General features: G+C 57.8%; 43 protein-coding genes, 1 tRNA gene and 1 pseudogene (2 of these 45 cut by a window edge). 30 read left to right on the top strand and 15 right to left on the bottom strand.

The annotated features are described in order from the left end of the window. Both Q1J88_RS00475 and Q1J88_RS00470 read left to right on the top strand, forming a co-directional pair. A protein-coding gene (locus tag Q1J88_RS00475) for a dipeptide ABC transporter ATP-binding protein (protein WP_301115426.1) crosses the window boundary here: on the top strand, positions 1-1,185 show its 3' portion. It extends 564 nt beyond the left edge of the window; only the last 1,185 of its 1,749 coding nucleotides appear in the window; its start codon lies off the left edge, out of view; its stop codon occupies positions 1,183-1,185. A 151-nt stretch (positions 1,186-1,336) separates the two neighbouring features. Further along, complete coding sequence (locus tag Q1J88_RS00470) at positions 1,337-1,807, top strand: DUF1178 family protein (protein WP_301115425.1); 471 nt, start codon at positions 1,337-1,339, stop codon at positions 1,805-1,807. Positions 1,808-1,815: 8 nt separating this feature from the next. Here the strand turns inward: Q1J88_RS00470 and efp are convergent, their stop codons facing one another. From efp to Q1J88_RS00425, 9 genes are all read right to left on the bottom strand, one after another. Then, the gene (gene efp / locus Q1J88_RS00465; RefSeq protein WP_301115424.1) at positions 1,816-2,373 is read right to left on the bottom strand and encodes an elongation factor P; all 558 of its coding nucleotides are present in this window, start codon (positions 2,371-2,373) and stop codon (positions 1,816-1,818) included. A gap of 79 nt (positions 2,374-2,452) precedes the next feature. Next, complete coding sequence (gene earP / locus Q1J88_RS00460; RefSeq protein WP_301115423.1) at positions 2,453-3,562, bottom strand: elongation factor P maturation arginine rhamnosyltransferase EarP; 1,110 nt, start codon at positions 3,560-3,562, stop codon at positions 2,453-2,455. A 24-nt stretch (positions 3,563-3,586) separates the two neighbouring features. Continuing rightward, entirely contained in the window at positions 3,587-4,798 is a 1,212-nt protein-coding gene (locus tag Q1J88_RS00455; RefSeq protein WP_301115422.1) for a DUF2863 family protein, read from the bottom strand. Positions 4,799-4,913: 115 nt separating this feature from the next. Continuing rightward, on the bottom strand, positions 4,914-7,616 hold the full coding sequence (gene acnA / locus Q1J88_RS00450; protein ID WP_301115421.1) for an aconitate hydratase AcnA: 2,703 nt from the start codon (positions 7,614-7,616) through the stop codon (positions 4,914-4,916). 204 nt (positions 7,617-7,820) lie between these two features. Continuing rightward, positions 7,821-10,412 (bottom strand): bifunctional aconitate hydratase 2/2-methylisocitrate dehydratase, encoded by a 2,592-nt coding sequence (gene acnB, locus Q1J88_RS00445; RefSeq protein WP_301115420.1) that lies wholly within the window; start codon positions 10,410-10,412, stop codon positions 7,821-7,823. A gap of 209 nt (positions 10,413-10,621) precedes the next feature. Continuing rightward, entirely contained in the window at positions 10,622-10,897 is a 276-nt protein-coding gene (locus Q1J88_RS00440) for a GNAT family N-acetyltransferase (RefSeq protein WP_301115419.1), read from the bottom strand. A 16-nt stretch (positions 10,898-10,913) separates the two neighbouring features. Continuing rightward, a complete protein-coding gene (locus Q1J88_RS00435; RefSeq protein WP_301115418.1) occupies positions 10,914-12,365 on the bottom strand; it encodes a bifunctional 2-methylcitrate dehydratase/aconitate hydratase in 1,452 nt (483 codons plus the stop codon). A gap of 18 nt (positions 12,366-12,383) precedes the next feature. After that, positions 12,384-13,547 carry a 2-methylcitrate synthase gene (gene prpC / locus Q1J88_RS00430; protein WP_301115417.1) on the bottom strand — a complete coding sequence of 388 codons (1,164 nt, stop codon included), beginning with the start codon at positions 13,545-13,547 and terminating at the stop codon, positions 12,384-12,386. A 130-nt stretch (positions 13,548-13,677) separates the two neighbouring features. After that, positions 13,678-14,667 (bottom strand): malate dehydrogenase, encoded by a 990-nt coding sequence (locus Q1J88_RS00425; RefSeq protein ID WP_301115416.1) that lies wholly within the window; start codon positions 14,665-14,667, stop codon positions 13,678-13,680. Positions 14,668-14,923: 256 nt separating this feature from the next. On the opposite strand from Q1J88_RS00425, the gene Q1J88_RS00420 reads away from it, so the two are divergent. The 7 genes from Q1J88_RS00420 to gltA all read left to right on the top strand — a co-directional run bounded on the left by Q1J88_RS00420 (position 14,924) and on the right by gltA (position 20,693). Continuing rightward, positions 14,924-15,694, top strand: a complete 771-nt coding sequence (locus Q1J88_RS00420) for a GntR family transcriptional regulator (RefSeq protein ID WP_301115415.1) — start codon at positions 14,924-14,926, stop codon at positions 15,692-15,694. 99 nt (positions 15,695-15,793) lie between these two features. Beyond that, the gene (gene sdhC / locus Q1J88_RS00415; protein ID WP_301115414.1) at positions 15,794-16,207 is read left to right on the top strand and encodes a succinate dehydrogenase, cytochrome b556 subunit; all 414 of its coding nucleotides are present in this window, start codon (positions 15,794-15,796) and stop codon (positions 16,205-16,207) included. After that, positions 16,207-16,590, top strand: coding sequence for a succinate dehydrogenase, hydrophobic membrane anchor protein (sdhD, locus tag Q1J88_RS00410; RefSeq protein WP_301115413.1), 384 nt, complete (start codon positions 16,207-16,209; stop codon positions 16,588-16,590). The genes sdhC and sdhD overlap by 1 nt, the downstream gene beginning before the upstream one ends. Before the next feature lie 3 nt (positions 16,591-16,593). Then, the gene (gene sdhA / locus Q1J88_RS00405; protein WP_301115412.1) at positions 16,594-18,372 is read left to right on the top strand and encodes a succinate dehydrogenase flavoprotein subunit; all 1,779 of its coding nucleotides are present in this window, start codon (positions 16,594-16,596) and stop codon (positions 18,370-18,372) included. A 13-nt stretch (positions 18,373-18,385) separates the two neighbouring features. After that, positions 18,386-19,102, top strand: coding sequence for a succinate dehydrogenase iron-sulfur subunit (locus Q1J88_RS00400; RefSeq protein WP_301115411.1), 717 nt, complete (start codon positions 18,386-18,388; stop codon positions 19,100-19,102). A 12-nt stretch (positions 19,103-19,114) separates the two neighbouring features. Further along, positions 19,115-19,375 (top strand): succinate dehydrogenase assembly factor 2, encoded by a 261-nt coding sequence (locus tag Q1J88_RS00395; RefSeq protein WP_301115410.1) that lies wholly within the window; start codon positions 19,115-19,117, stop codon positions 19,373-19,375. Positions 19,376-19,391: 16 nt separating this feature from the next. Continuing rightward, a complete protein-coding gene (gltA, locus tag Q1J88_RS00390) occupies positions 19,392-20,693 on the top strand; it encodes a citrate synthase (RefSeq protein WP_301115409.1) in 1,302 nt (433 codons plus the stop codon). Positions 20,694-21,073: 380 nt separating this feature from the next. Here gltA and Q1J88_RS00385 read toward each other — a convergent pair whose 3' ends face one another. Then, positions 21,074-23,371: an NADP-dependent malic enzyme gene (locus Q1J88_RS00385; RefSeq protein ID WP_301115408.1), complete on the bottom strand. Its 2,298-nt coding sequence runs from the start codon at positions 23,369-23,371 to the stop codon at positions 21,074-21,076. A 285-nt stretch (positions 23,372-23,656) separates the two neighbouring features. Here Q1J88_RS00385 and Q1J88_RS00380 point away from each other — a divergent pair, with 285 nt between their 5' ends. From Q1J88_RS00380 to Q1J88_RS00360, 5 genes are all read left to right on the top strand, one after another. After that, the gene (locus Q1J88_RS00380; RefSeq protein ID WP_301115407.1) at positions 23,657-26,527 is read left to right on the top strand and encodes a 2-oxoglutarate dehydrogenase E1 component; all 2,871 of its coding nucleotides are present in this window, start codon (positions 23,657-23,659) and stop codon (positions 26,525-26,527) included. 28 nt (positions 26,528-26,555) lie between these two features. After that, entirely contained in the window at positions 26,556-27,776 is a 1,221-nt protein-coding gene (gene odhB / locus Q1J88_RS00375; protein ID WP_301115406.1) for a 2-oxoglutarate dehydrogenase complex dihydrolipoyllysine-residue succinyltransferase, read from the top strand. 116 nt (positions 27,777-27,892) lie between these two features. Continuing rightward, positions 27,893-29,320, top strand: a complete 1,428-nt coding sequence (lpdA, locus tag Q1J88_RS00370; RefSeq protein WP_301115405.1) for a dihydrolipoyl dehydrogenase — start codon at positions 27,893-27,895, stop codon at positions 29,318-29,320. A gap of 74 nt (positions 29,321-29,394) precedes the next feature. Further along, the gene (zapE, locus tag Q1J88_RS00365) at positions 29,395-30,486 is read left to right on the top strand and encodes a cell division protein ZapE (RefSeq protein ID WP_301115404.1); all 1,092 of its coding nucleotides are present in this window, start codon (positions 29,395-29,397) and stop codon (positions 30,484-30,486) included. A gap of 21 nt (positions 30,487-30,507) precedes the next feature. Beyond that, the gene (locus Q1J88_RS00360) at positions 30,508-31,830 is read left to right on the top strand and encodes a tryptophan--tRNA ligase (RefSeq protein ID WP_301115403.1); all 1,323 of its coding nucleotides are present in this window, start codon (positions 30,508-30,510) and stop codon (positions 31,828-31,830) included. Positions 31,831-31,837: 7 nt separating this feature from the next. Here the strand turns inward: Q1J88_RS00360 and Q1J88_RS00355 are convergent, their stop codons facing one another. After that, the gene (locus tag Q1J88_RS00355; RefSeq protein ID WP_301115402.1) at positions 31,838-32,353 is read right to left on the bottom strand and encodes a hypothetical protein; all 516 of its coding nucleotides are present in this window, start codon (positions 32,351-32,353) and stop codon (positions 31,838-31,840) included. Positions 32,354-32,364: 11 nt separating this feature from the next. Beyond that, positions 32,365-34,740, bottom strand: coding sequence for a Tex family protein (locus Q1J88_RS00350; RefSeq protein ID WP_301115401.1), 2,376 nt, complete (start codon positions 34,738-34,740; stop codon positions 32,365-32,367). Between the two features lie 117 nt (positions 34,741-34,857). Here Q1J88_RS00350 and Q1J88_RS00345 point away from each other — a divergent pair, with 117 nt between their 5' ends. Next, a complete protein-coding gene (locus Q1J88_RS00345) occupies positions 34,858-36,852 on the top strand; it encodes an ATP-dependent DNA helicase (protein ID WP_301115400.1) in 1,995 nt (664 codons plus the stop codon). Here Q1J88_RS00345 and Q1J88_RS00340 read toward each other — a convergent pair. Beyond that, positions 36,839-37,645, bottom strand: a complete 807-nt coding sequence (locus Q1J88_RS00340) for an outer membrane protein assembly factor BamD (RefSeq protein WP_301115457.1) — start codon at positions 37,643-37,645, stop codon at positions 36,839-36,841. The two genes, Q1J88_RS00345 and Q1J88_RS00340, sit on opposite strands and share 14 nt — an antisense overlap. A gap of 88 nt (positions 37,646-37,733) precedes the next feature. On the opposite strand from Q1J88_RS00340, the gene Q1J88_RS00335 reads away from it, so the two are divergent. The 5 genes from Q1J88_RS00335 (at position 37,734) to phaR (ending at position 42,662) form a co-directional block, all read left to right on the top strand. Then, on the top strand, positions 37,734-38,696 hold the full coding sequence (locus tag Q1J88_RS00335; RefSeq protein WP_301115399.1) for an RluA family pseudouridine synthase: 963 nt from the start codon (positions 37,734-37,736) through the stop codon (positions 38,694-38,696). Continuing rightward, a complete protein-coding gene (pgeF, locus tag Q1J88_RS00330) occupies positions 38,684-39,538 on the top strand; it encodes a peptidoglycan editing factor PgeF (protein ID WP_301115398.1) in 855 nt (284 codons plus the stop codon). Before Q1J88_RS00335 ends, pgeF begins: the two co-directional genes overlap by 13 nt. A gap of 72 nt (positions 39,539-39,610) precedes the next feature. Next, positions 39,611-41,245 (top strand): class I poly(R)-hydroxyalkanoic acid synthase, encoded by a 1,635-nt coding sequence (phaC, locus tag Q1J88_RS00325; protein ID WP_301115397.1) that lies wholly within the window; start codon positions 39,611-39,613, stop codon positions 41,243-41,245. A gap of 47 nt (positions 41,246-41,292) precedes the next feature. Further along, a complete protein-coding gene (gene phbB, locus Q1J88_RS00320) occupies positions 41,293-42,030 on the top strand; it encodes an acetoacetyl-CoA reductase (RefSeq protein WP_301115396.1) in 738 nt (245 codons plus the stop codon). 62 nt (positions 42,031-42,092) lie between these two features. Further along, complete coding sequence (gene phaR / locus Q1J88_RS00315; protein WP_301115395.1) at positions 42,093-42,662, top strand: polyhydroxyalkanoate synthesis repressor PhaR; 570 nt, start codon at positions 42,093-42,095, stop codon at positions 42,660-42,662. 8 nt (positions 42,663-42,670) lie between these two features. Here phaR and Q1J88_RS00310 read toward each other — a convergent pair whose 3' ends face one another. Beyond that, positions 42,671-43,819, bottom strand: coding sequence for a GNAT family N-acetyltransferase (locus Q1J88_RS00310; protein WP_301115394.1), 1,149 nt, complete (start codon positions 43,817-43,819; stop codon positions 42,671-42,673). Between the two features lie 75 nt (positions 43,820-43,894). Here Q1J88_RS00310 and Q1J88_RS00305 point away from each other — a divergent pair, with 75 nt between their 5' ends. Beyond that, the gene (locus Q1J88_RS00305; RefSeq protein ID WP_301115393.1) at positions 43,895-44,938 is read left to right on the top strand and encodes a CobW family GTP-binding protein; all 1,044 of its coding nucleotides are present in this window, start codon (positions 43,895-43,897) and stop codon (positions 44,936-44,938) included. Between the two features lie 668 nt (positions 44,939-45,606). Here the strand turns inward: Q1J88_RS00305 and Q1J88_RS00300 are convergent. Continuing rightward, positions 45,607-45,683, bottom strand: a tRNA-Met gene (locus tag Q1J88_RS00300). A gap of 70 nt (positions 45,684-45,753) precedes the next feature. Between Q1J88_RS00300 and scpB the strand changes: the two are divergent. From scpB to Q1J88_RS00255, 9 genes and pseudogenes are all read left to right on the top strand, one after another. After that, positions 45,754-46,296: pseudogene (scpB, locus tag Q1J88_RS00295) on the top strand (SMC-Scp complex subunit ScpB); the annotation flags it as partial. Between the two features lie 275 nt (positions 46,297-46,571). After that, positions 46,572-48,179, top strand: coding sequence for a pseudouridine synthase (locus tag Q1J88_RS00290; RefSeq protein WP_301115392.1), 1,608 nt, complete (start codon positions 46,572-46,574; stop codon positions 48,177-48,179). A gap of 304 nt (positions 48,180-48,483) precedes the next feature. Next, positions 48,484-48,972 carry a ribosome maturation factor RimP gene (gene rimP / locus Q1J88_RS00285; RefSeq protein ID WP_301115391.1) on the top strand — a complete coding sequence of 163 codons (489 nt, stop codon included), beginning with the start codon at positions 48,484-48,486 and terminating at the stop codon, positions 48,970-48,972. Beyond that, positions 48,969-50,453, top strand: a complete 1,485-nt coding sequence (gene nusA, locus Q1J88_RS00280) for a transcription termination factor NusA (protein ID WP_301115390.1) — start codon at positions 48,969-48,971, stop codon at positions 50,451-50,453. The genes rimP and nusA overlap by 4 nt, the downstream gene beginning before the upstream one ends. Positions 50,454-50,517: 64 nt before the next feature. Further along, the gene (infB, locus tag Q1J88_RS00275; protein WP_301115389.1) at positions 50,518-53,490 is read left to right on the top strand and encodes a translation initiation factor IF-2; all 2,973 of its coding nucleotides are present in this window, start codon (positions 50,518-50,520) and stop codon (positions 53,488-53,490) included. A 2-nt stretch (positions 53,491-53,492) separates the two neighbouring features. Further along, a complete protein-coding gene (gene rbfA, locus Q1J88_RS00270; protein ID WP_301115388.1) occupies positions 53,493-53,906 on the top strand; it encodes a 30S ribosome-binding factor RbfA in 414 nt (137 codons plus the stop codon). A gap of 37 nt (positions 53,907-53,943) precedes the next feature. Continuing rightward, a complete protein-coding gene (gene truB, locus Q1J88_RS00265; protein ID WP_301115387.1) occupies positions 53,944-54,699 on the top strand; it encodes a tRNA pseudouridine(55) synthase TruB in 756 nt (251 codons plus the stop codon). Beyond that, positions 54,696-56,516 (top strand): translational GTPase TypA, encoded by a 1,821-nt coding sequence (typA, locus tag Q1J88_RS00260; RefSeq protein WP_301115386.1) that lies wholly within the window; start codon positions 54,696-54,698, stop codon positions 56,514-56,516. Before truB ends, typA begins: the two co-directional genes overlap by 4 nt. Positions 56,517-56,710: 194 nt before the next feature. Further along, positions 56,711-57,671: the 5' portion of an NAD(P)/FAD-dependent oxidoreductase gene (locus Q1J88_RS00255; protein WP_301115385.1), read on the top strand. It continues 407 nt past the right edge of the window; only the first 961 of its 1,368 coding nucleotides appear in the window; the start codon lies at positions 56,711-56,713; the stop codon falls past the right edge of the window.

The following is a 57,671-nucleotide window of genomic DNA, read 5'->3' as shown; positions in this document are numbered from 1 at the left end:
GTGCTGGTTGCTGATGAGCCCACTACCGCGCTGGATGTTACCGTGCAGGCTCAGATCCTGGATCTGCTTGCGGACATACAAAAAGAAATGGGTCTGGCCATTTTGCTGATCACGCATGATCTGGCTGTCGTCAGAAAGGTTGCGGACCACGTGGCGCTTATGCGTTACGGACAGATTGTTGAGTCCGTGCCTACCGAACAGTTTTTCAGTTCGCCCAAGCATCCCTATGCGAGGCAGCTATTGGCTGCGATTCCCACGTTTGAGAAGCGCGGCACCCGGCTAACGGTGGATGCCGGAGTTGATTCCAGTCGACCCCCGCCTGCAACATCTGAGGTGCAGCAGCCGGCTTGCGGCCGTCGCCCCGGGTCGGCGGAAGCTCGGCCAGGTGGTTCTCCGGTGCTGGATGTCCGGGACCTGCGCGTCACATACCAGCCGCGCAGCAGGCTGTTTAGCCGAAACACCGATGCAGTCGAAGTCGTAAAAGGTTTGTCATTTACGCTTGATGCCGGCGAAACCCTTTCGCTGGTTGGAGAGTCGGGTTGCGGCAAGACCACGACAGCCAAGGCCTTGCTGCGACTGTTGGACAAGCAGGCGAATGTCTCGGGCACGGCCGTGCTCGCCGGACAGTCCATACTGGATGCCGGGCGCGGTGCACTGAAACGCGCACGACGCGACATCCAGATCGTTTTTCAAGATCCGTATGCGTCGCTCGATCCACGTATGCAGGTCAGTGAAATTCTCGAGGAGGGCGTGGCGGCCCTGCAACCGGACGTGTCCAGGCAGACACGCCGGCTGCGCGTGCGTCAATTGCTTGATCGCGTCGGTTTGCCATCCAACTCGGTTGATCGTTACCCGCATGAGTTCTCGGGTGGCCAACGTCAGCGAATAGCTATTGCCCGCGCGTTGGCGGTCGAGCCAAAAGTGCTGGTTTGTGATGAGCCCACGTCGGCGCTTGATGTATCCGTGCAAGCTCAACTCTTGGAGTTGTTGCTGGAATTGCAACGGGATTCAGGACTCGCCTACCTTTTCATCACACACAATTTCGGCGTTGTGGAATATCTTTCGGATAGGATCGCTGTCATGGATCAGGGCCGCATCGTTGAAACCGGGCCTGCCGAGCAGGTCTTGCACCGGCCAATGCATGAGCAGACCCGACGTATGCTGGCTGCCGTGCCACGTTTATAGGGCAAGGTCACGCTCAATCGGGCCGGGCCTGTTTCCTGCCCGCCAGCCATCTGTGTGAAGTCTGAATTGAATCAACTCTGGGTAGCCCGTGCAGACAAGCCTATAATCAGGGTGTATTGCAATTTTTGGGGCGGCCCCCATCTGATAATTCATGGCATTGAAAGTATTTGATCTCCAGTGTGATGTGGGCCACGTGTTCGAAGGCTGGTTCGGGTCGGCTGATGACTACGACAAGCAGCGCGACCAGGGCCTGTTGGTGTGTCCCGTCTGCGACAGCAATCAGATCAGCAAGATGTTGTCTGCGCCTCGCCTGAACATGGGCCGAGGCAAATCCGATGGCGAACACACCGAATCAATGCAAGCCACCCCGGAGGCGTCCGAAGCGTCTGTGACCTTGGCCAAGCTGCAGGCGCAAGTTCTCTCGCACATACGCGAGATTGTCCGTAATGCCGATAATGTAGGCGATCGCTTTGCGCAGGAGGCTCGTCGCATGCACGAGGGCGAAATCGATCACCGGCCTATCCGCGGCTCGACCACGCCCCAGGAACGAGAAGAGCTGGCGCGGGAGGGCATTGCTGTCTTGCCCATTCCCGACTTTCTGGACGACGACCGCCTTCAATAGGCTGCCGTTTAGTTGACGCGGCTGCGGTACTCACCCGTGCGGGTGTCGATCTCGATCTTGTCGCCGATAGTGCAGAACAGCGGAACCGCGATTTCCTTGCCTGTGTTGATTTTGGCGGGCTTGAGCACCTTGCCGGAAGTGTCGCCTTTGACGGCGGGCTCGGTGTAGGTGATTTCGCGCACAATAATGGTGGGAAGCTCGACCGAGATAGCCCGACCTTCGTAGAACACGACTTCTACCGCCATGTTCTCTTCAAGGTAGTCCAGGGCGTCGCCCATGCTGTCAGCCTCGACCTCGTACTGGTTGTACTCTTCGTCCATGAAGACATACATGGGGTCGGCAAAATACGAATATGTGCATTCTTTTTTCTCGAGCACAATCACTTCGAATTTTTCGTCAGCCTTATATACGGATTCGCTGGCTGAACCACTGAGCAAATTCTTGAACTTGAGTTTGACGACTGCGGCATTTCGGCCCGATTTGTTGTATTCGGCCTTTTGAACGACCAGTGGCTGGTCGCCCACCATGATTACGTTCCCAACGCGCAATTCTTGTGCGGTTTTCATCTTGCAAAGCACTCCGGAAGTAGATTTGCTCCAGCTTCATTTTTACCGGACCGGAGCAGTACGTACAAAACTTGCTATTTTACCCGCTGCCGGCTTTTTCCGCGCGAAACGCCAGTAAACGTGTGACCAGGGAAGTCTGGTCTGTCATTGCCTGACGAAAGGCCAGACATTCCATGCGCCATTGCTCCCAGGCGCGGGGCTCGACGGCTTCCTGCAGGCTTGCAATGGCGGCAGACTCGTCGGTTTGATTGAAGGCGCGAATGGTTTGCCTAAATTCGGCGCTTAAGTGCGTGCGTTCGAGCCAGGCATCCAGCTTGGCCATATGAGCGTCTTCCTTTTGTCGATAAATATGCCACAAGAAGGGCTTGCCGGCCCATATGGCTCGGACAAGCGAATCTTCGCCCCGGACGACGTTCAGATCGCTCGACCATAGCAGGTGATCAAAGTCGTCCTGGTCGACAAACGGAGACTCAAATACCTGGAACGATTCGTTTTGAAGCTGCGAGAGCTCGGGAAGTACTCCCCGTGGAACGATTGCCAGGGTAGGTTGCCCGGGATGACCCAGTGCGTTGGCCAAAGCCTGTGCAGGCGCATCGTTGTAGCAGAAGACAAACGCCTGACGCCATCCTTTGAGTAATAGCCCTTGCACATGATCGGGCATGCCGATCTTGTCAAGGAGCGCCCGGCGTGATTCGGGCAATGCTGTCCATGTCGCTTGCGAATCAAGCAAGTCGGGTTCGCGCAACAGGCCGCCGGTTCGCGGCGTGAAGCCAGGAAAGAAAAAGAACTTGTTCAGTCCGTTGGGTTGAATCGAGGGCAGGGCATGACAACTTTCCACCCAGTCCTCTGCACTGAGGTATTCCAGGTTGATCCACAGATTGTCTGTCATCCGATCCAGAAACATCTGTGGCAGATCGCAGGCGAACGCTTCCACGACCACCTCCAGCGGACGAACATCTGGAAGCGTTTGGGTCCAATGATGAATCTGGACACCTCGTGCGACTTGCTGTGCAGCGGTGGGACGCACGCACTTTTCGATTTGGTGGAATGAAGCCAGGTCATCGACCCATAGGCGTACCGGGCCTACCTCGGAGTGCTGTGCCAACTGCTTGGCCAGGCGCCAGCAGACCCCAATATCGCCGTAGTTGTCGACAACTCGACAAAAAATATCAAAACCGGGCAGATGCATGTCCGATCGGGTGAAGTGTTGCTTTCAGTGGAAATTGAGTGGATTGACGTCAATTTCGTCAGGCAGTTCGGGATGTAGCAGATCGCCCAGGGGATTAGGAAAGTAGGGCGCGCCACAATCGTCACAAAACTCAATCGGGAACAAACCGGGAAGCTGGCGTACATCGCTGATGCCCTGTTCCTTGAGAATGGCGGCAATTTCTTCGGGCACGCTGGTCTGGCCGATGTCCAGAACCTCGACAGCGGCTTCTTCCTTGCTCAGTACGGGCCATATACAGCCGTAAATTACGTCGGTAGCTTGGGCGGTGCTGAAGCCGATGCGATATTCCTCGATGGTGGATTCACCGCAGGCCACGACGGTGGCACGAAGCTGATTGCCGGGCAGTCCGGCGGCCGTTTGCAACCAGGTGGCTGCAGCCTTGAGCGCCAGGGGGCGAATGCGCCGGTCGGCATCGCGGCTTGCCACATAATAGGCGTCTGGCTGAAGGTATTCGATGCTACAGCCCGTAAAGCTGCCCGCAATAAGCTCAGCGCACTCTGCTTGCCATCCGTCAAAACACTGGGCGCGACTGATGGGCTCGTCGGGCGTGCCCGTCTGCCATCTGAACACCGGACCGCCCTTTGGTGTCGCAACTGCGCCGACGATAAAGCGGGCGTCGGCAAGCATGCCTTCAGCTGCCGGGGAAGACACGACCAGGGTGTTGTCGGGTTTTTGCCTGAGCGCCGCACGTCCAAGGCGTTGGGTCCATTCCAGCGTCTCATGAAACGATCGTGGCATTTGGTCGAAACTGACCATTCCGGGCAGCAGGGATACATGTGTGCCTTCGGCCAGAATATGCGTTTGCAGAGACCGGGTGAGCTTATGCAGATGGGGGCCAAGGTCGACCGCGCGTGGAAGCTGGTAGCGGGTCCAGGTGACAATGGGTGCACAGATAAGCAGCACGTCGTAGGCCTGACCCTCGTGGTTGACGACAGCCGATTCTGTATGCGTCTCGACTTGTTCTATCAGGATTTCGTAGGCGTCCATATTGGTCGCCAGCAGGTGTTCCAGAGCCGATTCGATCGCTTCATTCTTTTTTTGCGTCAGCAACTTGCCCAGCAATGCCTGGAACAGATTTTCCCAATAGATGTCTTCGAGCCGGCTTCCCGATCGTGCTAGTGAATCGGCCAGGGTGACCAGGCGTTGGGCTTCGCGCGATAGGCGCGTCGAGCGTAAGGTTCGGGTGCGGTCGGACATCTTTGACAATGGCTTCCTCTTTAATACTGTAGTTTAACCCTGTGCACCGGATTCCAAGTAAAGAGCCCCCGGACCGCCCGAGGCGGACCGGAGGCTCTGGGGGGCAACTTGTATATCAGGCCGCCAACAGTTCGCGCAGCACGTAGGGCAGGATGCCTCCATGCAGGTAGTAATCGACTTCGGTGGCCGTGTCGATACGAAGCAGCATGCTGACCTCTTGAGAGGTTCCGTCAGGACGGTGGATGACAAGGGTGACATCCTGCTGCGGTCTGATACCGTTTTCGATGCCGGTGATGTCGTAGGTTTCTTTTCCGGTGATTCCCAGAGTATCAACGCTATCTTCGCCCTTGAACTGCAAGGGCAGAACTCCCATTCCCACGAGGTTGCTGCGGTGGATGCGCTCGAAACTGCGCGCGATGACGGCCTTGACACCCAGCAGCTGGGTACCTTTGGCCGCCCAGTCGCGTGAAGACCCGGTTCCGTATTCTTCTCCGCCGAATACGACTGTGGGTACACCCTCGGCGATGTATTTCATGGCCGCGTCGTAAATGGGCATGCGTTCCTGGCTGGGCTGGTGCAGCGTTTCACCGCCCTCGAAACGGCTGCCATCGGCGTTGGGAGGAATCATCAGGTTCTTGATGCGCACATTGGCAAACGTGCCGCGCATCATGACTTCGTGGTTGCCGCGTCGTGAGCCGTAGCTGTTGAAGTCTTCTTTGGATACGCCGTTGGCCAGGAGGTACTGTCCCGCCGGCGAGCTTTCCTTGATCGAGCCGGCCGGCGAGATGTGGTCGGTGGTGACCGAATCGCCGAAGATGGCCAGGGCACGGGCGTTGCGTACTGGCGGCATCGGCGCCGGCGTCATGTCGAAATCCGCAAAGAAGGGGGGCTCGGCAATATAGGTTGAGCTGGGCCAATTGTAGACGTCGCCGGTTACGCCCGAGATCTTGTTCCAGAGCTTGCCGGGATTCGTCTTGATTTCTGCGTAATTGCTGCGGAAGACCTCTGGGTTGAGTGCCTCGCCCAGCAGTGCCTCAACTTCGGCATTGCTCGGCCAGATGTCGCCAAGCCACACATCTCCATTCTTGCCCTTGCCCACTGGCTCGGTCATGAGGTCTTTTTGCACGGTACCGGCCAGGGCGTATGCAACGACCAATGGCGGAGACGCCAGGAAGTTGGCCTTGATGTTGGGGTGAATGCGAGCCTCGAAGTTTCGGTTGCCCGAAAGCACTGCCGCACAAACCAGCCCGTTCTGGGTAATGACTTCGTTGAGATCGGGAGTAAGGTCGCCGGCGTTGCCGATACAGGTTGTGCAGCCATACGCAGCCACGTTGAAACCCAGCTTCTCGAGGTAGGGCAGCAGACCGGTCTTGCTGAGGTAATCGGTAACGACGCGAGACCCCGGTGCCAGGGAGGTCTTGATGTGCTTGGGCACTTTAAGGCCCGCTTCGACTGCCTTCTTGGCCATCAGGCCGGCTGCCAGCAACACGCTGGGGTTCGAGGTATTGGTGCAGGACGTGATGGCGGCAATCAGCACGTCGCCATTTCTGACCTTGGTACCGGTACTTGTGGTGAATACCTGATCGAGCTTCTCGGGTGGCTGGTTGAAGCCGTTGGCGGACTGCTCGACGAAAAGCCCGGCAAATGTCTGCTTTACATCGCCCAGTTCGATACGATCCTGGGGCCGCTTGGGACCGGCCAGCGAGGGCGTAACCGTTGAAAGATCCAGGGTGATGAGCTGGCTGTATTTGATGTCGGATGCATTGGGCACACCAAACATGCCCTGAGCCTTGAAATACGCCTTGAGGGCGTCGATTTCTTCTTGTGTGCGGCCGGTGCCTTCGAAGTAATGCAGAGTGCGCTGATCGATAGGGAAAAAGCCCATGGTGGCACCGTACTCCGGTGCCATGTTGCCGATGGTGGCACGATCAGTCACCGACAGGCTGGCGGTGCCGGGGCCGCAGAATTCCACGAACTTGCCAACCACCTTTTGCTTGCGAAGCAGCTCGGTGAGCGTCAGGACCAGGTCGGTTGCAGTTACGCCGCCACGCAGCTCGCCCTTGAGCTCGACACCCACTACGTCAGGAGTGAGGATGTAAAGCGGCTGGCCGAGCATGCCGGCTTCGGCTTCGATACCGCCCACGCCCCAGCCCACAACACCAATGCCGTTGATCATGGTGGTGTGACTGTCTGTGCCGACCAGGGTGTCGGGGTAATAAATGTTGTTCTCGGCGTCGTGATGCACGCCGCGGGCCAGATGCTCGAGGTTGACCTGGTGGACAATGCCAAAACCCGGAGGCACGACTCCGAATGTGTCAAACGCCTGCATGCCCCATTTCATGAACTGGTATCGCTCTTTGTTGCGCTGAAACTCGAGTTTCATGTTGAGGTCAAGCGCCTTGTTGGTGCCGTAGTAATCGATCATTACCGAGTGGTCGACAACCAGGTCGACCGGAACCAGGGGCTCGATCTTTTTTGGGTCCTTGCCCATGCGCGCAGCCACGGAGCGCATCGCTGCGATATCGGCCAGCAATGGAACGCCGGTGAAATCCTGAAGCACTACGCGAGCGACAACGAACGGAATTTCGGTGTTGCGAGGCGCGTTTGGCTTCCAGCCAGCCAGCTCCTTGACATGTTGTTCGGTGATCTTCTTGCCGTCACAGTTGCGCAGGACCGATTCGAGCACGATACGTATGGACACAGGCAGACGCTGCACGTCGATGCCCAGCGACTTTCCCAAGGCAGGCAGGGAATAGAACTTGGCGGATTTTCTTCCAATCTTGAACTTCTGCAAGCTGTTGAACGTATTGTGCGGCATATTGTGCTCCGTGCTGAAAGTGGCTTGACGCTGTGAAGAACAAACACGTTATTGACTGTACGACAATGCCTGAAAGGACTGTCGCAAGGCTGAAGAACTATTGCGCCTATTTTATGCCCTATTGGATGGCGTATGGGGAATCAGAAAAAAAGCCCCCTCCGGCTTGCCGGAAGGGGCTTGGATGGGGAATACCCTTCGGCTTGGTTACACACCCACCGAATCGGCGATCTCTTTGTATTGTTCGATCTGATCGAAGTTGAGATAGCGATAGACCTCGTCGCCGCTTTCGTTGATGATGCCCATGTCGGCCATGTATTCCTCCTTGGTGGGAATGCGGCCCAGACGCGAGCAGATGGCAGCCAGTTCGGCCGAACCCAGATACACATTTGTGTTCTTGCCCAAGCGGTTCGGGAAGTTACGCGTGCTGGTCGACATAACCGTGGCACCCTCGCGTACTTGTGCCTGGTTGCCCATGCACAACGAGCAGCCGGGCATTTCGGTGCGCGCGCCGGCGGTGCCAAAGACACCGTAATGGCCTTCTTCGGTCAGTTGCTGGGCATCCATCTTGGTGGGAGGAGCGACCCACAATTTGACTGGAATGTCTCGCTTGCCCTCGAGCAGTTTCGAGGCCGCGCGGAAGTGGCCGATGTTGGTCATGCAGCTTCCGATGAAGACTTCATCAATGACGGCACCGGCCACCTCTGACAGGGTCTTGACGTCGTCCGGATCGTTGGGGCAGGCCACGATGGGTTCGTGAATATCTGCCAGGTCGATCTCGATGACCGCTGCGTATTCGGCATCGGCATCGGGCTCGAGCAGCTGCGGGTTGGCGAGCCAGGCTTCCATGGCCTTGATGCGTCGTGCCAACGAGCGTTCGTCTTCGTAACCATTGGCGATCATCCACTTGAGCATCACGATGTTGCTCTGGATGTATTCGATAATGGGCTCTTTGTTGAGGCGCACGGTGCAGCCTGCAGCAGAGCGCTCGGCAGATGCGTCGGACAACTCAAATGCTTGTTCCACCTTGAGGTCTGGCAGCCCTTCGATTTCGAGGATGCGGCCCGAGAAGACGTTTTTCTTGCCTTGTTTGGCGACGGTAAGCAGGCCCTGCTTGATGGCATACAGCGGTATCGCGTTGACCAGGTCGCGCAGGGTTACGCCGGGCTGCAGCTCGCCCTTGAACCGCACCAGAACTGATTCAGGCATATCCAGGGGCATGACTCCGGTTGCTGCGGCGAAGGCCACAAGGCCCGAGCCCGCAGGGAAGGAGATGCCGATGGGGAAGCGTGTGTGCGAGTCGCCGCCGGTGCCGACAGTGTCGGGCAGCAGCATGCGGTTGAGCCAGCTGTGGATCACGCCGTCGCCCGGGCGAAGCGAAATGCCGCCACGCGTACTGATGAAGTCGGGCAGGGTGTGGTGTGTCTTGACGTCGACCGGCTTGGGGTAGGCGGCCGTGTGACAGAACGATTGCATGACCAGGTCTGCCGAGAATCCCAGGCATGCAAGGTCTTTGAGTTCGTCGCGAGTCATGGGGCCGGTGGTGTCCTGGCTGCCCACGGAAGTCATCTTCGGCTCGCAATAGGTGCCCGGGCGAACGCCCTGGCCTTCCGGCAGACCGCAGGCACGACCCACCATTTTCTGCGCCAGTGTAAAGCCCTTGCCGGAATCTTCGGGGTTTTTGGGCAGACGGAACAGGGTGGAAGGAGGCAGGCCCAATGCCTCGCGTGCCTTGGCGGTAAGACCGCGGCCAATGATCAGCGGGATGCGTCCGCCGGCGCGAACTTCGTCGAACAGCACTTCGGACTTGAGTTCGAATTCGGCGATGACCTCACCATTCTTGAGTGCCTTGCCTTCGTAAGGACGCAACTCGACCACATCTCCCATGTTCATCTGGGAAACATCCAGCTCGATGGGCAGTGCGCCGGCGTCTTCCATTGTGTTGTAGAAGATCGGAGCAATCTTGCCGCCCAGACAGACGCCGCCGAAGCGCTTGTTGGGTACATAGGGAATGTCTTGGCCGGTAAACCACAGCACCGAGTTGGTCGCCGATTTGCGCGATGAGCCTGTACCAACGACGTCGCCTACATAGGCAACCAGATGGCCTTTTTCCTTGAGGCTCTGGATGAACTGTACCGGGCCGCGCTTGCCGTCTTCTTCGGGCTCGAACGGGGCGCCTTCGCGGCGGTTCTTGAGCATTGCCAGGGCATGCAGCGGAATGTCGGGGCGGGTGGTTGCGTCGGGCGCAGGGGACAGATCGTCGGTGTTGGTTTCGCCGGGAACCTTGAAGACCGTGATGGTGAGGCTTTCTGGAACTTCGGGACGGCTCGTGAACCATTCGCCTTCGGCCCAGCTTTGCAGGACGGCTTTGGCGTTGGCATTACCTTTTTCGGCCTTTTCCTGGATGTCATGGAAGGCGTCGAACACAAGCAGGGTGTTTTTGAGGCCGTCGGCAGCGATGGTGCCCAGTTCGGCGTCGTCGAGCAGTTCGATAAGAGGGGCGACGTTGTAGCCGCCAAGCATCGTGCCAAGCAATTCGGTTGCTTTCTTGCGATCGATCAGGGGGCAGACTTCTTTGCCGAATGCGATGGCGGCCAGATACGAAGCCTTGACTTTGGCAGCGTCGTCAACGCCGGCGGGCACGCGGTGCGTGATCAATTCGACCAGATTTGCTTCTTCGCCGGCGGGAGGGGCTTTGAGCAATTCGATGAGATCGGCGGTCTGTTGGGCCGACAGGGGCAGGGGGGGTATGCCCAACGCAGCGCGTTCGGCAACGTGTTGGCGATAAGATTCCAGCATGAGGCGTGCCTTTTAATAGGAAAAAGCGGGTAATTGATGATGTAATTGTATCTGGAAGGAGGGCGATCAGGCAAATGTCTTATGTCTTATATCTTATATAAGACTTGCGAGGTTTCACACGATCCCCGGTTGATGCTTTACGCGGCGCAAAGCGCGCCCTTACAGGGATTTGACGGTGCCTGGTCAGGGGCGCAACAGGACGCGCCGGGTCAGGCAATCAGATCCTGATATTCAGGATGCCGTTTTACGTATGTGGCTGCGTAGCTGCACTCGATTCGAACCTTCCATCCCCGGCTACGCGCCGTATTCAGGGCGTGCTTGACCAAGTCCGAGGCAATGCCTCGGCCACTGAGTGCTTGGGGCACTTCAGTGTGAGTGATGGTGAATGTATTTCCGTCGAGCCTGTATTCGAGAACGGAGAGGGCATCGTCCTCGGCCCATTCAAAGCGATGTAATTCCAGGTTCTGCTTGATGTCTCTGGTCATGAGTCGTGGGCTCCGTTCAAATAACGTACAGGTCGACGTATTCGTGCACCGGCATCGCCTCTAGCCTGGACTGGTCCAGCGAGGCTTTCAGAATGAGATCTTGCTGTTTGGGTGGAAAGCGCCGAGCCAGGTTAGTTTGGAACTTTGCCTCGAGCAAGGGGATACCTTCGGCGCGACGACGCTTGTGGCCGATGGGGTACTCGCACACAATCTCGTCGAACCTGGTGCCGTCGTGGAACTCTACCGTCAGTGCGTTTGCGATTGAACGCTTTTCAGGGTCGTGATAGTCGGCGGTGAATGTCGGGTCTTCCACGCATATGATCTTGTCACGGAGCGCGTCGATGCGTGGATCTGAAGCGACATCATCTTCATAGTCTGAAGCAGTCAGGCGGCCAAACAGTATCGGTACTGCCACCATATACTGGATGCAATGATCTCGATCAGCCGGATTGTTGAGCGGGCCCTTTTTATCGATGATGCGAATGCAGGCTTCGTGTGTGCGTATCGTTATCTGCTTGATGTCGTCGGCAGACCTGTTTTCGGCAAGCAGCTTCTGGTGAACCTGCATGGCGCATTCAACAGCAGTCTGAGAATGAAACTCGGCCGGATACGAGATTTTAAACAGCACATGCTCCATCACATAGCTGCCATAAGGGCGCTGAAACCTGAAAGGTTGACCCTTGAAAAGCACGTCATAAAAGCCCCAGGTCTTGGCAGTGAGAACCGACGGATAGCCCATTTCGCCGGTACGGGCCATGAGGGCAAGGCGCACGGCCCGGCTGGTGGCATCGCCCGCCGCCCAGCTCTTGCGGCTGCCCGTATTCGGAGCATGGCGATAGGTTCGAAGGCTTTGGCCGTCCACCCATGCCAGTGACAACGCGTTCAAGATTTCTTCCCGGCTAAGTCCCATCATCTGGGCCACTACAGCCGTGGAAGCCACCTTTACCAGCACGACGTGATCAAGCCCGACCTTGTTGAAGGAGTTTTCCAGCGCGAGGCAACCCTGGATTTCATGGGCCTTGATCATGGCGGTCAACACGTCGCGCATGAGCAGGGGTGGTTTGCCGGCGGCGAGTGCATTTCGCGACAGCCAGTCGGCAGTGGCGAGGATGCCGCCCAGGTTGTCGGATGGATGGCCCCATTCGGCGGCCAGCCAGGTGTCGTTGAAGTCGAGCCAACGAATCATGGCGCCGATATTGAATGCCGCTTGTATGGGGTCGAGCTGGAACTGCGTGCCTGGCACTTTGGCCCCGTTCGGAACGATAGTGCCCGGAACGACCGGGCCGAGCAGTTTGGTGCAGGCCGGGTAGTCAAGTGCTTCGAGCCCGCAACCCAGCGTGTCAATCAGGCAGTTGCGAGCCGTTTCGTACGCCAGGGGGCTTTGTACCTGGTAGTTCAAGACGTAGTCGGCAATGTCGACGAGAACCTGGTCGTAGTCAGGACGGATGTTGGAGATGGGGGCGGACATGAAACTTCCTGTTAAGTCTTAGCGGCGCTTGCCGAGTGGAATGAATTTTTGGTTTTCGGGACCCACATAGTTGGCGGTGGGGCGAATGATCTTGTTGTCGATGCGCTGCTCGATGATGTGTGCGGCCCAACCAGCCGTGCGGGCCATGACAAACAAGGGGGTGAACATGGCGGTGGGTATGCCCATCATGTGATACGACACTGCCGAGAACCAGTCCAGGTTCGGGAACATTTTCTTGACGTCCCACATAACCGTTTCAAGCCGTTCGGCGATGTTGTACATTTTCATGTTGCCCGCATTGCGAGACAACTTGCGGGCGACTTCCTTGATGACCTGGTTGCGTGGGTCGGAAACCGTATAAACCGGATGGCCAAATCCGATGATCACTTCTTTGGCGTCGAGCCGGCGGCGAATGTCAGCTTCAGCCTCGTCAGGTGACGAGTAGCGTTTTTGTATATCGAAGGCTACCTCGTTAGCGCCACCATGCTTGGGTCCGCGCAAGGCGCCTATGCCGCCGGCAATGGCCGAATACATGTCCGATCCCGTTCCGGCGATGACGCGGCAAGTAAAGGTGGAGGCGTTGAATTCATGTTCCGCATACAGGATCAGCGACGTATGCATGGCATCAACCCATTCTTTTTTGGGTGCTTCTCCATGAAGAAGATGCAGGAATTGACCGCCGATGCTGTCATCGTCGGTCTGAGTGTCGATGATCCGGCCATTGTGGCTGTAGTGATACCAGTAAAGCAGGGCCGGGCCGAGGCAGGCCAGCAGGCGATCCGCAATATCGCGGGCGTCGGCCGGGTTGTGGTCGTCTTTTTCTGGCAGAAGGCAGCCAAGTACTGAAACTGTGGTGCGCATGACATCCATGGGGTGGCTTGCCGGCGGCAGGCATTGAAGCGCCATCTGAAGCGATTCGGGCAGACCGCGCAGGCGGCGCAACTTTTCTTTGTATGCTGCAAGCTCGGCCCGGGTGGGCAGGCTGCCGTGTACCAGCAAATGCGCAATTTCCTCGAACTCACTGTTGGCCGCCAGATCGAGAATATCGTAGCCTCGGTAATGCAGGTCGTTGCCACTGCGTCCAACCGTGCACAATGCGGTGTCGCCGGCAATCACGCCCGAAAGCGCGACGGATTTCTTCGGCTTGGGAGGGGTTGCGGTTTTCTTATTTGTATTGGCCATGCTTGTCTCCTTTGTGAACCGGCCGGCTTCAACGCCGACGGCTGCAAAAAAGCCCCGCGGCCTGAAGGGCGGCGGGGCCTGGTCTGAAACCTAGCGGGTGATGCCGGCATGTTTTTTCGCCGGCGATGTATCAGCTAAGCAGGTCCTTGACTCCGTCGCGCTCTTCGAGCAGTTCGTTCAAGGTGAAATCCATGCGTTCGCGTGAGAAGTCATCAATTTCCAGGCCTTGCACCACAGTGTACTCGCCGTTGGCGGTAGTAACAGGTACACCGTAAATGATGCCTTCAGGAATGCCATAGGAACCGTCGGAGGGAACGCCCATGGTTACCCATTTGCCGTTACTGCCCAGGACCCAGTCGCGAACATGATCAATGGCTGCGTTGGCGGCCGAAGCGGCTGACGACAGGCCACGAGCGTCGATGATGGCGGCGCCACGCTTGCCCACCGTGGGGATGAAGACTTCGCGGTTCCAGACGTCGTCGTTGATGAGCTGCTGCAGGCTCTGGCCTTCGACTGTCGCGAAACGGATGTCGGGGTACATGGTGGGCGAGTGGTTGCCCCAGACAATGAGTTTTTCGATGTCTGCGACACGCTTGCCGGATTTGGCAGCCAGTTGGGTCAGGGCACGGTTGTGGTCCAGGCGCAGCATGGCAGTGAAGTTCTTTGCCGGCAGATCGGGCGCGGACTTCATGGCTATATACGCGTTGGTGTTGGCGGGGTTGCCCACCACCAAGACTTTTACGTCGCGGCTGGCAACATCGTTAAGGGCCTTGCCCTGGGCGGTAAAGATCTGGGCGTTGACCTGGAGCAGATCCTTGCGCTCCATGCCTGGGCCACGGGGGCGGGCGCCAACCAGCAGTGCAATATCAGCGTCCTTGAAGGCCTCGCGAGGGTCGCTGTGCGCAGTCATGCCGGCCAGCAGCGGGAACGCGCAGTCGTCCAGTTCCATCATGACGCCCTTGAGCGCCTTCTGAGCCTTCTCGTCGGGAATTTCAAGCAACTGCAGGATGACGGGCTGGTCTTTGCCAAGCATTTCGCCTGAAGCGATGCGGAACAGCAAGGCGTAGCCGATTTGGCCGGCGGCGCCGGTTACGGCGACGCGCATGGCGGGTTTGGACATGGAGATCTCCGATGTGATGAGGGACGAATAAACAGGTCCATTGACCTGAAAAGGGCGAGCTCGTCGACCGTTTCACGTCAATGGACTTTGAATGACATTCGCTAGTTTAAAACGATAAAAGATTACGGGAAACCCAGAACAGCGTCAATCTTATATCTTATATAAGACAGAAGAGTGTTAGACAGAAAACGCGAACCGTGCGAAAATAACGGCCGTTTTACCTCACTTCATCCGAGACGCATCTTCTTCTTCTTTCATGTCCGAAAAACCCGTCACAGACTCTGCGCCCGATACCGAGCGCGCTGCCTCCAGCGCGGCGTATAGCCCGTTGTATCAGCAGATCAAGGGTTTGCTGCTGCAGAGTCTTGACCGTGGCGAGTGGAAACCCGGCGAAGCCATACCCAGCGAGCTGGAGCTTGCCTCCCGATTCCAGGTCAGCCAGGGCACGGTGCGTAAGGCAATTGACGAACTTGCAGCCGAAAATCTGCTTTTGCGCCGCCAGGGCAAGGGTACGTTCGTTGCGACTCATCACGAAGCCAAGGTGCGTTTTCGCTTTTTGCGCCTGACCCCCGATGACGGCAAACAGCCCGTCTCCGGAAGCCAGATACTTGAATGCCGGCGCGTAAAGGCACCGGTCGATATTGCACGTCTTCTCGACCTGCGCACCGCCGACAGTGTCGTGAACCTGCGCCGCGTGCTGTCGTTCGACGGTGTGCCCACCATTCTGGACGACATCTGGTTGCCGGGTGCTGTCTTTCGCGGCCTGACCGCCGACTCGTTTTCCCGTTACAAGGGGCCGCTATATGCCTTCTTCGAATCGGAATACGGAGTAAGCATGGTCAGGGCAGAAGAGAAGATCCGCGCGATGGCGGCGTCTGACGAGGCCGCGCAGTTGCTGGGGGTCGAGCCCGGCACTCCATTGCTGCAGGTCGAGCGGGTGTCATACACCTACGGCGACCGTCCCATGGAAGTTCGGCGCGGACTTTACGTCACAGAGCGGTTCCATTACCGCAATAGTTTGAATTAGCAGGAAGAATTTGCCAGTTATTTGATCGTCTTCGCACAAATAGGCGAAAATAGCCCGTATCGCTTTGCAAAAATTAATTGTTACAACCTCGAGGCCGTCATGTCCGATTCAGCTTCCAAGCCACGTCCGCAGTATCGCAATTTAAGCATCCCGCAGATACTCAGATACCACCTCCCGCTTGCGGGAAAATCTTCAATCTTGCACCGCATCAGTGGCGCGTTGCTGTTCCTGAGCTTGCCGCTGATCATTGTGCCCTTGTTTGCGGCCAGCGTCACCTCGCCTGAAACCTATGCCTCGATGCGCGAATGGGCTTCCAATCCTGTTTGCAAGCTCGTGTTCCTGGTGCTTATCTGGGGCTACCTGCATCACTTCTGTGCCGGCATCCGCTACCTCGTGCTTGACCTGCACATCGGCATGGACAAAGTCTCGGCGCAAAAATCCGCCGGGATCGTCTTTGGGGTCAGCCTCGCCCTGACCGTGGTGTTTGGTCTTAAACTGTTCGGAGCCTGGTAATGACAACTCAACAACGTCTCGGCACAAAACGTCTGGTGGTCGGTGCCCACTACGGCACCCTTGATTTCATCGTTCAACGCTGCACGGCCGTCATCATGGCCGTTTATACGCTGATCCTGTTCTTCGGCTTCCTCTTTTCTTCGGAAATGAACTTTGAAGCCTGGCAGCATCTGTTCACCTTCCATCTGGGCGCATTGCCCGTGGGCCAGTTGTTGGCGACGCTGGCCTTCCTGTCGGTCGCCTGGCATGCCTGGGTCGGTGTGCGCGACATCTGGATGGATTACGTCACATCGGCAGGCCTGCGCCTGTTCCTGCAAGTTCTGACCTTGCTGTGGCTGGTGGGTTCTATCGTTTATTTCGCTAAAGTTCTCTGGAGTCTATAAGCCGTGGCTGCTGTCAAACATTCCATACCTCGCCGCCAGTTCGATGTGGTGGTTGTAGGTGCCGGCGGGGCCGGCATGCGTTGCTCGCTGCAACTGGCGCAAGCGGGCCTTTCGGTCGCCGTCCTGTCCAAGGTCTTCCCCACCCGTTCGCACACTGTGGCGGCGCAGGGTGGCGTCAGTGCCGCATTGGGCAACATGAGCGAAGATAACTGGTACTGGCATATGTACGATACCGTCAAGGGTTCCGACTGGCTCGGCGACCAGGACGCAATCGAATTCATGTGTCGCGAGGCGCCCAACGCCGTTTACGAGCTCGAGCACTTCGGCATGCCGTTCGACCGCAATACCGACGGCACCATCTACCAGCGTCCTTTTGGCGGTCACACGGCCAATTTCGGCGAGAAGCCGGTGCAGCGCGCCTGTGCAGCAGCCGACCGTACCGGTCATGCCATGTTGCATACGCTCTATCAGCGCAACGTGGCCGCGCGTACGCAGTTCTTTGTCGAGTGGATGGCTCTGGACCTCCTGCGCAATCAGGCCGGCGATGTCCTGGGCGTTACCGCACTCGAACTCGAAACCGGCGAGATCTACGTCCTGGAAGCCAAGCAAACCGTGCTGGCCACCGGTGGTGCCGGCCGCATCTGGGCAGCTTCCACAAACGCCTTCATCAATACCGGTGATGGTCTTGGCATGGCGGCGCGTGCGGGTCTTCCTCTGGAAGACATGGAGTTCTGGCAGTTCCACCCCACGGGTGTTGCCGGTGCCGGCGTGCTGATCACCGAAGGCGTTCGCGGCGAAGGCGGCATCCTGCTCAACAAGGATGGCGAGCGCTTCATGGAGCGCTACGCTCCTACGCTCAAGGATTTGGCTCCACGCGATTTCGTCTCGCGTTCGATGGACCAGGAAATCAAGGAAGGACGCGGCTGTGGCCCCAACGGCGATCACATCCTGCTCAAGCTGGATCACATCGGCGCCGAAACCATCATGAAGCGTCTGCCCTCGATCCGTGAAATTGCCATCAAGTTCGGCAACGTTGATCCGATCAAGGACCCGATCCCCGTCGTTCCCACCATTCACTACCAGATGGGTGGTCTGCCCACCAATATTTATGGTCAGGTGATGGATTGGCGCAATGGCGAGAACGTGCCTGTTCAGGGTCTGTACGCGGTGGGCGAATGTGCTGCCACGTCGGTTCATGGTGCCAACCGCCTGGGTACGAACTCGCTGCTCGACCTTATCGTGTTCGGCCGTGCCGCCGGCAATCACATCGTTGAGTCGCATCCCGAGCGTCAGCATTCGCACCAGGAGATCCCTCCGTCGGCCATCGATTTTTCGCTCGACCGCGTCAACGAACTCGAGAAGCGCACTTCGGGCGAAAACGTCTACGAAGTTCACAACGCCATGCGCAACAGCATGCAGAACCACTGCGGTGTGTTCCGCACCCTCAAGCTGCTGAACGAAGGGGTTGCCGACATGGAGCGTATCGCCGAGCGTTGCGACAATGTCTACTTCAAGGACAAGTCCAAGGTCTGGAACACGGCCCGCATGGAGGCCCTCGAACTGGCCAACATGAAGGAAGTCGCGCTTGCCACCACCAAGGCAGCCGCCAACCGTACCGAAAGCCGCGGTGCTCACGCGCTGGACGATCATCCCGAGCGGGACGACGAGAACTGGCTGGTGCACTCCCTATGGTTCTCGGAAGGCCGCCGCCTCGAATACAAGCCTGTGCAAATGAAGCCACTTACCGTCGAGAGCTTCCCACCCAAGGCACGGACCTTCTAAGCAGGATACTGAAATGAGCGAAAAACGTATCGTCAAATTTGAAATCTATCGCTACGATCCCGACAAGGATGAGCGTCCCTACATGCAGAAGCTCGAGGTCGAGCTGCAGCCAAACGACAAGATGCTTCTGGACGCCCTGGTTCGGATCAAGCACGATGTCGATGACAGCCTGGCGCTGCGCCGCTCGTGCCGCGAAGGGGTGTGCGGTTCCGACGCCATGAACATCAATGGCAAGAACGGTCTGGCCTGCACGACCAACCTGCGCGAACTCAGCGAGCCAATCGTGTTGCGACCCTTGCCCGGTCTGCCAGTCGTGCGCGACCTGATCGTCGACATGACTCACTTCTTCAACCAATACCACTCAATCAAGCCGTTCCTGATCAACGATCAGCCGCCGCCCGAGAAAGAGCGTCTGCAGACGCCCGAGGCGCGCGAGCAGCTCGATGGCCTGTACGAGTGTATTCTGTGTGCTTGCTGTTCGACGTCCTGCCCGTCGTTCTGGTGGAACCCCGACAAGTACGTGGGTCCTGCCGGATTGCTCCAGGCCTACCGTTTTATCGTGGATTCCCGTGACGAAGCGACCGCCGAACGCCTCGATAATCTCGAGGATCCGTATCGCTTGTTCCGGTGCCACACCATCATGAACTGTACCGATGTCTGTCCGAAGGGGCTTAACCCGGCGAAAGCCATCGGCCAGATCAAAGAACTTCTGGTTCGTCGCACAATCTGAGGCGATGGTTCCATGAAAAAACAGTCGGAGATCGACCGTCCGCGCTTGCGTTGGCGAGCCCGGCGCGGCCTGCTGGAAAACGATCTGATCATCACGAAGTTCCTCGATCAGTACGAGACCCAGCTTACCGACGCCGATGTGCATGCCCTGACTCTTCTGTTTGAGATGGGGGATAACGAATTGCTTGATGTGTTGCTAGCCCGAACCGAGCTTGCCGGAGAATACGATACTCCCGAGCTGCGTCGTCTGGTCGAGCAAATGCGGAAGCTGTAAAAACTTGAGGATTGAAATGCAACTTTCAGATAAAAAAGCCACTTTATCGTTCTCCGACGGCAGCAACTCTGTTGAGTTCCCGGTTTACAAGGGAACGATCGGTCCGGATGTCATCGATATTCGCAAGCTATATGGCCAGACAGGCATGTTTACGTACGATCCGGGCTTTTTGGCCACCGCGTCGTGCGAGTCGAGCATCACCTATATCGATGGCGACAAGGGACAGCTGCTGTACCGTGGTTACCCCATTGATCAGCTCGCAGAAAATTGCGATTTCATGGACGTCAGCTACCTGATCCTGAACGGTGAATTGCCTGACGCCCAGCAGAAGAAGGAATTCGATGCACTGGTCACGAATCACACGATGGTTCATGAGCAAATGCAGGTGTTCCTGGGTGGCTTCCGACGCGACGCGCACCCGATGGCCGTGCTTACCGGCATGATCGGTGCAATGTCGGCGTTCTATCACGACGCCACAGACATCACCAACCCGCGTCACCGTGAAATCTCGGCCATTCGTCTGATAGCCAAACTGCCTACCCTGGTTGCGATGGCGTACAAGTATTCGATGGGCCAGCCATACATCTACCCGCGCAACGATTTGTCCTACACGGGCAACTTCCTGCGCATGATGTTCGCGAACCCCTGCGAAGAGTATCAGGTGAACGAAGTCGTCGAGCGCGCGCTTGATCGCATCTTCATCCTGCACGCTGATCACGAGCAAAATGCTTCGACCTCGACCGTACGTCTGTGCGGTTCGTCGGGTACGAACCCGTTCGCAGCGATTGCTGCGGGTGTTGCCTGCCTGTGGGGTCCTGCTCATGGCGGCGCCAACGAGGCGTGCCTGCAAATGCTTGAAGAGCTGCAAGCCAATGGCGGTGTCGCCAAAGTTGGCGAGTTCATGGAAAAGGTCAAGGACAAGAACTCGGGCGTTCGCCTGATGGGCTTTGGCCACCGTGTCTACAAGAACTACGATCCGCGTGCCAAGCTGATGCAGGAAACTTGCAAGGAAGTGCTCTCGGCTCTGGGTCTTGAGGACGATCCTCTGTTCAAGCTTGCCATGGAGCTCGAGCGCATTGCTCTTGAAGATCAGTACTTCGTGGATCGCAAGCTGTATCCGAACGTTGACTTCTACTCGGGTATTGTTCAGCGTGCCATTGGCATTCCGACGTCGATGTTCACGGCGATCTTCGCTCTGGCTCGCACGGTTGGCTGGATTGCCCAGTGGAACGAGATGATCTCTGATCCTGATTACAAGATCGGTCGTCCGCGTCAGCTGTACACCGGAGCGGCCCCCCGCGACGTGCCGGCCAAGTAAGAATCGTTCGATTCAAACGCCCTTCGGGGCGTTTTTTTTGGTCGGTTGCTGCGGGGTGTTGGGGGCGTATTCCTGTGTTCTTGAGGCCTGGCTGCGGGGAGAGTCTAAAGCCGGTCGTCCAGACGGCGCCGCGTGCTACCGAAGGGAGCGCGGGGGAAGTCGGCAGCAACATGTACGAGTCCCGAAGCGCGTAAGCGCTGAGGTCGAGTTTTGCTGCCGCCCGCACGGACGAGGTAGACGCGGGCAGTCCCGCGAAGCGGGACCGCCGGATGCGACCGGCTTTAGACTCTCCCCGCAGCCAGGCCTCAAGCCCGACCCCCAATAAAAAAACCGGCGAAGCCAAATAGCCTCGCCGGTTTCAAGGAAGCAAGACGTCCTGATTACAACTGAACCTGTCCGGCCTCCTGCTGTGCATCCACAACGGCCAGTGCCGTCATGTTCACAATGCGACGCACGGTGGCGCTGGTGGTCAGGATATGAACAGGGCGTGCAGCGCCCAGCAGAACCGGCCCCATTGCCACGCCATTGCTGCCGGTCATCTTCAGCATGTTGTAGACAATGTTCCCGGTATCCAGATTGGGCGTGATCAACAGATTGGCGGGCCCCTTCAGGGTCGAATCCGGAAAAGCCTTCAAGCGGATCTTCTCTGACAGTGCCGCGTCAGCATGCATCTCGCCGTCCACCTCGAGGTGAGGCGCACGCTCGGCGATGATGCGTCGTGCCTCGGCCATTTTTCGCGACGACTCGGTGACACGGCTACCGAAGTTCGAATGCGACAGCAGGGCAATCTTGGGCACTACACCGAATCGCAACACCTCGGCGGCCGCCTGGATCGTCATGTCAGCGATTTCTTCGGCGGTGGGATTCTCGTTGACGTGGGTGTCGCAGATGAACAGGGTCTGGTCGGGCAGCATAAGGACGTTCATCGCGGCATATGTCTTGGCCCCGTCCCGTAGTCCGATGACTTCGTCCACATAGCGCAGTTGATTGTCATATCGGCTGGCCACGCCGCACAGCATTGCGTCAGCATCACCGCGGCGCATCAGCATCACGCCGATGAGCGAGTTGTGCTTGCGCACCATCGCCTTGGCGATATCGGGAGTGACACCGTTACGACCCTGAATCTTGTAATAACTGCTCCAGGTTTCGTTGAAGCGCTCATCGTCTTCCGGATTGACGATTTCAATATTTTCACCCGGAACAAGGCGAAGGCCGAACCGCTTGATGCGCATTTCGATGACTGCAGGGCGGCCAACAAGAATTGGTTGGGCGATCTGTTCGTCGATTACTACCTGGACGGCACGCAGAACTCGCTCGTCTTCGCCGTCGGCGTAGATAACCCGCTTTGGAGCTTCTTTGGCCTGCATGAACAGCGGGCGCATGAGCTGGCCCGTGTGATACACCAGGCTCATCAGCTTCTGACGATAGGCCTCGATGTCGGTGATCGGACGGGTCGCAACGCCGGAGTCCATGGCGGCCTGGGCCACCGCCGGAGCAATCTTGACGATCAGGCGCGGATCGAATGGCTTGGGAATGATGTACTCGGGGCCGAACGTAAGATCCTGGCCGGCGTAGGCATTTGCCACTTCGTCGTTTTGCTCGGCCTCAGCCAGTTCGGCGATGGCACGAACGCAGGCCAGCTTCATTTCCTCGTTGATGATGGTGGCGCCCACGTCCAGAGCGCCACGGAAAATGAAGGGGAAGCACAGAACGTTATTGACCTGGTTGGGGTAATCGGAACGGCCGGTTGCAATGACGCAGTCAGCGCGCGCCTGCTTCGCCACTTCGGGGCGGATTTCGGGTTCAGGGTTGGCCAGTGCCAGGATCAGCGGACGATCGGCCATGGTCTTGACCATGTCGGCGGTGAGGACCCCCGGAGCCGAGCAGCCCAGGAACACGTCGGCGTTCTTGCAGACATCTGCCAGGGTACGGGCGTCAGTCTTTTGAGCGTATTCGGCCTTGGTCTGTTCCATGTTCTCTTCACGGCCTTCGTAAATGACGCCGCGAGAGTCGGTTACATAGATGTTGCTGCGAGGAAGTCCCAGGCTGACAAGAAGGTTCAGGCAGGCGATGGCAGCGGCGCCGGCTCCCGAACAAACCAGCTTTACGCTCGCGATGTCCTTGCCGACCACCTTGAGACCGTTGAGGATCGCAGCAGCCGAAATGATGGCCGTGCCGTGCTGGTCGTCGTGGAAGACCGGAATCTTCATGCGTTCGCGAAGCTTCTTTTCGATATAGAAGCATTCGGGAGCCTTGATGTCTTCAAGATTGACCCCACCCAGGGTGGGCTCCAGCGCCGCGATGATGTCGACCAGCTTATCCGGATCGTTTTCGTTGAGCTCAATGTCAAATACATCAATGCCGGCGAATTTCTTGAACAGGCATCCTTTGCCCTCCATGACCGGCTTGGCGGCGAGAGGGCCGATATTGCCCAGGCCCAGCACAGCGGTACCGTTGGTAACCACACCCACCAGGTTGGCACGAGAGGTGTACAGCGCCGCGGCTTCGTCGCCCTCGTTGTAGATGGCCATACTGGCCGCGGCTACACCCGGCGAGTAGGCCAGCGAAAGGTCGTCTTGGTTGGCCAGCGTCTTGGTCGGCGTGACCGAAATCTTCCCCGGAACGGGGAAGGCATGATAGTCGAGTGCCAGTTTCGAGAGGTCGGCGTTGGCATCCATGGTGGGGGTGACTCCTGTTCTAAGCAAAGCGTAAGTGTACTGCCTGACAATACAACTCGCAGAGTGTCAGTTATCTTCAACGCTTTTTTGCGTGACGGGCGGTTTTGCGCCGTGTTTCGCGTCACACAATAAGGGTTTGTGGGTATACTACTTGTACTACGGCTGATCACAAGGCGTCGTACACGTTGCCTTCTGCCCCCGCTATCCGCTATTCGGTCTGGCCGTGTCGCGGAAGGTTGTCCTGCATCATAACGAGTGAGACACTCGGATAGGTGAAGCGTTTATATGTCATCGGAAATAGAACTTTTATCTAACTCTTATCTTTTTGGTAGCAACGCCCCATACGTAGAGGAACTCTACGAATCTTACCTGGAGAATCCCGGTTCGGTTTCCGAAAAATGGCGGAACTACTTCGATCAGCTTCAACACCAGCCTGCCACTGACGGCCAGGAAACTACGCGCGATCAAGCGCATGCCCCCATTATCGAGTCTTTTGCCCAGCGTGCCAAAGCCAACGCTTTTGTCGCTCGCGTGCAAGAGCCTGATCTGGCTGTTGCCGGCAAACAGGTCTCTGTTCAGTCGCTGATCGCCGCCTACCGCACTCTGGGTGTACGGGTTGCCGAACTCGACCCTCTGAAGCGTCAAGAGCGCCCCAATATCCCCGAACTCGATCCGGCCTTCTACGGCCTGACCGAAGCCGATCTGGACCAGGTCTACGCCGCCACCAATACGTATTTCACCAAAGCCGACACCATGACCATGCGAGACATGCTCAAGGCGTTGCGCGATACGTATTGTCGAACTGTCGGTGCCGAGTTCATGCATATTTCCGATCCTACCGCCAAGCGCTGGATCCAGGAACGTCTCGAATCCACCGTCGGAGTACCCGCGTTTTCCGCCGAGCGTAAAACCCGCATATTGCAGCAACTTACCGATGCCGAAGGCCTCGAGCGTTACCTGCATACCAAGTATGTGGGTCAGAAGCGCTTCTCGCTGGAAGGCGGCGAGAGCTTCATCGTCTCGATGGACGAACTGGTCAACCATGCCGGCGAAAACGGAGTCCAGGAAATCGTTGTAGGCATGGCGCACCGCGGTCGCCTCAACATGCTCGTCAACATCATGGGCAAGATGCCCAGTGATCTGTTCGCCGAATTCGAAGGCAAGCACAGCCAGGCGCTTACCGATGGCGACGTCAAGTATCACAACGGGTTCTCCAGCGACCTTTCCACGCGCGGCGGTCCCGTTCATCTGTCCCTGGCATTCAACCCGTCCCACCTCGAAATCGTCAACCCGGTGGTTGAGGGCAGCGTGCGTGCGCGTCAAGATCGTCGCCAGGATACCGATGGCAGCCAGGTATTGCCTGTGCTCGTCCACGGCGACGCGGCCTTTGCAGGCCAAGGCGTTGTCATGGAAACGCTCAACCTTGCGCAAACCCGCGGCTATGGTACCGGCGGAACGGTGCACATCGTCATCAACAACCAGATCGGCTTCACTACCTCCGATCCGCGCGACACCCGTTCGACACTGTACTGTACCGACGTGGTCAAGATGATCGAAGCGCCGGTGTTCCACGTCAACGGCGACGATCCCGAAGCTGTCGTGTACGTTACGCAGCTGGCGCTTGATTATCGCCGCGAGTTCAAGCACGACGTCGTGGTTGATATCGTTTGCTTCCGCAAACTGGGCCATAACGAACAAGACACTCCCTCGCTGACGCAGCCGCTGATGTACAAGCGCATCGGTCAGCATCCGGGTACCCGCAAGCTGTACGCCGAAAAGCTGGTGGCGCAGGGCGTCCTGAGCCCGGACGAGCCCGACAACATGGTCAAGGCGTATCGTCAGCTCATGGAAGAAGGCAAGCGCACTGTCGAACAGGTGCTTACCGATTACAAGAGCAAATACGCCACCGACTGGACCCCGTTCCTGAACGCCAAATGGACCGATGAGGCCAATACTGGTGTGCCGCTGGCCGAGCTGACCCGCATTGGCGAAAAAATCACCACGGTCCCCGAAGGCTTTACCGTTCATCCGCTGGTCAACAAGTTGCTGAACGACCGCCTCAAGATGGCCCGCGGCGAGGCTCGCCTCGACTGGGGTATGGGCGAACATCTGGCGTTCGCAACTCTTGTGGCGTCGGGCTATGCCGTGCGCATTACCGGGCAAGACTCCGGTCGCGGCACCTTTACGCACCGACATGCCGTATTGCACGACCAGAAGCGTGACCGCTGGAACGACGGTACCTATATTCCCCTGCAGAATGTGTCCGAAAAGCAGGCGCCGTTTACCGTTATCGACTCGGTACTGTCCGAAGAGGCGGTCCTGGCGTTTGAATATGGTTACGCTACAGCCGAACCCAACACGCTTACCATCTGGGAAGCCCAGTTCGGCGATTTCGTCAATGGCGCACAGGTTGTCATCGACCAGTTCATTTCGTCGGGCGAAGCCAAGTGGGGCCGCCAGTGCGGTCTGACCCTCATGCTTCCCCATGGCTACGAAGGTCAAGGCCCCGAACACTCGTCAGCCCGCATCGAGCGTTTCCTGCAGCTTTGCGCTGACAACAACATGCAGGTTGTCCAGCCCACCAACGGCGCACAGATTTTCCATGTGCTGCGCCGCCAGATGATCCGTCCCTTCCGCAAGCCCTTGGTCATCTTTACGCCCAAGTCGCTATTGCGAAACAAGGACGCCACGTCTCCTCTTACCGACCTGGCCGACGGGCAGTTCGAACTTGTCATCGGCGAGCAGGACGCAAACATCGATCCGGCAGCGGTAAACCGCGTGCTCGTTTGCTCGGGCAAGGTGTACTATGACCTGGTTCACGCCCGCACCGAAGCCGGCCGGTCTGACATCGCCATCCTGCGTATCGAGCAGCTGTACCCGTTTGCCCACAAGGCGTTTCAGGCCGAGCTGCAAAAATACAGCAATGCCAAGGAGATCGTCTGGGTGCAGGACGAACCGCAAAACCAAGGACCCTGGTTCTATATCCAACACCATCTGTACGAGAATATGGTGGAAGGCCAGCGTTTGGGCTACGCGGGGCGCAGTGCATCGGCCTCGCCGGCGGTGGGTTATCTGGCCAAGCACCAAGAGCAGCAGCGTGCTCTGCTCGAGCAGGCCATGGCCCCCAAATTCAAAAGCTTCGTGCTGACCAAATAACGAACACTCATCTTTACGGAAAAACACCATGGCAATTACAGAAGTTCTCGTACCGCAGCTTTCAGAATCCATTTCCGAAGCAACGCTGCTCAACTGGAAAAAACAGCCTGGCGAAGCCGTTGAAGCAGACGAGATCCTCATCGAGGTCGAGACCGACAAGGTGGTGCTCGAAGTGCCTGCGCCTGCTTCCGGCGTCCTGAGCGAAATCGTCAAGGCCGATGGCAGTACGGTTGCATCAGGCGAAGTCCTGGCTCGTATCGACACCGAAGCCAAGGCTGCTGCTGCCCCCGCAGCTGCACCTGCCGAGGCTCCGGCAGCCGAAGCTCCTGCCGCAGCACCGTCATCAGCGCCTGCCGCGTCCGCTCCTGCTGCAGCGATCGCTTCGCCGGCTGCGGGCAAGATCCTGGCCGAGAAAGGTATCGATCCTGCAAACGTTGAAGGCACGGGTCGTGGCGGCCGCGTCACCAAGGGTGATGCGTTGGCAGCCGACAGCGCACCCAAGAAAGCAGCCGCTGCGGCTCCGGTGGCGCCCACCATGTCGCTCGATGGTCGTCCGGAACAGCGCGTGCCCATGAGCCGCCTGCGTGCTCGGGTGGCCGAGCGCCTGCTTCAGTCGCAGGCCGAAAACGCAATTCTTACCACCTTCAACGAAGTCAACATGCAGGGCATCCTCGATTTGCGTGCCCGCTACAAGGACAAGTTCGAGAAAGAGCACGGCGTCAAGCTGGGCTTTACCTCGTTCTTCGTGAAGGCAGCCGTCGCTGCCCTCAAGAAGTACCCCATTGTCAATGCTTCAGTTGATGGCAAGGACATCATCTACCACGGCTATTTCGACATCGGCATTGCGGTAGGCAGTCCACGCGGACTGGTTGTGCCCATCTTGCGCAACGCAGACCAGCTTTCGATTGCCGAAATCGAGAAGCAGATCGCCGATTTTGGCGCTCGCGCCCGCGACGGCAAGCTGACACTCGAAGAGCTTACCGGCGGTACGTTCTCCATTTCGAATGGCGGCGTGTTTGGTTCAATGCTGTCCACGCCCATCATCAATCCTCCGCAGTCCGCTATTTTGGGCATCCATGCCACCAAAGAGCGTCCTGTGGTCGAGAACGGCCAGATCGTCATTCGTCCGATGAACTACCTGGCCCTGTCTTACGATCACCGCATCATCGACGGTCGCGAGGCCGTGTTGTCTCTGGTCGCCATGAAAGAAGCGCTGGAAGATCCGCAGCGCCTGTTGCTGGACGTCTGATTCCTGCTCGTCCTTGAACATGTCCGGCCCAGCCGCATGCCGTTCGCGCCTCGCTATGCGTGGCGTCGGCCGGGGCGGAGCCGGACAATCGCTTCCTCTAATTCCGAGTACACAAGATGGCTAAACAATTTGACGTAGTGGTAATCGGGGCCGGCCCCGGAGGCTATATTGCCGCCATTCGCGCCGCGCAACTTGGCATGTCGGTGGCCTGCATCGACGCCTGGTCTACCAGCGACGGCAAACCCGCTCCGGGAGGCACCTGCACCAACGTGGGCTGCATCCCGTCCAAAGCTCTGCTGCAATCTTCCGAGCATTACGAACAGGCCGGCAAACACTTTGCCGAGCATGGTATCGAGGTCAAGGGTCTCAGCCTCAAGCTTGACACCCTCATCGGTCGCAAGGATACCGTCGTCAAGCAGAACAACGAAGGAATCCTTTACCTGTTCAAGAAGAACAAGGTTACGTTCTTCCATGGCAAGGGTTCGTTCGGCGCCCAGGTTGACGGTGGCTGGTCCATCAAGGTTTCCGGTCAGTCCGACGAGGATCTGGTCGCCAAACACGTCATCATCGCCACCGGGTCTTCGCCTCGCGAACTTCCCGGTCTGCCTTTTGACGAGAAAAAAATCCTTTCCAACGACGGTGCGTTGCGACTGCCCGGTGTTCCCAAAAAACTGGGTGTCATCGGTGCGGGTGTAATCGGCCTCGAGCTCGGCAGCGTGTGGCGTCGCCTGGGCGCCGAGGTCACGATTCTCGAAGCCATGCCCGAGTTCCTGGCGGTTGCCGATCAGCAGGTTGCCAAAGAAGCTCAAAAGGCGTTTACCAAACAGGGTCTGAACATCCAGTGCGGTGTCAAGATTGGCGAGGTCAAGACTACAGCTAAGTCCGTGACCGTTCCCTACACCGATGCCTCCGGTGCCGAGCAGTCACTGGTGGTCGACAACCTTATCGTATCGATCGGCCGGGTGCCTCATACCGAAGGTCTGGGCGTTGAAACCGTTGGACTCAAGCTGGACGAGCGCGGGTTCATTGTTGTTGATGACGACTGCCGTACCAACCTCCCTAACGTCTGGGCAGTGGGCGACGTCGTACGCGGTCCGATGCTGGCTCACAAGGCCGAGGAAGAGGGCGTGGCCGTTGCCGAGACCATCGCCGGTCAACACGGTCACGTCAACTACGCCGTAATTCCCAACGTGCTGTATACCTCGCCCGAAATCGCCTGGGTAGGTCGCAACGAACAGCAGCTCAAAACCGCCGGAGTCGCCTACAAAGCGGGAAGCTTCCCGTTCATGGCCAACGGTCGCGCGCGTGCCCTGGGTGATACAACGGGTTTCGTGAAGGTTCTGGCAGACGCCAAGACCGACGAAGTGCTGGGCGTCCACATTGTGGGTCCGATGGCGTCCGAGCTCATTGCTGAAGCGGTTACCATCATGGAATTCCGTGGTGCAGCCGAGGACATCGCCCGTATCTGCCATGCCCACCCCACACTGTCCGAGGCCATGAAGGAAGCTGCTTTGGCAGTAGACAAGCGTACGCTTAATTTCTGATCCGCGATCGCAGACAGTAGCAGAACAAAGGGGGCATGCCGCCCCCTTTTTCCTTCCTAGAGGTCCGATGTTCAATGAATGTTCGTGAGTATTATCATCAGGCACTGCAAGAGCGCGGCTATCAGCCTGATGAGGCGCAGTTGGCGGCGATCGAGCGCTTGCAGGCGTTTTACGATGACTGGGTGCTATATAAGCAGGCCCGGTCGTCTCCCTTGCGCAAGCTCTTCAAGCGACCGGACATTCCTCGCGGTATTTATATGTGGGGCGGAGTAGGGCGCGGAAAGAGTTTTCTGATGGACGCCTTTTTCCAGACCGTCCCTCTTAAGCGCAAGGCTCGCTTGCATTTTCACGAGTTCATGCGAGGTGTGCATCGCGAGCTTGGCGAGGTCAGCGGGCAGGCTGATCCGCTGGACGAAGTGGCGCGCCGCATCGCCAAGCGTTATCGATTGATATGCTTTGACGAGTTCCACGTTTCTGACGTGGCCGATGCCATGATCCTGCACAAGCTCTTGCTGAAGCTTTTCGAGCAGGGCACATCGTTTGTCATGACGTCCAATTACGAACCGTCCGATCTTTACCCGGATGGTCTGCATCGCGATCGGATCCTGCCTGCGATCAAGCTGATCTATGACAGGCTCGACGTGCTCAACGTCGACACCGGAGTCGATTATCGACGCCGCACTTTGGAACAGGTTCCTCTTTATCTGACTCCCATCCGCGAGGACACAGACCAGCAGCTTCGAGAGGTGTTCGAACGCTTGTCTGACACTGCCGCATTAAAGCCTGTGCTGACCGTCGAGAACCGTGAACTGAAGGCGGTCGCACTCAGCGGCACGGTGGTGTGGTTTGATTTTGCGACCTTGTGTGCAGGGCCCCGTTCGCAGAACGACTACCTCAACCTTGCCAGTCGCTTCCAGGCGGTGATCTTGTCCGATGTGCCCCGGATGCAAGCACGCGATGCGTCGGCTGCAAGGCGGTTTACCTGGCTGATCGACGTTTTTTACGATCACAAGGTCAAATTGGTGATGTCGGCGGAATGTCCTGCCGATGAACTTTATACTGACGGCCCCATGTCCAATGAGTTTCATCGGACGGTATCACGCATCATCGAGATGCAATCCCGCGAATATCTTGAATCCGAGCGCCGGGAAACGGCCGATTTATAAAACTTCGACAGCTCAACGACTATGACTACTCGTGTATTGACCGGCATTACTACCACCGGTACACCGCATTTGGGCAACTACGCCGGTGCAATCCGCCCCTCGATAGAAGCCAGCCGCCAAGCGGACGTGGATGCTTTTTATTTCATGGCCGATTATCACGCCCTGATCAAATGTGACGACCCGCAACGAGTGGCGCGTTCGCGGCTTGAGATAGCTGCGACCTGGCTGGCGGCCGGGCTGGATCCAGAGAAGGTCACGTTCTATCGACAGTCCGATGTGCCCGAGATCCCCGAGCTTTGCTGGATGCTCAGTTGTGTCACCGCCAAAGGCCTGATGAACCGTGCTCACGCCTATAAGGCCTCGGTCGATCAGAATACTGCAAAGGGTGTGGATCCGGATGACGGTGTCACCATGGGCCTGTTTTCATATCCTGTTCTGATGGCGGCCGACATTTTGATGTTCAACGCGCATAAGGTGCCGGTAGGCAGGGACCAGATCCAGCATCTGGAAATGGCGCGCGACATTGCCCAGCGTTTCAACCATCTTTATGGAAAAGGTCACGATTTTTTTGTGTTGCCGGAAGTTCAGATCGATGACGATGTGGCGACACTGCCCGGCCTGGACGGGCGCAAGATGTCCAAGAGCTATGACAACACCATCCCTTTATTCGACGGTGGCGCCAGGGCAACGCGCGCCGCAGTGATGCGCATCGTGACCGACTCGCGCCAGCCCGGTGAACCCAAGGATGCAGAAGGGTCCCACCTGTACACTTTGTACCGTGCCTTTGCGACACCCGAGCAAAGTGCGCAGTTTCGCCAAGCGCTTGAACAAGGACTTGGCTGGGGTGAAGCAAAACAGCAGCTGTTCGATCTGATCGAAGAAGAGGTCGGTCCCATGCGTGCTCGTTACGACGAGCTCATGGCCAATCCGGAACGCATCGAGGACATACTCCAGGCTGGCGCAGTCAAGGCGCGTAAGCTGGCGGCGCCCTTGATGGAACGCCTTCGGGAGGCCGTAGGTTTGCGCAGTCCCAAGGCTGTCGCGATGTCTGCGGGTCCATCAAAACAAGTTGAAAAGAAAGCTCGGTTTGTAAGCTTCCGCGATGACGACGGGCGCTTCCGCTTCCGCCTGCAGGATACTGATGGAAGTGACGTGTTCCTGTCCGAATCGTTCGATGACCCCAAGACTGCCGGAATGCTGATCAAGCGTTTGCAGCAAGGGCTGCCCGACGCCGCGTTGCACGGCGACGGAAAAACGGTAGAACTCAGGATCGACGATGTTCTGGTGGCACGGCTAAGTGAAACGGACGTGCCAAAGCTGCGCTCCGCCCTTCAAAACGTGTAAACGGCTTTCAGGCCGAGCAGCGTTCGGCCCAGATGCCCAGGTCCTTGCACAGGGCCAGGATCTGGTCCACCGTATCACGCAGGACCAGAATGGTCTGGAAGTCGTGCGTGTAGCTTTGTCCGAACTCGATCAGGCAGTACTTGGGGTGATGTGCCAGCAGCTGCGTGTCGAGCCACTCAAAGTAATCCACGACAGTTTCGAACTTGTTGTCGTCGTATGGATATTCAGGCAAGGTTGGAGCATCGAATGAATCGATGATCTGCTCGTGCAGTTCATCCACGGTGTCTGACACTGCGAAATAGTCTTCGAGTTCGGTAAAGATAACGAATGCCGTGACGCCGTCCGGATCGTATCGTGCAACCTGTGCTGCGTCTTCGCCGTAGTTTTTTGCAAGTGTCCGGGCTGGCTCGTTGCGCGTCTGCATGCACAACGAGACGATAGCCTCGACTTCGTGCGAATCGAGATAGTGACAGCTGAGCAGGTCGATAAGCGAAGCGAGCTTCTGCCGGACATCGTCGTTCATCTGCGTTGCTCCTATCGCTTTAACTTGGCAAACGCGGCTGCCATGGCGCCCATCCCTTGACCTGAATCGCGTCCGCCCTGGCGCTGCTTGTCGCCCCGCGAGCGGTCTGGGCGGCCTTCCGGGCGATCACTGCTTCTGCGCGCGGCAGGCGGTGCATTGTCATCGAGGCGCATGGTCAGGCCAACCCGCTTACGCGCGATATCAACCTCTACAACCTTGACCTTGACCGTTTGGCCCACTCGCACGACGTCGCGCGGGTCTTTCACGAAGCGGTCAGCCAGGGCCGAGATATGGACCAAGCCGTCCTGGTGAACACCGATGTCAACGAAGGCACCAAAATTGGCAACATTCGTGACTACGCCTTCAAGAATCATACCCTCATGCAGGTCATTCAGGGTGTTGACTCCTTCTTTGAACTGTACTGTCCGGAATTCCGGTCGAGGGTCACGCCCCGGCTTCTCCAGCTCGGCGAAAATGTCGCGCACTGTCGGCAGCCCGAATCGCTCATCCGTGAACTCGGAGGGCGAGACGCCCTTGAGAGCGTCCTGCTTGCCCATGACCTGACGCACATCGGCGTCGATCCTCTTGAGGATACGTTCAACTACCGGGTAGGCTTCCGGGTGGACGGCCGAGGCGTCAAGTGGGTTGTCTCCGTTGGCGATACGCAGGAAGCCGGCCGCCTGTTCGAACGACTTCTCTCCAAAGCGAGACACCTTCATCAGCATCTTGCGGTTGGCGAACGCGCCGTTTTCGTCACGCCAGGCGACGATATTGCGCGCCAACGACGCATTCAGGCCCGACACGCGACTGAGCAGGGCGGCCGAAGCAGTGTTGACGTCCACGCCGACGGCGTTGACGCAGTCCTCGATTACCGCATCCAGTGATCGCGCCAGTTCGCGCTGATTGACATCGTGCTGGTATTGGCCGACTCCGATGGCTTTTGGCTCGATCTTGACGAGCTCAGCCAGGGGATCCTGCAGGCGGCGGGCTATGGATACTGCACCGCGCAGGCTGACATCCAGATCGGGGAACTCTTGCGCTGCCAGCTCGGATGCCGAATACACGGAAGCGCCGGCCTCGGAAACAACGACCTTGGTGAGACCAAGTTGCGGAATGGCTTGCTGCAGATCCGCCACGAGCTTCTCGGTTTCTCGGGAGGCGGTTCCGTTACCAATGGCGACAAGCTCCACCTTATGCTTGGTGGCAAGAGCAGCCAGCGCACGTATGGATCCTTCGCGGTCGCGGCGGGGCTCAAACGGATAAATCGTAGCGGTATCCAGCAGTTTTCCGGTGGGATCGATGACGGCGACTTTGACTCCGGTACGTATGCCAGGGTCCAGGCCCATCACTGTTTTGGGGCCTGCTGGCGCGGCTAGCAGGAGGTCTTTCAGGTTGGCGGCAAATACTCGAATGGCCTCTGCTTCTGCATTCTCGCGCAATCGTCCGATCAGTTCTGTTTCGAAGGCGGTAAGCAGCTTGACGCGCCACGTCCAGCGGCACACCTCTGCCAGCCATCGTTGGCGAGCAGAGGCATCCAAAGAAAAACTCACATCCAATCCCAACCGCTGTGCAATGCGTGCGACGCAGGGATGAGGAATTTGCGTTTCAAGCTCTGCTTCCAGGCCCAGGCGCAGATCCAGCACGCCCTGCTGGCGGCCACGAAGCAAGGCAAGGATGCGGTGTGAGGGCAGGGTTCGCAAAGTTTCATTGAAATCGAACCAATCCCGAAAATTGGCACCCTCGTCTTCTTTACCCTCGACGACCTTGGAGTAAAGCCTGCCGGTATTCCACAAGTGCTCGCGAAGGTCTGCCAGCAGATCGGCGTCTTCAGCGTAGCGCTCGGCAAGAATGTCGCGTGCACCGTCCAGTGCTGCCTTGGCATCGTTGATCGAGGCTTCGGGGTTGAGGTAGGTGTTTGCCAGTGCAGCCGGGTCGCAGTCAGCGTCAGCTAAAATGGCATCGGCCAGTGGTTCCAGACCCGCCTCGCGCGCTATTTGCGCTCGCGTCCGGCGTTTGGGCTTGTACGGAGCGTACAGGTCTTCAAGACGTTGCTTGGTGTCCGCGGCACGGATCTCTTTGGCCAGCGTCTCGGTCAGCTTGCCTTGCTGCTCTATCGACTCAAGAATTGCTGCTCGCCGTTCCTCGAGTTCGCGCACATAGATCAGGCGAACTTCCAGATTGCGCAGGACGGTATCGTCGAGTCCGCCTGTTGCCTCTTTACGGTAGCGTGCAATGAACGGAACGGTCGCTCCTCCGTCCAGCAGTTCGATGGCGGCCGCCACCTGCACAGGTTTGACGCCGAGTTCTTCGGCCAACAGCGCAATGATGTGTTCGGGTTTGCCCTGGACGGATGTGTCGGGCGCGAGAGGTGCAGTGATACTTGTCATGGCCAAACTGTAATACAGATTCAAGCGGGGCATTTTGCCACAGGGTTGGCCATAAGCGCCGGCCGGGCGGGTATTATCTCCTGTGGATCGAACAAATATTGTAAAGAAGCGTTCCTGATGCTGTCGCAAGAGCTAACCGAGATTTTTTCCGAGCAGGGGCCGATTGCCCAGAAAGTAGAAGGCTATCGGCCGCGTCAGGCGCAGCTCGAGATGGCCCAGGCCATAGACCGGGCCCTGGCCGACCACGCGACCCTTATTGCCGAGGCCGGCACAGGCACGGGCAAGACGTGGGCCTACCTTGTGCCGGCATTTCTCAGCAATGCAAAGGTTTTGGTGTCTACCGGCACGCGAACACTACAAGACCAGCTTTTCCGTCGCGATCTGCCTCGTTTGCGCGAAGCGCTGGCATTGTCCATTAACGTCGCCCTGTTGAAAGGGCGAGGCAATTATGTCTGCCACTACCATCTGCAACGCCTGGCCGGCGACGACCGGGCGCTTAAATCGCGTGCCGAAGTAGGTCAACTGCGCCACATCCAGCTGTTTGCGCAAAAGACACGTAGTGGGGATCGAGCCGAACTGGCCGAGGTGCCGGAAGACGCCGATATCTGGAATCGGGTCACATCGACTCGCGAGAACTGCCTGGGTCAGGATTGTCCCCACGTACGTGATTGCTTCGTGCTCAAGGCACGCAAGCAGGCCCAGGAAGCGGATCTGGTGGTGGTCAATCATGCCTTGTTCATGGCCGATCTCGCATTGCGCGAAGAGGGGATTACTGAATTGCTGCCTTCGGTGGATATGGTCGTGTTCGACGAGGCGCATCAATTGCCTGACATCGCTACCCGGTTTCTCGGGATCAGCGTTTCTTCGCATCAACTGCTTGACCTGGCACGAAGTATCGAAGCGGCCGGCCTGGCCCATGCGCGTGAGGCAACCAACTGGAGCGAGGTCGCCAAGGCGGTCGAGCAGGCTGCCCGGTCACTCCGGCTTTGCGCGGCGGGCATTGACCGCCTCCCTGGACGCAAAGCGACCTTCGATGCGTTGCCCGACCCCGAAGATTTCGACACGGCGCTAACTGCCCTGATTCAGGCGATGGATCGGGCGGCAGGCCTGATGCAGGCAGTGGCCGAGAAGCATCCGGACCTGGCTGCAGCGGCCAATGCCTGTCTCGAGCTGCGTGCGCGCGTATTTCAGTGGAGCCAGCCCGACCGTCAAGGGAACAATGCGCTGGAGCGCGGCGATGACCGTGAAGCCTCCGTGCGGTGGGTAGAGACAGGCACAAACCACATGCGCTTGCATAGTGCCCCGCTATCAGTTGCGCGAATTTTCTCCCGTTTCCGTCGTCCTGATCAGACTTGGGTGATGACTTCAGCCACCTTGTCCGTTAATGGAAACTTCGAGCATTTTCAGCGGCAATTGGGGCTATGGGATGCGCAGACGCTGCGCTGGGAGTCTCCGTTCGATTATTCCACTCAAGGTCTGTTGCTGGTGCCACACAACCTGCCCTTGCCCAGTCATCCAAATTTCAACCAAAGATTTGTCGAAGTTTTGGCCCCGCTGATTGAAGTTGCACCAGGAGGGGTCCTGGTGTTGTGTACCACGCTTCGCGCCGTGGACCGCATCGCTGAACTTCTCGAAGAGCAATTCGAAGACCGGGATATCGAGCGACTGCTGCTCAAGCAGGGAGACAGCTCCAGGCGTGCCTTGCTCGAGCGGTTCCGTACGGCAAGCAATGCGGTGCTGGTTGGCAGTGCAAGCTTCTGGGAAGGCATAGACGTGCCGGGCGATGCCCTGACACTGGTGGCCATCGATAAGCTGCCTTTCGCACCACCGGATGACCCCGTGCTGGAAGCACGACTGAATCAGTGCCGCAGCAACGGTGGCAATCCGTTCATGGAGTATCAGGTGCCCGAAGCGGCGATTGCGCTCAAGCAGGGTGCAGGTCGCCTGATCCGTTCTGAGCGCGATTGGGGCGTGTTAATGGTGGGCGACACCCGCCTGGTGGACAAACCTTACGGGCGTCTGCTGTGGAGAGGACTGCCGCCGTTTGCGCGGACCCGTGATCCGGCTCAGGCGGCAGCTTTTTACGAAGGTCGAAACCTTAAAACCAGTTGAGCGGGTTCCAGCGGTCGACCGGCTCGTCCAGACCTTGTTCGTAGTACTTGCTGTTGGGGAAGTTTTCGTCAAGCACGCGCTTGGCGTCGTCACGCAGTTCGGGCATGTTGAGCTTGTCGTACGACAGATACATGATGTACAGGGCCTTTTCGGCAACCGGTACACCCTGGAAATCGGTGATGACAGTTTGTGCGCGGTTCGCGGCGGCCAGGTAGGCCTTGCGCTCAAAGTAATATTGGGCGACATGGACTTCGTTCTGAGCCAGGGTGGTGACCAGCCACGCAACGCGCTTGCGAGCATCTTCGGTGTACCGGCTGTCAGGGTAGCGTGTAATCAGCTCGTTGAAGGCTTCGTACGACTCACGCAGGCCCTTGGGGTCGCGCTCGCTCGGATCCTGGCGGGTGATGCGCGAGAACACGGCGCTGGGCGGCGTAAAGGTGATCAGTCCCTTCAGGTACAGCATGTAGTCGGTACCCGCGTGGTTGGGATACTGCTGCTGGAAGCGATCGATGGCGGCCAGTGCCTGTTCGGGCTCGTCGTCTTTCCAGTTGACATAGGCCAGATCCATCAGGGCTTGTTGCGCGTAGCCGCCAAATGGATAACGGGCCTCGACGGCCTCAAGTCGCGCGCGTGCGTCGTTCCAGTTGCCGTCGCTGATCTCTGTGCGGGCGCTTTCATAAAGGCGTTCGGCACTCCAGCCGGCGGTAGGGTCTACGTCGCCCTTGAACGAGCCGCAGCCCGCGACAGCCAGAACGACGGTAAGGGCGCCGAGGGCGCGTGCCCACTTTGTCATGGCGGAAAAGCGCGATGGTAGGAAGTCGGAGCGAATCACGAAAGAGTCCTTGGTGTTAGTATGCAGGCAGATTATATGGTTAGTCGCCATGCCTGACACAAATATCGAGCAAGATAGTTTAACCGCGTCAACGTCCCAGAGTTTTCGTCGGCCCCTCAAGGCCCGACCCGAGCGTCTGGACAAGGTGCTGGCCAAGTTGATACCCGAGCATTCACGCAGCCGTTTGCAAGGCTGGATCGAGGACGGTCACGTGCTGGTAAACGGATCCGTCGCCCGCGTGCGGCAAATGGTGGGCCCCGGTGACGAAATCACGGTCTGGCCGCAAGTTGCACCGGAAGACTTGGCATTTTCCCCAGAGCCTGTTGATTTCCAGGTCATTGACGAAGGCGACGGGTGGATCGTGGTGTTCAAGCCGGCTGGTCTGGTCACGCATCCCGGAGCCGGCAATTGGTCGGGCACCTTGCTGAACGGGCTTCTATATCGCTATCCCGAGCTGGCACGAGTGCCCCGGGCGGGTATCGTGCATCGACTCGACAAGGATACATCCGGCCTGCTGGTGGTGGCGCGGACCGAGCAGGCTCAGACTCATCTCGTGCGTCAGTTGCAGGCCCGGACAGTCAGCCGGGAGTATGTCGCGCTTGTGCACGGATCCTTATCTTCGGCTGGACGAATCGACCTGCCCATTGGTCGCGACGCTCGAGTGCCCGTTCGAATGAGCACCGACCGTCCTATTGCTCCGAAGCCGGCCATTACTCATTACGAGCCTCAGCGCATGGGTCGACTTGAGCCGGGTGGCCAGGTCACCGAGGTCGTGTGCAGGCTGGAAACCGGCCGCACCCACCAGATACGGGTTCATATGGCCTGTCTGGGGCATCCCCTGATCGCCGACGTGCTTTACGGAGGCAAGGAAATAGGCGGAATGAGCCGCCAGATGCTGCACGCGCGTGCTCTTGCCTTTGATGAGCCGGGTACGGAGAGGCGCCTGTCATTTGCGGCTCCCATGCCGCCCGACTTTGTCCAGGCGTTGGAGGTTATCCAGTGGGAATCCTGAACTGGAAAGGTCTGCCGGTAGTATCGGGGCGTGCCTGGCAGGGTGTCAGGTATTTTTCTACGCTGCGCATGGCTCCCGGCTGGACCATTGACACAGGGGGCGGCAAAGGGTGGGCGCCTGCCGGGGGCGCCAGTAGTGCGCCATTTGACACATTCAATCTGGGCGATCATGTCGGAGACGATATGGGGGCGGTCCGCATCAACCGTCAAAGGCTGGCTGCGGCACTGCCTTCCGAACCCGTCTGGCTGCAGCAAATACACGGCACCGATGTGTACGATGCCGACATGCGTTGCCTCATCCCCTGGTCTGATAAAGTCGCCAAAGCGGGTGCCGCCTTGCCGGCCGGGGTGGTGCCGACGGCGGACGCGGCCATCACTCAGACTAAGGGCCGGGTGCTTTGCATCATGACGGCCGACTGCTTGCCCGTGTTGCTTTCAAATGACGAAGGCACAATTGTGGGGCTGGCGCATGCCGGCTGGCGTGGATTGGCTCACGGAGTGCTCGAGGCCACCATGGCTGCCTTGCAAGAACGGGTGCCACATGCCTCCTGGCGGGCATGGATTGGTCCGGCAATCAGCCAGGCGGCGTTTGAAGTGGGCGATGAAGTGCGCCAGCTTTTCGTCGAACACGACAAACAGGCAGTCGCCTGCTTCAAGAAGGGTCGCCCCCAGCGGTGGCTGGCCGATCTTCCAGCGCTGGCAGCCCAGCGGCTGAAAAATTTGGGCGTTAGCTCGATTGATCTGAGCGGGCTTTGTACGCATGCCGAGCGGGATTTGTTCTATTCATATCGCCGAGATGGCGCCACTGGCCGGATGGTGACCGTGGCCTGGCTTGAGAGCTAGCGACTTACCCTGATTGACACTGCACTTGTTGCAGTACAACATTCTTAGCAAGAGTCTGAGTAGGATTGCACGATGCACGCCCCGTCTTCAACTGAATGGCCTGTTCCGGTCAGCGTCTCGCCCGAGAGGCTGGCCAGTATCCAGGCAGAGTTCTCCAAAGGCTGGGCAGACATGCTTTCGCGGGCCCAGAATGGCACGCTCACGCCGCCCACCGACCGCCGCTTCAAAGGCAGTGCCTGGGCTTCCAGCCCGGCAAGCCTCGTCATGGCGCACGCCTATTTGCTTTCTGCACGAGCCGTTCAGCAAATGGTCGACGCCATCCAGTTGCCCGACAAGGCTCACGAGCGTCTGCGCTTCAACTGCATGCAGTGGATCGAGGCCATGTCGCCGGCCAATTTTCTCGCAACCAATCCCGAAGTCCAGCAGCGCCTGGCCGACACGCGGGGCGAATCCCTGCGCAATGGGTTGTTCAATCTTCTGGCCGACATTCAAAAAGGGCGCATCACGCAAACCGACGAGAACCGGTTCGAGGTGGGGCGCGATCTTGCAATCACTGATGGTGCGGTGATATACGAAAACACCCTGATGCAAGTCATACAGTATGCGCCGCTTACATCTTCTGTGTATCGGCGTCCGCTGCTTATCGTGCCGCCCAATATCAACAAGTTCTACATTCTCGACTTGCAGCCTCACAATTCATTTGTCCGCTACGCGGTCGAGCAGGGCTTTACCGTCTTTCTGATTTCCTGGCGCAATCCCCAGATCACGGATGATGACGGCGCAGATACAGCTACCTGGAGCGATTATCTGCAAGATGGAGTCTTGCAGGCGATAGAGGTTGCTTGCAACGTCTCGCGACAGAAACAGGTCAATGCACTGGGATTTTGTGTGGGGGGCACCTTGTTGGCGTCAGCGCTCGCGCTGGCCAAGGCAAAGGGTCAAGACCCCGTGGCATCTCTTACCCTTCTGACCTCGCTGCTCGATTTTGGCGATACGGGCATACTTGATATTTTCATCGACGAGCTCCACGTGCAGGCCCGTGAGCGTCAGCTGGGCAGGGGCGGGCTGATGTCGGCGCGCGAGCTTGCCACGACGTTTTCGTACCTGCGGCCCAACGAGCTGGTGTGGAACTATGTGGTCGATAATTACCTCAAGGGCGAAGCGCCGCCGGCTTTCGATCTCCTGTTCTGGAACGCCGATGGCACGAATTTGCCTGGCCCGTTCTTTTCCTGGTACTTGCGAAATGCCTACCTCGAGAACCGTTTAAAGAGTCCGGGCGACGTCGAGATCGACGGGCATCCGATTGACCTGGGCACACTAGACATGCCAGCTTACATATATGGCTCGCGCGAAGACCACATTGTCCCCTGGCGGTCAGCTTACGCAAGCACCAGGCTTTTGCGTGGCAACCAGCGTTTCGTCCTGGGGGCGTCGGGCCATATTGCAGGTGTCATAAATCCTCCCGCCCAGGGACGTCGCAGCTACTGGGTAACGCCGGAATCCGTGGCTCATGCCAACTTGCCCGGCGATCCCGACACCTGGATCGGGCAGGCAACCGAGCACGCTGGCAGTTGGTGGCCCGACTGGGCAAAATGGCTGTCCAACTATTCAGGAACTCGAAAAAGGGCGGTGAAGCGGCTGGGCAACCCGCAGTACGAGCCCATCGAGCCGGCGCCCGGACGGTATGTAAAGGTACGGTCCCCATAGGGGGGAACAGTAAGGCGGCACTACACCTTCGCAACAAGGAGAAGCACATGAGCGGTAAAGTGGCTTACGTAACAGGCGGCATGGGCGGCATCGGAACCGCAATATGCCAGCGACTGGCCCGAGAGGGATACACCGTTGTTGCGGGTTGCGGCCCCAGCCGCGATTATCAGCAGTGGCTCTCGGAGCAGGCCGCCCTGGGGTACAAATTTCATGCTTCCGTGGGCAATGTTGCCGACTGGGACTCCACAGTTGCAGCATTCGAAAAGGTCAGGGCCGAACATGGCCCGGTGGCAGTGCTGGTAAATAATGCCGGCATCACGCGTGACGGGCTGTTTCGCAAGATGTCTCGCGAAGACTGGCGAGCAGTTATGGATACCAACCTGAACAGCCTGTTCAACGTCACCAAGCAGGTCATCGAAGGCATGATCGAAAACCAATGGGGGCGCATCATCAATATCAGTTCCGTCAATGGTCAGAAGGGGCAGTTCGGTCAGACCAACTATTCAACGGCGAAGGCGGGTATTCATGGCTTTACCATGGCACTGGCCCAGGAAGTCGCCAGCAAGGGTGTCACTGTCAATACCATTTCGCCTGGGTATATTGGTACCGACATGGTCCGCGCCATGCGTCCCGATGTGCTCGAAAAAATTGTCAACACAATTCCGGTAAAGCGTCTCGGAACTCCCGATGAAATCGGGTCGATGGTTGCATGGCTGGCGTCAGAGGAATCCGGCTTTGCCACCGGGGCCGATTTTTCGCTTAACGGTGGCCTTCACATGGGCTGACGCACGTAGCACATTCACCAGAGTTAAATGCTGTTCCTTCAATTTTTAGTCGACCTCCTGATATGACGCAATCGCAAAAGGCCAACACGCCACGACTGATCAAGAAGTACCCCAACCGGCGGCTCTATGACACCCATACCAGCGCGTACATTACGCTGGCAGACGTAAAACAACTGGTGCTCGACAACGAAGACTTTGAGGTGGTAGATGCCAAGACGTCGCAAGACCTGACACGCAGCATCCTTCTGCAGATCATCCTCGAAGAAGAAAGTGGCGGCATGCCCATTTTCTCGTCAATGGCGCTTCGTCAAATTATCCGTTTTTACGGCCATTCCATGCAGGGCGTGATGGGCTCGTTTCTTGACAAGAACATCCAGGCCTTCATGGAGATCCAGGAACGCGTGGTAGAGCAGTCGAAAGGTCTGTATGGCCCGCAGTTTGGTCCCGAGGCGTGGAACCAGTTCATGAATGTTCAGACGCCCATACTGCAAACCATGATGAACAACTACATCGACCAGAGCAAGAATCTCTTTGTCCAGATGCAGGACCAGATGCAGGATCAGACCCGTTCGATGTTCAATGTTTTTCCGTTTGTGTCGCCGACCCCACCCGACGAAGACAAGAAAAAATAAGGGTCGGCTCAGGTCACCCCAACCGGATTGCCAGGGGTCTTCTTGAACGGACTGTGTTCCTCAAGGATATCTGCATATTCGTCGATGGCCACGGTTTCGCGTTCCAGGAAATCGGCGATTGCCTGAGCGTAGCGCGCATCTCGAATCCAATGGGCAGAGTAGGTTCGCACCGGCAACATGCCTCGCGCAAGCTTGTGCTCGCCTTGAGCTCCCCCTTCGAACCGATTTAACCCCTTGGCGATGCAGTACTCGATGGCTTGCATGTAGCAGGTTTCAAAATGCAGGCCGGAAATGAACTTCGTTGCGCCCCAGTAGCGGCCATAAAGCGCATCTTCGCTTTGAATATTCAATGCGCACGCTATCGGTGCGTTTTCCTGGTAAGCCACTACGAACACCAGATGCTCTGGCATGGCGGCTACAAGGCGCTGAAAAAATTCCATATTCAGATACGGGGGGTTTCCGTGTTCAAAATAGGTGCGCACATAGCATGCGTAAAAGAACTCCAGCGTGTCGTCGTTAATGTCATCTCCGGAAATCCATCGGAATGTAACCCCGGCCTGCAATGACCTCTTTCGATCCTGCTTGAGCTTTTTGCGATTCTTCTGGTTGAATCGGGAAAGAAAGTCGTCCATATCCCGATAGTTGGAATTGTGCCAATGGAACTGGATGCTTTCGCGAAATATGAAGCCGGCTTCCCTGAGCGCGGCCATGTCTGTTTCCATCGGAAACAGCACATGCAGGGATGAAAGCTCGTTTTGAGCGGCCAGTTCGATGGCTTGCCGGGCAAGCAGGACGCGGTCTTCATGATTGCGGGCCAAAAGCCGTGGGCCCGGAACCGGCGTGAAAGGCACAGCCGACAGCAGTTTTGGATAGTAGCGCAGACCATGTTCGGCGAAAGCCCGTGCCCAAGCCATGTCGAAGACGTATTCGCCGCGCGAATGGTACTTGAGGTATAGAGGCATCGCCGCTGCAAGGTCGCCATTGCGATGCAAGGTCAGGAAGTGGGGGGACCAGCCCGTCTGGGCGCTGGCGCAGCCCGTTTCCTGGAGTGCCACGAAAAACTCGTGCCGCAGCATGGGGTGGCCTTGAGCCAGACTATTCCACTGTTCGGCGTTAATATCGCTGATATGTTCTACCAAAGAAAATTGTTCAGACAAGGCGGCAACCAAAAGCTTTGAGGAATAAATCAGGTATCCAGCAAGTGTAGTGATTTTCCTTCACAGGGGCGAGCCATGGGCAACAGGATTCCAGTCACGGTGGTAACAGGGTTCTTGGGTAGCGGCAAGACAACGCTGCTGAACCGGATTTTGGCCGCCGACCGTGCCGATCCCGAGCAGGTCCGGCGAATCGCGCTGCTGGTCAATGAGGTGGGCTCGGTGGGTGTGGATCACGAGCGCGTCAGGCATATCAGCGACAACGTCATTCTGCTGGAATCAGGTTGCGTGTGTTGTAGCGTTCGAGGCGATCTGATAGAGGCCTTGCGCGACTTGTTTCTTTCGGCCCTGCACAAGACCATCCCGCCGTTTTCGCGCATCGTGATCGAGACTACCGGGCTTGCTGATCCGGCCGCAGTAATGCACACCCTCAAATATGAAGGCTTCTTGCGTGATCGTTACGTGTATGCCGGCTGTATTACAGTCGTTGATTCCACGCACGGTCTGATTCAACTGGACGAGTACCCACAGGCGCGACAACAACTTGTCCAGGCGGACGTCGTGGTGGTCAGCAAGACAGATCTGGCCACACCGGCCGAGCAACAGGCTCTTGTCAATGCTGTGCACGAACTTAACGAGCAGGCAGATATATTTGATCAGCAGTCACTGCCTCGACTGGATGATTTGCTGGCCGCTGCGACCGTGCAGAAAACTCTGGCCAAGAATGCTTCACGGTCCCTGGAACTGCCGCTGGATGGTCTGGTCAAGACTCACCGCTTCGCCCACGATGCTGTTCACGTGCTGACCCTGCCCATTGACGGCGAGGTGTCACAAGCGTCGTTTTACCGGGCCTTGGGGCGAGTTCACGAACTTTCAGGCATCGATCTTTTGCGGGTGAAGGGTTTGTTGCGCCTTGGACAAGGTGCGGGGCTCAGCGCCGTACACGGGGTGCACAGGCAGCTTTACCCTGTTGAGGCTCTTCCCGAACTCGCGGCACAATCGACTCATCCACCGCAGCCGGTACTGGTGTTTATCGTTGCCGGTCAAAATGCCCGCGACTTTGAAAGGCATCTGAGGGACATCTTGGCAGAAGAGGGAATCCAGGCCGGGGTTCCGTTGTAAGCGACGTTGTAAAAATGATATTTTGAATACGTCGAAAGGATTGCAATATGTCGTCTGCAATGGTGTAATAAGAAAAAATATCGCTAATATTTTTTGGTCGGCTTAACTAAACAAGGCTACCAAGCCTGCTTGCAGCACGCGAGCTTTTTCGACCCTAATCCGTTCTCGATGCATTCTCCGGTGCCAACCGGTGTTCAGACGGGTTTAAGCAAATTCAAAATAATTGATGCCCGGCTTCGGATTCCACTTCGAATCAGCAAGGGCTGTACTGAACACTAATTCGTACTTTGCTTTTCGTGCCGGCCTGGCTTCGCCTTTGTTGCGACGTCGGTTGCATTGCCGGCTGTTGCGACCACAGCATTCGTCCAAATATCTGATTGTTGGCCATGGTGCCGGCGACAGGCAAAGTTCTAGCTGAAGGTTCTTGGCTGGTTGGCATATATGTATTTAAACGCTTGTGTATCTAACGACGTTGTCGCTACGGACCCCGCTAGCGCCATTGATTCGTTCGTCGTTTCGTCCGTCGTGGCGGTTCCGGCAGGCACCTTGCCCAAGTTTTCGACGTCGGTAAATACAAGCGGTGATTTGTTGCTTGCCAAACATTCCAGCGCTTTTGCCAGCAAAATAAAAATGGGCCAAACGCTTTTGCGCTTGACCCATTTTGAATCTGGTTGCGGGGGCAGGATTTGAACCTACGACCTTCGGGTTATGAGCCCGACGAGCTGCCAGACTGCTCCACCCCGCGTCTGGAAGATGAAATATTAACGCACTTTTTTCTTTCATGCAAATTAGGTGGTTAAACCACCGGCCAATTGATGACCGAATCACAGATAACACGAGTTCTGGAAACTGCACTGCTGTGTGCCGACGAACCTTTGTCGATCGAGCAATTGAGCCGGCTGTTCGGTGAATCCGGGCCAGATAAGGCCGAGCTGCGCGCTTACCTCGAAGTCTTGCAAGAAGCCTGGGCCGACAGGGGTCTCGAGCTGGTAGAGTTATCCAAGGGGTACAGGTTTCAGAGTCGGGCCGAAATGCAACGCTACCTCGAGCGCCTGAGTCCCGAAAGGCCGCCGAAGTATTCGCGGGCTGTGCTCGAAACGCTGGCTATCATTGCCTGGCGGCAACCTGTCACTCGCGGTGACATCGAAGACATTCGTGGTGTAAGCGTTTCGTCCCAGATCATTAAAACGCTCGAGGAGCGTGGCTGGATCGAAGTGCTGGGGCATCGCGACGCACCAGGCCGACCCGCACTTTTAGGCACCACCACTCAGTTCCTGGACGATCTCGGCTTGAAGGCACTTGACGAGTTGCCGCAGCTCGACACGCAGGATGATATCGCCGCACTGGCCGGGCTCGATTTTGAAGAGGTTCCGGAAGCCGAACCCGAGTTGCTCCACGGGTCGCTTGAAAGCGCATCTGAAACAGAAGGCAATCCGGCCCAAGGAGAGCCGGGTGATGGGGCCCAGGTGGAGCCGGATGATGGCGTACAGGCAGCCGCGGGGGCTATCGCCGCAGCCGAAGGGTTAATGGACGACTCGGAGCCCGACCCCGACGAAGATCCGGACCAAGAGCTGGCGCGTGTGTCGGCCATTCAAGAACACGACAAAGATTGATACGGAGTATTTCTGACAATATGAATTCAGCAGAACAAATTGCCGCAACCGACAACCAGGTGCTGGCAAATCAAGAAACAGGCGTCGAGCCCAACGGTAGTGCAGATGAAAAGCCGAGCCCCCCGCGCCGAGGGCGAAAGCTGCGCACACCGTTCAGGCGCCGTCGCGGGGACGCGGCCGAGCCGGTAACCGAGCAGGCTGCATCCGAGGCTGCAGAGGCAACGGCGAGCCGTCCTGCCCGCTCACCCCGTTCCAAAGGCGTCTCCAAGGCCGGTGCCGAAAAAGAAACCGATCAGGCGTTGGCTTACCTTGAAAAGGAGGCCAAGATGGAACAGCGTCTGGGCAAGTACCTGAGCAGCGAAGCTGTAATGCCAAAATTGCACAAGGTGCTGGCTGACGCCGGTGTCGGCTCACGTCGCGAAATGGAAGATCTCATCATTGCCGGTCGAGTTTCGGTCAATGGAGAGCCTGCACACATCGGTCAGCGCGTGGGCGCCCAGGATCAGGTCAGGGTAAATGGCCGCCTTATTTCCCGGCCCAATTCCTCAAAGCCGCCTCGAGTCATTCTGTATCACAAGCCTGCCGGCGAAATCGTCAGTCACGACGATCCAGGCGGTCGAGCCACCGTGTTCGCTCGCCTTCCCAAGGTCAAGGCAGGGAAATGGCTGTCGGTTGGGCGTCTCGATCTCAACACCGAGGGCTTGCTTATTCTGACCACCTCCGGTGACCTGGCGAACCGGCTCATGCATCCTCGCTATGGTGCAGAGCGAGAGTACGCTGTGCGCGTGTTGGGCGAATTGACGGCAGAGCAACAGTCGCGGCTGGTAGAAGGCATCGAGCTTGAGGATGGTCTGGCAAAATTCGGTGTGCTTGAGTTCATTGGCGGTGAAGGCAGCAATCGCTGGTATCGCGCCACTTTGCACGAAGGTCGTAATCGCGAGGTCCGGCGCATGTTCGAAGCGGCTGGAGTCACTGTCAGCCGTCTGATCCGCACACGATTTGGCGAAGTCGTGCTGCCACGTAATTTGCGTCGCGGACGCTGGGAGGAACTCGACGGTTCTCTCGTCACGGCGCTCATGGTTCAACTGGGTCTGATCAGTGCCGACGGCGAAACGGGCGAAGCCAGGCGTGGTCGCAAGTCGCGCCAGCCAGTTTCAAACGAGAATGCCTTGCCTCCCGGTTTTGGCACGCTTGAGCGCAACGGCCTGAATGGCGCCAAGATCAGCCGGCGCGGCAAGCTGTCTGGCGGACGCGGTGTCAAGGCCGCAATCACCCAGACGTTTCCCTCGGATCCCTATGGAACCGGCCTGATGTTCAGTGGCGGGCTGCCTAACGGCCACCCCGAGGCCGGAGTCAAGAAGCCCAAGAAACAAGGCCGGCGCAAGGCTGCCCACGGCGCCAAGGCTGCGGTGCAGGGCGCCGGCGGAACGGCCGAAAAGCAGCCTGCTGTGCGCAAAGGAAAGAGTGCCGGAAAACCAACGGCCCGCCAGCAGGGTGATGGCAAACAGTCCAGTTCCAACCGGCGTAGCGGAAAAGCCAATCGTCCGTCGCGTGCAGATGACTGGCAACCGCGCAGTGCTTCCGCCCACGAGTCGAGGTTGGGAATTATTGGCGGACGCGGCCGGTGAAGCAAGGTATTGCAGTCTGCTGTCCGCGTTCACCTGCGGGTTGTAGTGGGCTGCGCTGCTTTTTTTTAGGTAAGGTCGCGATAAACCACGATCTTTTGCCTATTTCTGTTAGAATATAGAGCTTTACAGCTATATGTGTTTGTGACAGTGGACTTGCTAGGCAAGGCCTTTGGGCAAAGGGTTGTTTGACAGCACTGAAATATAGCGGCACATTTTTTAGTGCGCCCGGCGCCTGGCCGGCATACGGCAGGGCAACGGTGGCGCAGCAATATGGGCTGGATGACAGCCCTTTTTTTTTGAGTTTATGGCAGATCTATTCGCACTGACACAACAAGCTATTGCTGGTATGGAAGTCGAGCTTGTCGATGTCGAGCGCGCGCCGCTGGGTTTGCTCCGCGTCACCATCGACCGGCAAGGCGGAGTGCGCATAGAAGATTGCGAGCGGGTTTCAAAGCAGCTGTCACGAGTTTTTGAAGTCGAAAACATCGATTACAAGCGCCTTGAGGTCGGGTCGCCAGGCGTCGATCGTCCGCTCAAGACAGTCGCTGACTTTCAGCGGTTTGCCGGGCAGCGCGTCGAAATAAAGCTTCGCCAGGCCATAGACAGTCGCAAGGTTTTTTCCGGCATCTTGCATGCCTCTGACGACGCAGGCGAAGAAGCTGGTCCTTCCTTTCAGCTCGAACTCGAGCCCGAAGGCAAATCCGGCGAGGCCAAGGTCTTGAACTTCGTCTTCGATGATGTTGATCGTGCCAAATTGGATCCCGTACTTGATTTCAAGGGTAAAAAGCGATGAGTCGCGAAATTCTTCTATTGGTTGACGCCCTCGCGCGTGAAAAGAACGTAGAGCGCGAAGTGGTGTTTGGAGCGCTTGAGAACGCTTTGGCGTCCGCCATGAAAAAGCGCTTCAAGGAAGACGCGGATGTGCGTGTTTCCATTGATCGCGAAACCGGAGCCCATAAGGGATTCCGGCGTTGGCTGGTTGTGCCCGACGAAGCCGGCTTGCAAGAGCCCGATCAGCAAGAGCTTTATTCGGAAGCCCAGGAAATCGTGCCGGGCATCGAGGTTGGCGAATACATCGAAGAGCCTCTCGAGCCCGAGGAGTTCGGTCGGATTGGTGCCCAGGCTGCAAAGCAGGCCATCTTGCAGCGCATTCGCGACGCCGAACGCGAGCAGGTGCTCAACGACTTCCTCGAGCGTGGCGAAACGATCGTGTCCGGCTCCGTCAAGCGCATGGACAAGGGCGATGCGATTATTGAAACCGGCAAGATCGAAGCGCGCTTGCCCCGCACCGAAATGATCCCTAAGGAAAATATCCGGGTTGGTGACCGCATTCGCGCGTGGGTACACAAGGTCGATCATTCTGCACGAGGTCAGCAGGTGATCTTGTCGCGCACCGCGCCCGAGTTCATTCGTCAGCTCTTCGAAAATGAAGTCCCCGAAATCGAACAGGGCCTGCTCGAAATCAAGGCTGCGGCGCGAGATCCGGGCGTTCGGGCAAAGATTGCCGTCGTGGCCTACGACAAGCGTATCGATCCCATCGGTACCTGTGTTGGCATGCGCGGCTCTCGTGTCACTGCGGTTCGTAACGAGCTGGGCGGAGAACAGGTCGATATTGTCTTGTGGTCCGATGATCCGGCCGAGTTCGTCATCGGCGCATTGGCGCCCGCACATGTGGAATCCATTGTGGTCGACGAAGATCGCCACGCCATGGACGTTGTCGTCGACGCCGAGAACCTTCCCAAGGCTATCGGAGCGCGCGGCCAGAACGTGCGTCTGGCATCCGAGCTGACTGGCTGGCAGATCAACATCATGACGCCCGAAGAGAGCCAGAGCCGCCAGGATGAAGAGCGCGCCGAATTGCGCCAGACCTTCATCAACCGCCTGGATGTTGACGAAGAAGTCGCCGACATTCTTATTGATGAAGGCTTCACCGGCCTTGAAGAGATCGCTTACGTCCCTATCCAGGAGCTCCTCGAGATCGACGCATTTGACGAAGATACCGTCAACGAGCTGCGTCTGCGGGCACGTAATGCGTTGCTTACCGAGGCCATCGCTCAAGAAGAGCAGGTACAGAAGGTCGATCCTGCTGTACTCGAGCTCGAGGGAATGACCCCCGAGCTCGCGGTCAAGCTCGGTGAGCACAATGTATATACCCTGGATGACCTGGCCGAATTGGCCACTGACGAACTTTCAGAGATCACCCAGTTGGACGAAGAAGCGGCCAGCGCCCTCATCATGAAGGCACGAGCCCATTGGTTCAGCGACGAAGCATGAGTGCCATCATGTCGGACTGAACCCATATTTATTAAAAACGTAGTTGTAAGTAAGAGAGAGTCGAATGTCGAGTAACACCGTCGCCCAGTTCGCAGTCGAGCTGAAAATGCCTGCCAACGTGCTGCTAGAGCAGTTGCGTGCCGCCGGCGTTGAACTCCAGTCGGTTGACGATGGCGTCACCGACGCAGACAAGGCGAAGCTGCTCGAGTCTTTACGGCGTGCCCACGGAGCCTCCGAAGGCCAGAAGATCACGCTGACGCGCCGCCAAACCTCCGAAATTCGTCAGGCTGACAGCTCTGGTCGCTCCCGGACGATTCCGGTCGAGGTGCGCAAGAAGCGAGTATTTGTTCGTCGCGATCCAGCCGAGCTTATGGCCGAGGCAGCCAAGGTCGAAGCGGCAGCCAAAGCCGAGGCGGCGGCCAGGGCCGAAGCAGAAGCCAAGGCCGATACTGAAGCCGTAAGGGCAGACGAAGCGAGTGCGGCTGCCCAGAAGGTCGACGACTCCAGCGACAGTGTCCAGCCCTCCCAGCCCGACCAGGCTGCTGCTGCAGTGCCTGCTTCCGCACCGGACGAGTCTGGCGCGGCCGAAGCTCCCGAGGTGGCCAAGACCGCCGCCACCCAGCAGCCGGAGCCGCTCAAATCCGAACCCGAGCCTGCTCCGCAAGCTGAGGTCGAGCAGCCCGAGCCGGCCGCTCAAGCCACTGATGCCGAGCCGGCTGCAACTGAACAATCCAGCCAGCCCCAAGCAGCCGAGGCCGATGCGAAATCCGTGGCGCCTGCCGAAGAGCCGGCCGCCAAAAAAGCGGACACGACGCCAGCAAAGGAACCTGTTGACGCAAAGCCGTCGCAGGACAATCACGACGCTGACGCTGCCGCCGAACAGCTGGCGCGTGAAGAAGAACGGGAACGTGCCCGTAAGGCGGCCGAAGCCGAAGCCGCCGCATTGCGCCAGATGCTCAGTCGTCCGCGCAAGGTCTTGAAGGCGCCCGAGCCCGAACCGGGCAATATTTCCGGAACCCTGCATAAACCTGCTGGAAAGGGTGCCAAGAAAGATGCCAAGGCTGCAGGCGACGTCAAGAAAACCGTTAAGGGTTCCGAGGTCTCGACCGCCTGGAGCGATGACAGCGGACGCAAGAAGCCTGCTGCACGTGCCGATGCTGCCCCCTCCAGCCCAAGCAGGGACGGCTGGCGCGCCTCTGGCAAATCCGGCAAGGGTGGCCGTGGCCGCAACAGGCAGGCGCAGGCCGAGCAACGGAAAGAGCCACAAGTTGTCGAGTTCATCGCACGCGAAGTGCATGTGCCCGAAACCATTACCGTCGCCGACCTGGCCCACAAGATGTCGGTCAAGGCTGCCGAGGTAATCAAGCATCTGATGAAACTGGGTCAGATGGTTACCATCAACCAGGTGCTTGACCAGGAAACGGCCATGATTCTGGTCGAAGAGCTCGGGCACACTGCTATTGCTGCAAAGCTGGACGACCCGGAAGCCTTCCTCGACGCGGCCGAAAACGAATTGGGCGAAGTCGAGGCCCTGCCCCGTGCGCCGGTGGTCACGGTCATGGGTCACGTCGACCACGGAAAAACGTCGTTGCTTGATTACATTCGTACCGCAAAGGTGGCATCGGGCGAAGCCGGCGGCATCACGCAGCACATCGGTGCGTATAGCGTGACGACCGATCGCGGCGTCGTTACCTTCCTCGATACCCCGGGACACGAGGCGTTTACCGCGATGCGGGCGCGCGGTGCCAAGGCGACCGACATCGTCATTCTGGTTGTTGCGTCCGACGACGGCGTCATGCCGCAAACCAAAGAGGCCATCCACCACGCCAAGGCGGCCGGAGTGCCTTTGGTTGTTGCGATTAACAAGATCGACAAGCCCGAGGCCAATCCCGAGCGTGTCAAGCAGGAACTGGTTGCAGAAGAAGTCGTTCCCGAAGAATACGGTGGCGACGTGCCGTTCGTACCGGTGTCGGCCAAAACAGGTCAGGGTATCGACGACCTGCTCGAGAATGTTTTGTTGCAAGCCGAAATGCTCGAACTCAAGGCTCCGGTCGACGCTCCGGCCAAAGGCATTGTCATCGAAGCGCGCCTCGACAAGGGTCGTGGTCCCGTGGCCACTATCCTGGTACAAAGCGGAACCTTGTCGCGGGGCGACGCCATATTGGCCGGTGCCAGCTATGGTCGCGTTCGCGCCATGCTTAATGAAAACGGCAAGCCCGTGAACAGCGCCGGACCAGCTATGCCGGTCGAGGTTCAGGGTCTGACCGAAGTACCGTCGGCGGGCGACGAGGTCATTGCCATGGCGGACGAACGCAAGGCGCGTGAAATTGCCTTGTTCCGTCAGGGCAAGTACCGCGATGTCAAGCTGGCACGCCAGCAGGCCGCCAAGCTTGAATCCATGTTCGAGAACATTGGCGAAGGCACCCAGACGCTGTCCCTCATCGTCAAGACCGACGTACAGGGCTCGCAAGAAGCCTTGGTGCAGTCGCTGCTCAAGTTGTCCACCGACGAAGTGCGTGTACAAGTGGTACACGCCGCCGTGGGTGGCATCTCCGAAAGTGACGTCAACCTGGCCATTGCGTCTCATGCCGTCATCATCGGCTTTAACGTGCGTGCCGAGCAAAGCGCCAAGAAGCTTGCCGAGCACAACGGTATCGATCTGCGCTACTACAACATCATCTATGACGCTATCGATGATGTGCGCAATGCGATGTCTGGCATGCTGGCGCCCGAGAAGCGCGAAGAAGTCATCGGCATGGTCGAGATCCGCGAGGTGTTCAGCGTGTCCCGCATTGGCAATATTGCCGGTTGCATGGTTACCGACGGCGTGGTGCGACGCGACTCCCAAGTGAGGTTGTTGCGTAACCACGTGGTTCACTGGACAGGGCATATCGATTCCTTGCGTCGCTTCAAGGACGACGTCAAGGAAGTCAAGGCTGGATTTGACTGCGGTATTACGCTCCGGGGTAATAACGACATTCAGGTCGGCGATCAACTCGAGATCTTTGAAATCAAAGAGATTGCAAGGGCGCTGTAAGCATGGCTCGACATAAATCCCGGCCGAACCAGGGTCGCAATACGCGGCTCGCCGACCAGATCCAGAAGGATCTGGCCGGCCTGATCCAGCGCGAGATCGACGTGTCTCGCGCCGGGCTGGTGACGCTTACCGGAGTCGATCTGTCGGCCGACTATGCTCACGCCAAGGTTCACTTCACCGTCATGGGTGCCGAGCCTCAGGCCGCCGAGGCGGCTCTGAACGAAAAAGCCGGATGGCTGCATTCGCTGCTGTTCAAGATGCTGCACATACACACTGTGCCCACATTGCGTTTCGTCCACGACGAGCGCCTGGTCCGCGGTATGGAGTTGTCTCGTCTTATCGACGAAGCGAACCGTCCCCAAAGCTATTCCGCATCCGAGCCCGCCGAGCCCGAGGACCCCGACGAGCAGTCCTGAAGGGGCTGTCGTTGCTGCTTACAAGAGAGATTTGACGATGGCTTCCCGACGCGGGCAGATGCTCGATGGTGTCCTGTTGCTCGACAAACCCGAGGGCTTGTCGAGTAATCATGCCTTGCAGCGGGCCAAACGTGCGCTGGATGCACGCAAGGCTGGTCACACCGGCACGCTTGACCCGTTCGCTACCGGGCTGTTGGTATGCTGTTTGGGGCGGGCTACCAAGATTTCCGCAGCCATGCTCGAGGCCGATAAGGTTTATGAAGCGACGCTGCGCCTGGGCGAGGAAACGGATTCCGGTGATCTGACCGGGCACGTAGTTTTTCAGCAGCCGGCCGATGCGGAACCCGTCTCGCAAGATCAGTTTGAACGGGCACTTGCTGCGTTCCGCGGCGAAATCGAACAGATTCCGCCCATGTATTCCGCTCTGAAACGAGATGGAAAGCCTTTGTATGAGTACGCTCGTCAGGGTATTGAGCTGGACCGGCCACCCAGGAAGGTATTGATACACCGCCTTGAACTGCTCGATTTCGAAGGTGGCGATGCGCGAATTCTGGTCCATTGCAGCAAAGGCACGTATATACGTACGCTGGCTCAGGACATCGGGCGCGCCCTTGGCTGTGGCGCTCATCTGGTCGCCTTGCGTCGGACTCAGGTCGGGCCGTTCCACCTGGAGGACGCAATCGAGCTTGAATCGCTTCAGGCGATGGACGCTCCGCAATCAGTGCTTATAGCGCTGCACGCCTTGCCTGAAGGCTTGTGGCCCCAAAATTCAAAACCAAAGGATCAAGTATGAAACGCGCCTTGCGCAATGTAGCCATCATCGCTCACGTCGATCACGGCAAGACCACCCTGGTGGATCAGTTGCTGCGCCAGTCAGGAACCTTTCGCGATAACGAGCACGTGTCCGAACGGGTCATGGACTCTGGCGATATCGAGAAAGAGCGTGGCATCACCATCTTGTCGAAAAACTGTGCGGTCGAGTACGAGGGTACACACATCAACATCATTGACACCCCGGGACACGCGGACTTCGGAGGCGAAGTCGAACGGGTGCTGTCCATGGTTGACGGCGTACTCCTGCTGGTTGACGCTGTTGAAGGCCCCATGCCTCAAACCCGATTCGTCACACGCAAGGCACTTGGCCTTGGTTTGAAACCTATCGTTGTGGTCAACAAGATTGACAGGCAGGGTGCCCGCCCGGACCATGTCATCAACGCCACCTTTGATCTGTTTGACAAGCTGGGAGCCACCGAAGAGCAGCTGGATTTTCCGATTATCTATGCATCGGGCCTTTCGGGCTTCGCAGGCCTGACCGACGATGTGCGAAGCGGCGACATGCGTCCGCTTTTCGACGCCATTCTCAAGCACGTGCCGCAGCGAGAAGACGATGCCGACGGCCCCTTGCAGTTGCAGATCATTTCGATCGACTACAGCACTTACGTTGGAAAGATCGGCATCGGGCGCGTCAATCGCGGAAAGGTCCGCCCAGGGCAGGATGTGCTGGTACAGTTTGGTCCCGAGGGCGAACGCTTCAAGGGACGCATCAATCAGGTGCAGCAGTTCAGCGGCCTTGACCGAAAGCTGGTCGATGAGGCAGAAGCGGGTGACATCGTGCTGATCAATGGTATCGAAGATATCGGTATCGGTTGCACAGTCATGGATCCGGATACCCCCGAACCCCTGCCCATGCTGCGTATTGACGAGCCCACGCTTTCCATGAACTTCATGGTCAACTCGTCGCCGTTGGCAGGACGCGAAGGTAAATATGTCACCAGTCGTCAGCTGCGCGACCGGCTCGAGCGAGAGCTCAAGTCTAACGTGGCGCTGCGTGTCAATCCTACGGACGACGACATGGTGTTCGAAGTGCGCGGCCGGGGCGAGCTGCATTTGACGATCCTTCTTGAAAATATGCGTCGCGAGGGCTACGAGCTGGCTGTATCGCGTCCGCAAGTTCTCATCAAGGAGATCGATGGCGTGCGTCATGAGCCGTTCGAACTATTGACCGTCGATATCGAAGAAGGTCATCAGGGCGGTGTGATGGAAGAGCTGGGTCGACGCAAGGGCGATCTGCTGGACATGCAATCGGACGGACGTGGCCGGACCCGCCTTGAGTATCGAATTCCTGCGCGCGGTCTGATCGGCTTCCAGAGCGAATTCATGACGCTCACGCGTGGTACCGGCCTGATGAGTCATATTTTCGATGACTACGCCCCAATGCGCGAGGGTAGTGTAGGCGAGCGTCGTAACGGCGTTCTGATCAGTCAGGATGACGGCGCAGCAGTGGCTTATGCCCTATGGAAGCTTCAGGATCGTGGTCGCATGTTTGTGAGCCCGGGCGACGCACTTTACGAGGGCATGATCATTGGCATTCACAGCCGGGATAACGATCTGGTCGTCAATCCGATTCGTGAAAAGAAGCTGACCAATATACGTACCACCAGCAAGGATGAGCATATCGACCTGGTTCCCCCCATTCGTCTCACCCTTGAATATGCGGTGGAATTTATTGCTGATGACGAACTGGTAGAGGTCACACCCAAGTCGATTCGTCTGCGCAAGCGATATCTGCAAGAGCATGAGCGCCGTCGCGCCATGCGCGAAGCAAGTTAAGGCGGCTCGTGGTGCCATCTTGGTACCACGTTCCATCTTCGCCCGCGAGTCATCTCGCAAAACCATTTGATTTGACGCCGGAACCCGCTTAGGCGGGTTCGGTGCATTTCCAGCGTCCGTGCCTTTTGACGGTCGCGTGACGCCTGTTTTTGAGGAGAAATCCGTCATCCAACAGTGATTATTAGGAGTTTGTTTTGACCGCAAATACGCGTATTGCCATCCTGGGCGCAGGTCCCAGCGGGTTGGCGCAGCTGAGAGCTTTCGAGGCTGCTCGCCTGGCAGGTGTAAAGGATCTTCCAGAGATCGTCTGTTATGAGAAGCAGAACGATATTGCCGGCATGTGGAATTACACCTGGCGGACCGGCCTGGATCGAAACGGAGAGCCTGTGCATGGCAGCATGTACCGCTACTTATGGTCCAACGGCCCAAAAGAATGCTTGGAATTTGCCGATTATTCTTTTGATAAACATTTTGGCCGTCCCATACCGTCTTACCCACCGCGAGAAGTCCTGAAGGATTACATCATGGGCCGCCTGGATAAGCGCGCGATCTTCAATTACGTGCGATTTGAATGTCCGGTACGGTGGGTCACGTTCGACGAAGAAACCGACAAGTTCACGGTAACGGTAATGAATCACAAGACCGGTGAACAGGAGTGCGAGCAGTTTGACTATGTGGTTGTGGCAACGGGTCACTTTTCCACACCCAATATGCCCTATTTTGAGGGTCTGGAACACTTCCCGGGCCGGGTACTTCATGCTCACGACTTCCGTGACGCGCTCGAGTTCGAAGGGCAGGAATTATTGCTGGTCGGTGGCAGTTACTCGGCCGAGGACATCGGAACCCAGTGCTACAAATATGGTGCGAAGTCGGTTACCTTGAGTCATCGCGGAGACCCTCTTGGGTATGACTGGCCAGAGGGCATAGAAGAGCGCCCATTGCTGATCCGGCTGGACGGCGACGTGGCGCACTTCGAGGATGGCTCCAGCAAGCGGTTCGACGCTGTCATCATGTGTACGGGCTACCTGTTTCACTTTCCTTTTTTGCCTGACGATCTGCGCTTGCAGACTCACAACTGCCTGTATCCGGACAACTTGTACAAGGGCGTGTTCTTTCACCCGAATCCCAAGCTGATCTACCTGGGCATGCAGGATC

This window comes from Pusillimonas sp. (genome assembly GCF_029263785.1).
GTDB lineage: Bacteria > Pseudomonadota > Gammaproteobacteria > Burkholderiales > Burkholderiaceae_B > Pusillimonas.
This window is presented reverse-complemented; position numbering and strand designations above follow the sequence as displayed.

Excerpts from the sequence above, each read along its gene's own strand:
- Q1J88_RS00470 (WP_301115425.1), top strand. The coding sequence starts at position 1,337 with ATGGCATTGAAAGTATTTGATCTCCAGTGTGATGTGGGCCACGTGTTC.
- efp (WP_301115424.1), bottom strand. The coding sequence starts at position 2,373 with ATGAAAACCGCACAAGAATTGCGCGTTGGGAACGTAATCATGGTGGGC.
- earP (WP_301115423.1), bottom strand. The coding sequence starts at position 3,562 with ATGCATCTGCCCGGTTTTGATATTTTTTGTCGAGTTGTCGACAACTAC.
- Q1J88_RS00455 (WP_301115422.1), bottom strand. The coding sequence starts at position 4,798 with ATGTCCGACCGCACCCGAACCTTACGCTCGACGCGCCTATCGCGCGAA.
- acnA (WP_301115421.1), bottom strand. The coding sequence starts at position 7,616 with ATGCCGCACAATACGTTCAACAGCTTGCAGAAGTTCAAGATTGGAAGA.
- acnB (WP_301115420.1), bottom strand. The coding sequence starts at position 10,412 with ATGCTGGAATCTTATCGCCAACACGTTGCCGAACGCGCTGCGTTGGGC.
- Q1J88_RS00440 (WP_301115419.1), bottom strand. The coding sequence starts at position 10,897 with ATGACCAGAGACATCAAGCAGAACCTGGAATTACATCGCTTTGAATGG.
- Q1J88_RS00435 (WP_301115418.1), bottom strand. The coding sequence starts at position 12,365 with ATGTCCGCCCCCATCTCCAACATCCGTCCTGACTACGACCAGGTTCTC.
- prpC (WP_301115417.1), bottom strand. The coding sequence starts at position 13,547 with ATGGCCAATACAAATAAGAAAACCGCAACCCCTCCCAAGCCGAAGAAA.
- Q1J88_RS00425 (WP_301115416.1), bottom strand. The coding sequence starts at position 14,667 with ATGTCCAAACCCGCCATGCGCGTCGCCGTAACCGGCGCCGCCGGCCAA.
- Q1J88_RS00420 (WP_301115415.1), top strand. The coding sequence starts at position 14,924 with ATGTCCGAAAAACCCGTCACAGACTCTGCGCCCGATACCGAGCGCGCT.
- sdhC (WP_301115414.1), top strand. The coding sequence starts at position 15,794 with ATGTCCGATTCAGCTTCCAAGCCACGTCCGCAGTATCGCAATTTAAGC.
- sdhD (WP_301115413.1), top strand. The coding sequence starts at position 16,207 with ATGACAACTCAACAACGTCTCGGCACAAAACGTCTGGTGGTCGGTGCC.
- Q1J88_RS00400 (WP_301115411.1), top strand. The coding sequence starts at position 18,386 with ATGAGCGAAAAACGTATCGTCAAATTTGAAATCTATCGCTACGATCCC.
- Q1J88_RS00395 (WP_301115410.1), top strand. The coding sequence starts at position 19,115 with ATGAAAAAACAGTCGGAGATCGACCGTCCGCGCTTGCGTTGGCGAGCC.
- gltA (WP_301115409.1), top strand. The coding sequence starts at position 19,392 with ATGCAACTTTCAGATAAAAAAGCCACTTTATCGTTCTCCGACGGCAGC.
- Q1J88_RS00385 (WP_301115408.1), bottom strand. The coding sequence starts at position 23,371 with ATGGATGCCAACGCCGACCTCTCGAAACTGGCACTCGACTATCATGCC.
- Q1J88_RS00380 (WP_301115407.1), top strand. The coding sequence starts at position 23,657 with ATGTCATCGGAAATAGAACTTTTATCTAACTCTTATCTTTTTGGTAGC.
- odhB (WP_301115406.1), top strand. The coding sequence starts at position 26,556 with ATGGCAATTACAGAAGTTCTCGTACCGCAGCTTTCAGAATCCATTTCC.
- lpdA (WP_301115405.1), top strand. The coding sequence starts at position 27,893 with ATGGCTAAACAATTTGACGTAGTGGTAATCGGGGCCGGCCCCGGAGGC.
- zapE (WP_301115404.1), top strand. The coding sequence starts at position 29,395 with ATGAATGTTCGTGAGTATTATCATCAGGCACTGCAAGAGCGCGGCTAT.
- Q1J88_RS00360 (WP_301115403.1), top strand. The coding sequence starts at position 30,508 with ATGACTACTCGTGTATTGACCGGCATTACTACCACCGGTACACCGCAT.
- Q1J88_RS00355 (WP_301115402.1), bottom strand. The coding sequence starts at position 32,353 with ATGAACGACGATGTCCGGCAGAAGCTCGCTTCGCTTATCGACCTGCTC.
- Q1J88_RS00350 (WP_301115401.1), bottom strand. The coding sequence starts at position 34,740 with ATGACAAGTATCACTGCACCTCTCGCGCCCGACACATCCGTCCAGGGC.
- Q1J88_RS00345 (WP_301115400.1), top strand. The coding sequence starts at position 34,858 with ATGCTGTCGCAAGAGCTAACCGAGATTTTTTCCGAGCAGGGGCCGATT.
- Q1J88_RS00340 (WP_301115457.1), bottom strand. The coding sequence starts at position 37,645 with ATGACAAAGTGGGCACGCGCCCTCGGCGCCCTTACCGTCGTTCTGGCT.
- Q1J88_RS00335 (WP_301115399.1), top strand. The coding sequence starts at position 37,734 with ATGCCTGACACAAATATCGAGCAAGATAGTTTAACCGCGTCAACGTCC.
- phaC (WP_301115397.1), top strand. The coding sequence starts at position 39,611 with ATGCACGCCCCGTCTTCAACTGAATGGCCTGTTCCGGTCAGCGTCTCG.
- phbB (WP_301115396.1), top strand. The coding sequence starts at position 41,293 with ATGAGCGGTAAAGTGGCTTACGTAACAGGCGGCATGGGCGGCATCGGA.
- phaR (WP_301115395.1), top strand. The coding sequence starts at position 42,093 with ATGACGCAATCGCAAAAGGCCAACACGCCACGACTGATCAAGAAGTAC.
- Q1J88_RS00305 (WP_301115393.1), top strand. The coding sequence starts at position 43,895 with ATGGGCAACAGGATTCCAGTCACGGTGGTAACAGGGTTCTTGGGTAGC.
- Q1J88_RS00290 (WP_301115392.1), top strand. The coding sequence starts at position 46,572 with ATGAATTCAGCAGAACAAATTGCCGCAACCGACAACCAGGTGCTGGCA.
- rimP (WP_301115391.1), top strand. The coding sequence starts at position 48,484 with ATGGCAGATCTATTCGCACTGACACAACAAGCTATTGCTGGTATGGAA.
- nusA (WP_301115390.1), top strand. The coding sequence starts at position 48,969 with ATGAGTCGCGAAATTCTTCTATTGGTTGACGCCCTCGCGCGTGAAAAG.
- infB (WP_301115389.1), top strand. The coding sequence starts at position 50,518 with ATGTCGAGTAACACCGTCGCCCAGTTCGCAGTCGAGCTGAAAATGCCT.
- rbfA (WP_301115388.1), top strand. The coding sequence starts at position 53,493 with ATGGCTCGACATAAATCCCGGCCGAACCAGGGTCGCAATACGCGGCTC.
- truB (WP_301115387.1), top strand. The coding sequence starts at position 53,944 with ATGGCTTCCCGACGCGGGCAGATGCTCGATGGTGTCCTGTTGCTCGAC.
- typA (WP_301115386.1), top strand. The coding sequence starts at position 54,696 with ATGAAACGCGCCTTGCGCAATGTAGCCATCATCGCTCACGTCGATCAC.